We start from the raw sequence: 57,671 nt of genomic DNA, 5'->3' as shown, positions 1-57,671 counted from the left end.
GGCGACTTCTAGCCGACTAAGAAACTTCAGCTTCGACCCTTACGAGCGTTCTTTTCGCGTATCTCAAATGAGAATAGCCCCATAATAATGAGAAAAATTCTACTTCAACGGCTGCTTCAAGCTGTACTGATGGCGTGGAGTGTAGGCACATTCACATTTATTATAACCCGTTCACTACCTGGAGATATGGCTTACAAAATAGCGGCTGGCCGCTACGGTGACGATGCGGTAAGTACAAGTGCCGCTAACGCCGTAGCAGAAGAACTTGGTCTGCACAGAAGCGCTTTCGAACAGTACGTAAGCTGGATGACTGATTTAGCCTCTCTGGATTTAGGAACAAGCTTGGTCACGGGTGCCCCCATTGTTGTTGAGCTACAAAATCAGCTTTCTTACACCCTTGTTCTCGCTGGACTCGCTATTCTGGTATCCGCATTAATTGCGTTTCCTCTGGGAATTTATAGCGGCATCAGAAGCGCTCGAAAAAGTGAAAATACTCCTAAGAGCCATGCTTCTCTTTTTGATAAAACAGCATTAGTATTTTCCACGTTCGTGCGCTCTCAACCGGTCTTTTGCTTGGGGCTAATTCTCATCTTTATTTTTGCACTAGAGCTCAAATGGCTACCGGTTGCGGGCTCTTCAGGCTTTGTCTATACCATATTACCTGTAATGACCTTAGGGTTAAGCCTGGCGGCTATATCAAACCGCGTAATTCGCAATAGTACTGTTAATGCGGTTCAATCGGGTTACTTCCATTTCGCCAAGATAAAAGGGTTAAGCGCTCTAGAGGCGTTTAGGTGCCATGCGCTACCTAACATTGTAATACCTGCTCTAGCCTTCATGGGCATACAGCTTATCGGGTTAATTGAAGGCGTAATTATGATTGAAAGCCTTTTTGCTTGGCCCGGCATAGGACACGGACTTTCCCATGCTGTCTTTGCCCGCGACATCACTATGTTGCAAGGCACAGCTTTGCTGATGGGCATTTTATTCGTATTGGTCAACACACTAGTCGATTTAAGTCAGTATGCACTCGACCCAAGGGTGAGAGAGAATCGAGGGTATAGCCAATGAAGACACCCGCCTTACCTGTTGAAAAAGTGATTGGCTTTTCACTTTTGATGCTGCTCTTATTACTTGCGTTGGGCGAGCCTGTTCTATTGGGAACAAACGGTAATCAACAAAATTTAAAGCAAGTGCTCGAAGCCCCAAGTGCGCAACATTGGTTAGGTACAGATCAGTTCGGACGCGACATGTTAGCCAGAATCTCAGAGGGTCTGCGCATATCACTTTCTCTCGCTGCACTGTGTGTACTAAGTTCATCAATCATTGGCGTGCTAACGGGCGTAATTGCAGCGTGGTGTAGAGGTTGGGTAGATACGACGTTGAATTTCATTGCCAATACAATATTGGCGCTCCCCGGACTGGTACTTATTCTTCTTTTCGCGGCGCTAGTACCAGGCTCTTTCATTATGCTGTATTTAGCCATTTCCTTAGTACTGGCCGTCGAGTACTTCAGGCTGGTACGTGCTATCACTCTACCAGTAGTGACAGGCCCTGCACTGGAAAACTCTGCGCTAATGGGTTTTCCAAAACGCTATTTATTTAGTAAGCATATATGGCCCGCCATTCGACAAGACGTGTTATCACTTGCTGCTTTTGGTGCCTCCTCCTCAATTATCGCCATGGCATCGGTGGGCTTCGTTTATGTTGGTTTAAAACCACCCAGCCCTGAGCTCGGGCTGATGATAGTTGAGCTTTTTCCATACTATCACGAAGCACCTTGGCTGCTCGCACAACCTATTTCCACCCTATTCGTTCTCGTACTGGGCTTTCACTTACTTTCTGCGAAGAGTGACAAAACACCTCGTTTAAATAAGTTCATTTTTGACAGCAGCAGTAGACTATCAAAGAGTGATGCATTGGAGCGCAAACTGTGAGCCAATATATTGCTATTGAACACTTATCAATTTACGCGCAAGACACCATTATTGTAGAGGATATATCCCTTAACCTTGAACAAGGCGAGACACTGACTATATTGGGTGAAACCGGGGCAGGTAAAAGTCTGCTAGCGCAAGCAATTATGGGCGACTTACCACCTGCACTGAGGGTTACGGGAAATGTTCTGGTAAACGGTGTAGATATGCTTCGTGCGAACCGACGTGAATGTGAACAATTGTGGGGGCGAGACATTGTTATGCTGCCGCAAGAGCCATGGCATTCTCTAAGCCCAATGATGAAAATTCGCCAGCAAGTCGCCGAAGTTTTTCGGTTTACATTGGGTAACGGTGCTCGCGAAGCACAAAAGAGTGCGAAGACACAGCTAGACAACCTGGCTCTTAAAGACGACAGTGATAAGGTCCCTTCTCAACTTTCCGGTGGAATGGCACAGCGTGTCGCTTTTGCCTGTGCATCAGCGACTAATGCACCTTTATTTCTAGCCGACGAACCCACAAAAGGGCTAGATGCCGGACGCAAACATCATATTGTTGAGCAACTAAAGCAAAAAGCTAACGACGGTACGCTACTTACTATTACACACGATGTTTCAGTGGCAGAGGCACTGGGTGGTAAATGTATGGTGCTTAAAAACGGGAAACTGGTTGAAACAGGTGATACCCGCAAGATACTGTCCTCCCCGTCTTCAAACTATACCAAAACCCTTATTGCGTCGGCTCCGCAACACTGGACGGCTACAACAAAAAAAACGCATAGGATTGCACCGCTGGTATCGGTGAATGACCTCACAATTATGAGAGGTAACCGTACACTATTTACTGGCCTTAGTTTTTCTTTAGGGGAAGGCGAAATTGTCGGGCTTTGTGGTGATAGCGGCAGTGGAAAAACGTCTCTAGGTGATGCTCTACTTGGGCTCCTACCCTATCAAGGCAATATTGCGTTTCATACGCTTTTACACCGTTATCAAACCCTAAAGCTATATCAAGATCCCCCCAGTTCATTTGCCGATCACACTACGCTTAAATCATTGATTGATGACGTAATAAAGCTTCACAAGGTGTCTAAAAAGCGTGCCGATTTACTTTCATCTCAACTAGGCCTTAACCAGCGATTGTTTGAGCGCAGCGCCTCTGAGGTAAGTGGAGGTGAGCTTCAACGCATTGCATTGCTGCGCGCGCTGCTACTAAAGCCCAAGCTACTTATAGCTGACGAGCCAACATCTAGGCTCGACCCCATTACAAGTAAGGCAATTACTCACTTACTTGTTGATCGATGCAGAGAAGAAAATTGCACGGTACTCTTTATCAGCCACGATAGAACACAGCTAGAAAAAGTCTGTGACCGCGTCATTGACCTTCAGAGTCTCACAACATCAAAAGCCGTTATATAACGGCTTTTGGAAGACAAGACTAAGGGCACTTTCGTGTGTTTATGCGCAAACCTTAGCCGCGAATGAACTAAAAAGTCACGATTTCATCATCAATAAGGTGACCAACAGCCTGACTCTGCTCAGCATCGACAAAGGCGCTATCAATAGCGCTAAAGCGCGCCGTAGTAACCTTTCGATAATTAGGGTGTGTATAAATATAAGTTTGCTCTAACTGAAGCGCCTCTATCACGCGCTCAGCTAGCACAGAGGCATCGATTCCCGACTCTACCGCTTTAGTGGCTGCTTGTGCTCCGGCTTTAAACTTCTCTTTATCAATGCGTTTTTCAGCGGCTACTGCGTATTTTTGCTGCCTATTTCTATACGACTCGTGAATGCGGGTCTTCACAAATGCTGGACACAATACAGAAGTATGGATTCCAAAAGGTTTCAGTTCTGGTACCCAGCTTTCTGTCATAGAGACAACCGCAGCCTTTGATGCGCAGTAGGCCGCCGCATATGGCATGCCCATCATTCCTGCCATCGACGCCACGTTTAGCACCCAGCCTCCTTCGCCGTGCTCTTTAATAGCTGGCACGCATGCTTGTGCGCCATAAAGTACGCCCATAACGTTGACGTCCATTACCCAGCGCCAGGTCTCATGCTCCGAATCTTCAACTTTCCCCGGCGTACCGCCAACGCCAGCATTGTTGATGACCATATGAACCTTGCCAAATTTCTCTTTGGCGTTAGCTACAATATCTTCCCACTGAGCGTAATCGGTAACATCAAGGGCGCAAGTCAATACATCGAAACCTTTCTCTCGTAAATCATTGCTCGACTCGGCTAATGCAATATTATCAATATCGCCCATGACGATATTCACACCCTGCCTTGCCAATGCCTCTGCCAGCGCTAACCCTATGCCGCCAGCGGCGCCAGAAATAATAGCGGTCTTACCCGTAAATTCGTTAGACATCTTACTCTCCTGTTATTGTTATTGCGCCGCGGGCCCTTTGGGAAAGCCATCTCAAAGAGGAATTAGAAATCGACTATCTCACTCACTTAGCGCTTTTCTACACACCTAGATTAGGGGTAACAGGATGGGGAAAATACTTTATTTGGCTAATTTGGATAGCTTCATGAAATTAATAAGGCAGGTTAAACGTAAAGGCGGGGTGTGAACAAAAAAGGCAGTGACTGACCCTGCCCTTTACTTGGATGTGATGTCTCTTGCCCGCAGTTGACCCGGACTCGATTATTTCGCCGGCATAACATAGACCTCGCGAACGCAGGCTGACTCTTCTGCGCTTAGGGCAAATAATACCGATTTTGCGATATCCGCTGGCTGAAGCTTATCTTCCTTTGGTTCATCGAAAAATGGCGTATTCACCATTCCAGGACAGATAGTTGTACAGCGGCCGCCCCACTCGCGCATTTCTTCGGCGAGGTTCTGACCGAAACCATAAGCAAACCACTTACTTGCCCCATATACAGAGCCTTTCAGGGCTATTCGACCGGCGACCGAAGAAGTAATAATGAAATGGCCTTGCGTATCGCGCAGGTACGGTAAGCCCGCTTTTGCAGTATAAAGCAGTCCATTTACGTTTGCGCCCAGCATGCCATCCCAGTCATCTACGTCTCCCTTTTCAATGCCGGCGGCTTTCGCGCCGCGCCCCGCATTGGCGAAAATGCCGTCAATGCGACCGAAATGTTTGCTTACCTTTTCAAATGCCGTATCGACATCTTTAAAGTCGCTAACGTCAGCTTTTACAGCAAACGCATTGTCATTACCAAGCTCTTCAACCATGGATCGTAGTTTGTCCTCGCTTCTTGCTAAAAGGGCAACGTTAAAACCGTTATTAACCAGTTGCTTTGCCGTTTCTTTGCCAATGCCGCTGGAAGCCCCCGTTATCGCGATGACCTTTTTATTTGTAGCTGCGGTGGACATACTTCCTCCTTTTTACTGCGCAATCATTTCACTAATTTTGTTCACGAAAGCTGGAATATCATCTGGGTTTCTACTGGTCACCAGCTTTGCATGGGTCACCACTTCCTCATCAACCCACGTCGCACCAGCATTTTTCAGATCTGTTTGAATACTAGGAAACGAAGTGAGTGTTGCACCTTTCGCTAATCCAGACTCCACCAGCAACCATGGTCCATGACAAATAGCGCCTATTGCTTTAATACTTGCCGCGCTGTTTGCATTTTTGATGAAGGCAACTGCGTCTTCATTGGTACGAAGCACATCAGGATTGATTTGACCGCCAGGTAACACAAGGGCATCATAATCTTGAGGATTAACGGACGTAACTTGTTTATCAACGCTAATTTCTTTCCCCCAGTTGTCTTCGTCCCATGCTTTGATCGTGGACTGATCATCAATAGATAGCACATCAACTTCAGCACCTTGCTCAATAAACTTGTCTCTTGGTTGAATCAACTCGCTTTGCTCAAAACCATTGGTTGCCAAAATAGCGATTTTTTTGCCTTTAAGGTTTTGGGTGTTGCTCATAGTGTTCTCTCCTTCTGAAAGACGAAATGTAAAGCTAGTAAAAACAGGGGTCGCCACACGACAGGAATAACTGTCCGCCTACCACCATTAGCAAATCACATCAGGTGAACGCGTTAGTTTGTGCATGGCATAACCTAGCTCTTACTATCTAGCTAAGATGCTATTGAAGGTGCAAATTGCAAACCATTCCCAAAGAACAAAGCAAACCATTGATTTTATGAAAATAAATACAAAAAAAAGAAATCTCACCAACACCAATAGTCACGCACATATTCAGATTTTGTGAACGATTTACAGAGCTTCTTTCTCGCTCCTTTTTTTTAAGTTGATGTAAGCCGACAGCGAAGTTTTCATGTATCAAGCTTTAATAGTTCTATCGATTAGGCAAAACATGAGGACACATGAGCAAGGAACGTTTCAACCACGCTAAATCTGCATTCGAGCTTTCTTTGAAAAGTTGGTGGAGTATTTCAAAGCGTATTTTCACTAGCCTGCAAAAAGACAACATTCCTCTTATCTCTGCTGGCGTTGCTTTTTACTGCTTGTTGGCTATCTTCCCTCTATTAGGGGCAACCATTGCCTTGTATGGGCTTGTTGTCTCTCCCGACGAACTGCAACGCCACATGGCATTGCTGGTAAACGTGGTGCCAAATGACAGTCGCTACATCATTGAAGAACAGCTTAAAAATTTAACCGAGAAGTCGAATACTGCATTAGGCTGGAGTTTTTTATTTACTCTTCTCTTGTCACTGTGGAGCAGTAGCAAAGGCGCCAACGCACTGATAAAAGCATGCAACATTACCTATAGCGAGGCGGAAGGAAGAGGCTTTTTCAAAGGTATTCTAGCGCGCATTACGTGCACCATATTTATGATCCTTACCGTAATTGTGTCCCTCGCCTGCATCACCATTTTACCCGAAGCAATAAACTGGATGACGTCAAATGCCCTTAGTACCGAGCAAGCCATGTGGGTGACTTGGCCAGTTATGCTGGCCCTATTTAATATTGCGCTTTCAGCCCTATATCGATATGCCCCTCACCGAAGAGAAGCCCAGTGGCGCTGGGTGACGCCGGGGTCAGTTTTTGCCACGTTATTATGGGTAGTAGCCTCGTATGGCTTTTCGATATACCTCAATGAATTTGGAAGCTACAACAAAACCTACGGCTCCGTTGGGGGAATTATTATCTTGCTCATGTGGTTGTATTTAACCGCGTACATCATTCTAATTGGTGCAGAGGTGAACTCGTCGATAGAGCTACAAACCTCCGCGGACAGTACGGTGGGTGAAGACAGACCCATGGGCGAGAGAAACGCATTTGTGGCAGATCATACACCGGATGATTTAAGGCGCTAATGCTTAAACTATCTGAGGCGCATGCACTATCTAGCGGCGCCTTCCTCACCATCAATTTTTAGCATCTTTACGAGCATTTCTTTTCATTTTACCTATATCTGAATTTGCCTCATATTCGCGCCGCGAAATTATCTTCTCTTTCTTTTGATGTAAGGCATTATCTTGGACAACACCCTTATCCCGCCAGCCAAAGCGCGGGTTTCTGTTCCCGTTATTGCGCTGGGTATGTACGCAGTTGCATCTGGCTATTTGATGAGTCTGATCCCACTATTGCTCAGCCATTACAACCTAGACACGGCTATCGCCAGTTGGCTGGCTAGCAGCTTTTACGCAGGACTGCTAGTGGGTGCCCTTAGTATCGAACCGTTGGTAACCCGCGTTGGTTACAAGCACGGTTTTGCGCTCTGTTTAGGCGTACTATTACTAACTATTGTAGTAATGCCTTTGTTTGCTCACACCGCGGTTTGGCTTGTGGCTCGGTTAGTGGCTGGCGTTGCTGTAGCGGGTGTATTTGTTATCGTAGAGTCGTGGCTTTTACACGGCGACGAAGCCGATAGAGCCAAACGTTTAGGCTTATACATGGGCGCACTTTACGGGGGAAGCTCTTTAGGTCAGTTAGGTATTGGCGCTATTGGTGTGGGCGGCATGCTTCCTTTTGCTGCCATTTTCACCATGTTGATTTTAGCCATTGGCGTACTTTTGTTTGCAAAGAGCGAACAGCCTGAATCTTCCCAGAGTACACCACTGTCGCTAAAGCAAATATCGAAACTAAATCATGCCGCAATTATTGGTTGCATAGTGTCAGGCTTAACCCTAGGTGCCATTTACGGCTTAATGCCCCTTGAACTATTAAACCGCGGCATTGCTCATGACGATTTGGGTAGCTTAATGGCCTTAATTATTTTAGGCGCTATGGCAGTTCAACCTTTAATTCCTGCGTTATCCAAGTACTTAGGCCGCACGTTACTCATGGCACTATTTTGTTTACTGGGTGTCGCCGCCATAACATTAACCGCAGCGGTTAGTGGTATATACGCTTTGGGAGCGGGTCTGTTTCTATTAGGTATGGCAATATTTGCCCTATACCCAGTGGCAATAAATCTCGCCTGCGACAAACTCGATGCTAGCTTCATTGTATGCGCCACACAGGTCATGCTTTTCAGCTACAGCGTGGGTTCAGTAGTAGGCCCACTCATTGCCGATAACTTTTTAGTAGGCCCTCAAGGGTTGATGGGCTACTTATTTGCGTGCTTACTTGCTACCAGTATTTATATGCTGATAGCCAGTGTTAAAACCAAAGGGCGCGCCATGGCAGGCGAGTAACACACTCGCCACTATTGCCCATTAGATTGCCATAATCTCTGTTCACAATTCGCCCTATTCAGGGCGTTTAATGGTAAGTATCGATACTAAAGCGAGCTTACCTGATGCTATTTTCCAAAACACCCAAACGGGATTATTTAACGCCTGCCAATACTCTCAAACCTTGGTTTAGGGAGCGGCAACGTGCAGCCAAGCCGCGTAATCACAGGTTGCTGCTCCTTACTTCCTTCCTCTGCTTTTTGCTTGGTGTAGTAGTTAGCCCGCTAAGTCGCGCTGAGTCTGGCGAATTGATGCTGCAAAGCGTAGACGGTGAGTCTTCCCCCGCTCTTTTGCATTCAACTGACGTGGATTTACAGGTGAATGGCATGATTGCGCACGTTACCTACTCTCAAAAATTCACTAACACCAGTAATGAATGGAAGCATGCCGTTTACACCTTTCCGCTTAATGAAAACGCGGCGATTAACAGTATGGAAATGCGTATAGGAGACAGAATAATCCGGGGTCAAATTAAGCCGAAGGCAGAAGCGAAAGAAGCATTTGAAGCGGCCAAAAAAGCGGGAAAGAAAGCCAGCTTAACAGAGCAACAACGCCCAAATTTATTCACCCAGCAGGTCGCGAATATAGCGCCGGGTGAGGAAATAACGGTGACACTTCAGTATGTACAACAGGTAGACTACCGCGATGGTAGATTTACTTTTCACTTGCCTACTACGCTCACTCCTCGCTATTCGCCCGGCATTCCGCTAAATCAGTTTAACGAGAATATAGAGGCTGAAATATCAGGTACAGGTTGGGGAGAACCCACAGATCAGGTACCCGATGCCAGAGCTATCACGCCTTTTATGAGTGAAGGCAATGAAGGCCCGCAACTTACGTTCAACGCAACACTAAATACTGGTTTAACACTTAATAGCGTCACTAGCAGAAATCACCGTGTGAATTGGTCAGAATCCACAGGTAATTATCTTGTCACCTTTAATCAAAGCAATATCAAAATGGACAGAGACATTTGGCTAGAGTGGCAGCCTTCGCCCTCTAGTGCACCACAAGCAGCTATTTTCACTGAATCGAAAGGTCAGCATGACTACGCCCTTGTTATGCTAATGCCGCCACAAGTGAAGAGCCAAGATTTACAGGATTTTGACCGCGATATCACCTTCGTTATCGACACGTCAGGCTCTATGGGAGGTCGCCCGATTGTCGACGCAAAAGAGAGTTTACAATTAGCGATAGACCGCTTGAGTGAGAAAGACCGATTTAATGTTGTTGCATTCAACAATGACACCACGCGTTTGTTTGAAACCTCCGTAGAGGGAACAACACGAAACAAGCAATATGCGAGGGATTTTGTAAAGCACCTCAATGCAGGGGGCGGCACTGAAATGGCGCCAGCGCTTAATGCCGCACTTAAGCGCACGACAACTAAAGATTTTATAAAACAAGTTGTCTTTATTACCGATGGTGCGGTAGGCAATGAAGCTGCATTATTCTCGCAAATAAAGAACGAACTGGGTGATGCGCGACTTTTTACAGTAGGCATAGGCAGCGCGCCTAATAGTTATTTTATGACCCGAGCCGCTCAGTTTGGTCGCGGAAGCTATGTTTTTGTTAGCAATACGGCAGATATTAAACAGCAAATGGATAGCTTGCTTTATAAGTTAGAAAGCCCTGTGTTGAGTGATTTGAGTCTTACTCTACCAGCTGGCTATGCACAGTCAGCAGAGATTTACCCTTCTAAGTTCCCTGATTTATACGCGGGTGTTCCTTTGCTTTTGAATGTGAAACTGCCTCATAACGCCGGTACAAGCGGAAAAATAACTCTTCAGGGCGCACTTGTAGACAAGCAGGGCACTACTCGCGAGTGGACCCGTTCGGTAGCTATAGCACCAACGTCGACAGGTTCTACTCAACACCTTGGCGTAGCGACTGCTTGGGCAAGAAAGAAAGTGGCGGCGTTAATGGATGAAAAAGCGTTAGGGCGAAATGTAGATGAAGTAAAACAGGACATTCTTGCTGTAGCTCTGCCCCATAAACTTATAACAGAGTTCACCAGCTTCGTTGCTATTGAAGAAAAAATAGCAAATACACAGCGCATACCGTCTTCCACCGAAAACGTAAGAAACCTAATGCCACAGGGAACGCAATTCAGACAAATCAGTTACCCCCAAACCGCAGCGGGTGTATCTGAACATGTCGTATTAGGCATGATTGCCATACTTTTATTGTCGCTTTTTCACAGCATCGCCTTTTTGCGAAACAAGGGGGGGACGAGGTTAGCACCTTAAACTCATTTCTTTATTTTTTGACTTAATATGGCTTGGACAAACAATGATTAAATACTCTTTTACCATCATCTTAGTCTTGATCGCCACAGCCAGTTTTGGCAAAGCTGGCTGGATATTATTGAAAGCTAAACTGGCGCAATATTTAATTCAATCTTCGTGGGAAGAAACGCTAGCCACTGGCGCTAACCAGAAGCCTTGGCGTTGGTCTGATACCTGGCCAGTGGGCAAGCTGGTTCATGCCAAAAGCGAAACACAGTTGTATGTACTAGAAGGCGCACAGGGAAACGCCCTTGCATTTGGCCCTGGACACCACACCGACTCGCCCCCACTCGGACAGGGTGGTAGTGTGATTGGCGGGCATAGAGATACTCACTTCACGTTCTTAAAGAAGGTGAGAGCCAGAGATATTATGCGATTACAGTTGCCGAACTCACAGTGGGTAACCTATCGGGTTGTATCGAAGACGATAGTCGATGCTGCCTCGGCAATGAAAGTAGATGTAAATGGGCAGCAGCTCTATTTAGTTACCTGCTACCCATTTAATGCGGTATCAACACAAAGTAATTTACGCCTTGTTGTTGAGCTGGTCGAAACTGAAACCCAGCGAACCTAAATAGGTTCGCCCACAATTAATTAGCCGCTTGTTTCGGCGAAAATGCGCTGTACAAGGCAGGTAACACAAAAAGTGTTAAAAGCGTTGCAGTAACCAGCCCACCTACGATAACACTTGCGAGCGGCCGCTGAATTTCAGCGCCGACACCGTTAGACATCAACATGGGTACCAACCCTAATGCAGACGTTACCGCCGTCATCAAAACCGGCCTTAGCCTGGATGTAGCACCAGTGAAAACAGCGCTATCAACAGTCATTCCCCCTTTCACCCGTTGGTTAATACTTTCCACCATCACTACGCCATTTAAAACGGCAACACCGAATAGTGTTATGAAACCGACTGAACTTGGTACTGACAGATATTGGCCGGATAAGTACAAAGAGAACACGCCTCCGATGATGGCAAGTGGCACATTAATAAGTATTAACATCGCTTGCCCCAGGGAATTAAACGCGAGGTAAAGCAGCACCGCAATCAATATCAAAGAAAGCGGCACGATGAGCGACAATTTTTTCTGAGCACGCTGTTGGCTCTCAAACTGCCCGCCTATTTGAACCGTGTACCCCGCGGGCAAATCCACCCTTGAAGATATGGCGCTTTGTATCTCTTGAACCACGCTGCCCATATCTCTTCCTTGGACGTTAGCTTGCACCACTACGCGACGCTGAACGTCATCTCGGCGTATTTGCGGAGGCCCGGATTCATAAGATACCGATGCCACATCGCCAATACGAAGCCAGGCACCACTGGGCGATTGAAGTCGAATATCTGCTATGGTGTCGCTGCTTTTTCGTGCGCTTTCTTTTAACCTAACGTAAATATCGTAGCGTTCATTTCCGTTAATGATTTGACCTGCGGCTACACCTCCTACCCCGTCTTGTACCACTTCCATTATGTCACTCACCGATAAGCCATAGCGTGATAACGCTTGTCTGTCAGGAGCAATAACCAGCTGAGCTTCCCCCACAATTTGTTCCATCGCCACGTCTCTGGTTCCTTTTACGTTTTGAATAGCGCTCTCTATTTCTCGTCCCTTAGCACTTAGAACAGCCAAGTCTGGCCCAAATAATTTAACGGCTAGCTGTGCCTTCACACCGGAAAGCAGTTCGTCTACACGGGTGGCAATAGGCTGAGAAAAGTTAAGTAGAAGGCCGGGGAACTGCGACAATTCAGCCTGCATTTTTTGCTGTAGCTCATCACGATTTCTCGCGCTTTCCCACTTTGAAACAGGTTTCAACCCGATGTAAATTTCGATGTTGTTGACCGGTTCTGGGTCGCCGCCTATTTCAGCGCGGCCTATACGACTTAGCGCATAAGTTACTTCGGGAAACGCCAACAGCTTTTCTTCTAACGTTGAGGCTACCGCTAATGAAGTCTCTAGGCTTGAAGACGGTGCCAAAGTAACACGCAAGTTTATTGTTCCTTCTTCTAGCTCAGGAACAAACTCGGTGCCAATTTTTGGCACAAGGGCAACAGCAGAAACCAGAAGCAGACCAACCAGTAACACTAGCCACTTGGTATGCAGCAACGTAAAAGAAAGTGCCCGTTGGTAAGCGCGCTCAACAGGTATCAACAAAGCACTCGGCTTCACATTCCTAGTTCGCTTGAATAGAAATGTGGCTAAGGCTGGAACGAAGAACAACGCAACGACAGTGGCACAAAGTACAGCAAGCATAATACTGATAGCCATAGGCTGAAAAAGCTTGGCTTCTACTCCCTCAAAACTAAACAAAGGAGCAAAGACCACTAGAATTATCGATGCAGCGAAAAAGATAGGTCTGGCGACTTCCTTCCCCGCTAGTTTTACAGATGATTTGAAAGATTGGGCATCTTCATGCGAGCTCGAAGTGTTGGCATTTAATCGCTTAAAGATGTTTTCAACCATCACAACGGAACCGTCTACTAACATACCAATAGCCACCGCTATTCCGCCAAGCGACATCAAATTTGCAGACAGCCCCATGAAAGCCATGATGGCCAACGCCATTGCTATCGCGATTGGAATAGTGATGAGCACAAGAAACGTAGCGCCCACGTTCATTAAGAAAAGGGCGAGAACGATGGTGATAAAAACGAAGGCGATGGTCAATGCCTTCACTACGGTAGAAATTGCTTTTTCAATCAGGTTTGCCTGATCATAAAAAGGTGTGAAGCGTACCCCTTCAGGTAACGCCTGATTAATAAGCGCAACTCTTGAATTTATGCCATCAATGGTAGCTTTGGTGTTAGCCCCCATCCGTTTTAATACTATGCCTGTTACCACTTCACCAAACTGTTCTACCTTGCCATCAGACGCCCTTTGAGACAGTGTGACCGCGCCCTGTCGTATTTCAGGCCCGGTTTTAACATCAGCAAGATCAGACACAGTTACCACCACGCCATCTACCGTTTTTACCGGCACCTGCTCAATATCGTGAATTCCCTGCTCACCACTTGCGAACCACCCCGTTCCACGCACAACAAGTTGTTCTTGCCCCCGTTCAAGATACCACCCGCCAACATTAGTGTTATTGCGTTGCAACGCTGCAACAAGGTCCTGTTGAGATAACCCATAAGCAAGTAACTTTGACGGATCTACGTTCACTTGGTACTGGCGAACTTCCCCACCAAACGACAACACATCCGTTACGCCATCTACGGGCATAAGTAGCAACTTTACTACCCAGTCGTTAAGGCTTCTCAGCGCCATTGCATCATACTTCGCCCCGTCATCTGCAATGAGGGAGTATTGATAAATTTGACCTAGCCCAGACGTATTTGGCCCCATTTCTGGCGTTCCTACGTTTTCAGGAATGAAGGCTTTTGCTGTTTGCAGGCGCTCGAAAACAAGCTGACGGGCAAAATAAATATCGGTTCCCTCTTTAAACACAACGGTAACCGCTGAAAGCCCGGTTTTAGAGATGGAGCGCACTTCTTCAACATCAGGCAACGCATACATTACAGCTTCAATTGGGTAGGTAATAAGTTGCTCAATCTCTTCTGCGGCAAGCCCCGGAGCTTCGGTATTCACGCTTACCTGAACATTGGTTACATCAGGGAAAGCGTCCAAATTCAGCGACGGCAAAAGCATCGCCGCCCCCGCAATTATGCCTAACAGCAGCCCAACCACTAAAATACTATTGTCTACCGACCAATCTATTATTCGATTAAACATAATTGGCCTCCTAATGGTTGTGCGGATCAAATCCGCTTTTCGCTAGTTCAGAGGCGACAAAGAATGCACCGTGGGTAACAATCCGCGTTCCAATTTCTACGCCCTCTATACGTCGATATTCGCCTAGCGCTTCCCCTCGCTGTACCTCAACAGGGGTAAATGCCCCCGACGCTTCGATTTCAACATAGATAACCCAGTCTCCGTCGTTACTTCTCACCATTGCAGTTTCAGGTACTGCCATTACAGGAGATGGAGTGGGCACACTAAACAGTACGTCGACGAACATACCGGCATGAAGGCTATGGGTGGTATTGCGTATAGCTAAGCGGACAGTGCGAGTGCGGGTAAGTGGATCGATAATGTGCGACTGTTGAATAACCTGCGCGGTAAAATGTTCACCGTTAAATATGACTTGCGCCGTATCGCCTACCTGAACAGGAAACGCGCTGGTGGCTGGCAAGCTGGCCTCTATCCAAATATCGCTCTCGTCTGCCAGCAACATGACTGTTTCGCCAGCTAACACCCTTTGCCCTTGCATGAAGTTGTCTTGCAACACCACGCCATCACGCACGGCGACAAGCTCATACTGACCGAAAGCGTCAACGTCTAAAGCAGTGATGCTTGAAATCGCGTTAGGAGTAAGTCCAAATGCAATTAGCTCTCCGTAGCTCGCTTTGTAACGATTCTCAGCTTCAACTAACGCGCTTTCGCTTATGGTGTTTTTGTCTAGCTTTTTTGCCCGACTGTAATTGGATGAAGCAATAAGAAATTCGGCTTGAGACTGGGCAATGGTTTCGCTGAACAAGGTGACAAGCACCTGCCCTTTTGCCACTTCATCCCCAAGCGCCGCGTGTCGACTAATCACTACCGAATCAGTCCGAGGAGACACCAATGAGCTTGAGTATCCATTTACTTTTACTTCACCAGGCGCGTAAACGCGTTGGTTATAAATACGAGGTTCTATTACGGAGGTTTGAACGCCTGCGAGTTGCCTTTGCTGCTCAGTAAGGACTACCTCCTCAGGCTGGTGATTTTCCTCAGGCTGCTGATTCACCTCAGATTGATGACTTACCTCAGGCTTATGATTTTCCTCAGGCTCGTGCGCTTTCTCATGCTGATGCGAGCCACTTTCTTGTTCAAGGAAATATTGAATAGGTGCATCAATGTTTTTGTCGTTTTCTATCGCTGTGGTTGCGCGGCTGACAGGCACGCACAACAATGTCGTTAGGACTGTGCCTACGACCGTTTTAGAGTTCTTCATAATGATCTCAACGTTTGTTTTAACTAAATTTTTTCCACGGCGCCAAAGGGCCAATTAGTTCAAACGTTAAGCAATGGGAGGGCGGTAAATGAAACTACTTATTCGAAAGGGAGAAGCCCCTTCTCTGAGAATTTTTCCCGAGTTAACAAAAGCCATGTTTGGAGAAAAGACCTTTACTAAAACCCAAGAGAAATGACTGCCGCTGCAATGTCCACAGTGATGGCAATCGCTAGTATTAGCAGTATTTTGACAGCAAAGTTTCGGTTCACAATCTATATCTCTTAAGGGAGTCGTCAGTAAATTATCAAAAATACACGACCAATGCGAACAACCTATCGCGTTTAACCTATTTTCTAGCGAGTAACAGATTCAATGTGCAGCGAAGAAAACGTGCCGTTCCAGATTTGCTCACCTATGGTGACATTTTCAAAGCTAATATCGTCGGCATTTTCTAGGATAAGAATTTCTTCTGCTTCCTTGATTTTAATGTCTTTAAACTTAACGTTATTCACAGGAGCTGCGTCTGGAGCGTGAATTTCCAAAACCGTTCCTACATTTTCTACCGTTAAATCTTCAATAATAATGTCGGTATAGGTAGCCGGGAAATTACCATGTAAATTACTGGGGTAGTTTAGCTGGAACCAGAATAAGTGCTTAAACGAAGCCACTTTACTGCCTCTAATTCGAACCATTTCTACGCGCCCGCCTCTGTCTAAGTTGCTTTTAAAACGATATGCTGAGTCTCCCTCATGCAAGACATTGTTCTCGAAAAATACGCGCTTAATGCCGCCTGACATTTCCGAACCAAGACCAATACCGTCTTCCCCACCTAAATCATTGTTTCGTGCAACAATGTCTGTGCTAGGTATACCTATATTTCGACCGTCTGCATCTCTGCCAGACTTAATAACGATACCGTCATCACCGGTTCTAAAGTGATTATCTTCAGCAAGCACAAACTGGCTCGACTCAATATCTAACCCGTCGTTGTTGTACAGGTGACTTTCTACCTTCACTCGTCTTACCGTAGCATGAGACGTATAAACCAGATGATTAACCCAAAACGGGGAATTCAGGGCCGTATAATCTTCAAGCAGCACACGCTTGGCGTGGAAAAACTGAATAAGCGGAGGGCGTAAGTAATGCCCTTCGCCGAACTGACGCTTCTCTACCGGAACGCCATCAAACCCCATTTTACGAAGCGCATGCATATCTGTATTTTGTTTCTCATACCAGCCAATGAACGCCGATTGGGCATTTCCGTCGATAGTACCTTTACCTGTAATTGCCACATCTTCCACATTTAGCGCATAAATTAGCGGTGAATAGGTAAATACCTCAGTACCCTCCCAACGGGTTTTAACCACGGGCAAGTAGTGCGAAGGGTCGCCGGAAAACAGCAGAGTAGCGCCCTCCTCTAGGTGCAAGTTCACTTTGCTTTTAAGACGAATAGGACCGTCTACTTGCCATGTTCCTTTGGGCACAACAACAATACCGCCGCCGCTGGCAGAAGCCTTGTCAATTACACGTTGAATTGGCGCTCGCGCTGCGCTTAGTGAAGCATCACTCACATCAACCATAAATTTTTCATTTGGAATATTCGGCAGCTGAATCTGATTTACAATTTGCTCAGCAATTTTCCAGTCTTCGCCAGTAGATGCCGACGCATAGGAACAAGTTAGAAGGGTCACTATAAACGCCACCCATCCCAAAGCCCGGCGGTGTGTGAAACGGCTGGGGTAGCTACTCATAGAACGGTCAACATCAGGTATAAAGCGCAGCATAAAAGCTCCATTATTTAAGTCGTAACTGATTACGTTTAAGAAACAAAATATTCACATCACGACAATAATGCCACCGGTGGCATTATTAATCAAAATAATGTTACTGCCCGTTTAACCACGGCACGATTTTTATCTTTCGGATTAATTTACTTTGCGCTTAAGTGCGGCTTTTTCGCTTTCACTTAAAAAAGCAATTGCCAGCGCATTCTCTTGCGCTTGTTTAATATGAGAAGGCATAAGGCCAGCTTGCTTAGCTGCAACGGAGAATTCGTGATCTAGCTCTACACCTTGAACTGCCGGATCGTCGGTATTCAGACAGGCGGGTATGCCGTGTTCCAAAAAGGTTGTTAACGGGTGCTCAGTTAATGATGTGACCGTGTTCGTCAATACGTTGCTGGTTAAACAGCTTTCAATACCAATACGGTTGTCGCGCAAATAGTCCATTAGCTTAGCATCATTAATAGCATTAACGCCGTGCCCTATTCGCACAGCACCTAAGTCGTTAATGGCTTGCCAAATACTCTGCGGGCCTACTGCTTCACCTGCATGAATTGTGATAGGCAGCCCTTCGCGGCGCACTTTTGTAAAGTGCTCTATGAACATGTTGCCAGGAAAGCCTTTTTCATCACCCGCCAAATCAATTGCAGTTATATGCGCTTTACAGGCCAAGATTGAATCTAGCTCATGCTGACATACTTTTGCGCCATAAGAACGCGACAAAATACCGATGAGATTAACTTTAACATCGTGATTTTTAGCTGCGCTTTTTACACCGTCTATCACGGCCTCAACCACACCTTGTGTTGGTAGTCCGTGACTTTCAGCCATAAAATAAGGACTAAAACGCAGCTCTGTGTAGTCAATACCCTGCTTAGCTGCATCTTCTACATTCTCTATCGCCACCCGTTTGCAGGCGTCGAGACTGCCTAACACCTTAACGCCCCAAGTAAGCTTATCTAAAAATGACACCAAATCGGGGGCGATCTCCATTACTTGAACATGCGGTCGCAAGCCCTCTAACGAATAAGCAGGCAAACAAATGTTAAATTGCTGACCAAGCTCCAGAATCGTCTGCAGACGCACATTGCCATCTAAATGACGGTGTAAATCAAGTAATGGAAAGTTTTTATTTATCATGGAAATACGATGAGTTAAGGCGTAAGCCCTACTATACCACTTGGCGCAGCAAACCTCGCACTCTTGCAGAAAATAACTTTTTTATAGCGGGACAAAACAGTGCTTTTTTTGAAACAAAATTTGTTTTAAGTTCGCTCTTGGCATCTAACTTCACTCTATCGATGCTTTTCTTGATTACTTTTCATAACTTTCAGTAGCAACGAGCCAGTTGCTCGTTGGCGTGCGCCTTGTCACACAGGCTAAATACCACCAAAGAGCAACAGGCCTCTTCGTTATCACCAAAAAACACTAATAGGAGCACAGTCATGTGCGGAAAATGTATAGAAGGCTGCTATTTAGCAGGCTGGCGTAATGGCGTGTATTCATTCGAACATATGCAAGAAGAACCCGATTTTATGGGGAATGATGTAAAGGCAGCCCATGGCTTGGTGGAAGCGGTATGCTCATTAGGTTCTTCGCTCAATGAGCTCCACGCACTTGGATTAGCGGACTCGCCAATGATAGCTTGGGCAGGATGGATTTATTCGAGAAACGAATTGCACACCCAAATCGATTTAACACGGCATGACGACGTTCTCAAATATCAGAGGGCCTTACGTCATTCAAAAGAAAGTAAATGGGCTGAGATTAATGCCCTCTACCCGAACATTGCGAAGTTTTTAGATAACCTAACGCTTCAAGACGTTGCTAATACCCTCGATGAAGCGCTTCTCGATGAAATTGAGACATGCCTTCTTGCTCTTCATGGTAACGGGTATTACACCTTTGAATTCGTAGAATCTATGTTCGCTGCTGAAGGGCTATTCCCCATTATTGAGCTAAGTGAAACTGCAAAGCCGTCACTGTTTGTTAACCATGCACTTGAAATATTCTTACTAACCGAACATCTTTTACACTTTCGCCCATTGTCTTGGGCGCTTCGTGTGGCGTTAACTGTTGACTTAACGTGCGATTTCGACAGCTTTCATATGGCGTGGCGTCGATACACCGCTAACCGCGTGTTAAACACGCTTCTAATGAATCGCAATTTGAAAGGTGTGTACGCGTTAGCAAGTACACTTGAACTCAATACCGTTCACGCCATATGTCAGCGGAACGTAGCGAATAAACACTTACTTACTCAGCTATTAAGCGTCGTAAACAACTGTAAAGGCGACACTTATATTGAACCTAAACGTCTAGCCGCGCACATCACTTCATTGATCTCAGTGTAAATGCTTACTCCTTACAGTTTGAGATAAGGTGACTTGGTGAATGGTTAAGTACAGCTCGTTATGACAGTCAAATACGTGCGAATCTAACTTAATCATTAAAAGACCGATGAAATGCAGTGCTCGATATCATAAAGTTCTTTTGGCATGCCTTACCAAAAACAACGCCTTGGTAAGGCTATTCGCATTACATTTCTTTTTTAAGAGTTTTCGCAACCGCTAAAACTAAGTCTGCCGACGGGCGAACTTTGAAGTCTGGGTTAACATAGCTAAACAAAACCTGCCCTTTTTTATTGAGCATGAAGATGCTGGGTGCTGGTAAAACACTATTACCGCTTTTATCTTTTGTTAAGTTAATGCCATAGGTTTTGTACTTTAACTCAGTCACAGTATCTAAATAGAATCCAACGCCGAACTCACGAATAGTGTCTAGTTTGTCGTCGGATAAAAGCGTAACCAAGAATTCTGTTTCAAGCTTTTGCTCTTGCAAGCGCTCTGGTGATTCAGGTGAAATGGCCAAAATCTGATAGCCCATATCCACCAAGTCTTTTTCAATATCTTTAAGCTGGGCGAGCTGCTCATTACAATACGGGCACCACCCGCCGCGATAAAAAAGTACAATGCTGGGCTTTTGCATGGTAAGCGCTTGTAAGCTTACCGGCGAGCCATCTGCCATTTTAAGCGTTGTTTTAGGCGCCACTTGACCATTAAGCAACGGCGTTACTGAATCTGCATCTTCTGCAATAGTGCCGCGCTCCAAAGCATACGCATTTGATGCGCCTGCTATACAGGCGAACATTAACATCGCCATAGCCACTAGTCTCTTCATTAACCCTCTCCGTTTTCATTTTTGTTTGTTTAGTTTTTGGTTATCCGCGCTTTGCGCGATGTCCAATATGACCGAGAAGCTTCACTAGAAATTTCGCGCACCAATAAATAAACCGACAAATACTTGTATTGGGCGCTACTCACCTACAGCGAAATTTGCTTTTTACTGCTACTATAGCGCCAAAACTTGCTATGCCACTTTTTTACATAGCACACGGGGTTAACTTCAAGCCTCCTAAGAACAAAGCAGGAACACCATGGCTCTTAAAGCGACCATTTTTAAAGCTGACATATCCATAACGGATATGGATCGCAATTACTATAACGACCACAACCTTACTATTGCCCGTCACCCTTCTGAAAATGACGAGCGAATGATGCTGCGCGTGGTTGCGTTTATTGTTAATGCTCATGAACGCCTACAGTTTACCAAAGGACTGTCTGACGATGACGTTCCAGATTTATGGCAAAAGAGTTTTAGCGATGAAATAGAGCTGTGGATTGAGTTAGGCCAACCCTCTGAACAGCGCATCAAAAAGGGCTGCAATCAAAGCCAACAAATGATGATTTATTCCTACGCCGACAACAGCTTCGACGCGTGGTGGAAGAAAGAACATAACAAGCTACAAACCAAAAAGAACTTATCAGTTTTCACTTTGCCAGAGTCGCTTGCCGCTACTTTGGCCAATGCTGTTCATCGCTCTATGCAAATACAGGTTACTATTCAAGATGGGCAAATGTGGCTAACCATTGAAGGTGCAGATGTCACCGAGAGCGTTGAAGTGTCTATAGAGAAGCAGTTGTAATGAAAAAACTCTCTGCCGTTCAACTCAAACAGCAAGCACTGGTTTTTAGTGTAGCCGATAGCCTTGAAGCACAAGCGCTTGAAGAGTTAAATGGTATGCAACAGTGTTGGTTTGACGTTCAGTATCACCAATTCCCCGGCTCGTTACTGCTTCGCTTTCAATTCGAAAATGAAGAAGCGGTGTCAAACGCTGAACCTGAGCTAAAGAAGTGGCAGCGAAAATTAAGCGCAGCGCTACTTAAAAAAGGCGTTGTGTTGAAAGATATGCGCAGGCATCTCGTATTTACCACACAAGGCCCAGAAGAGTAACCCACATCACGCTTTGCAGAACAGGATATCCAACTTCTTTGTTCAATCTTAGCTAGGTTTGTTTTTGGTTATAAACCTTTCATTTTTCCTCATAAAGTCTACTTACACTTTATCAGGTAAGTAGGCTAGACTGGTCTCGTCGAATATTCAGCTTGCCGAATATGACAATAAAACGGCAGGCATTTTGAACGTTTACAATGGATATTTGAACACACCATGTTGACCGGCTTTGAAACAAGCCACTATCCCAGCAAAAGGAGCTTCACAATGAAAACTAAAGCAATGGCGTTAGCACTGTTACTGTCTTTAATGGGCTGTACTGAGTCTAGCGAAGAGACGAAAAGCGAAGTAAAAAAAGAGATGGAAAAAGCGGGCGAAGCAACAGCAGACGCCTATGACAGCGCAAAAGAAAGTGCTGCAGATTCATGGGATAAAACCAAAGACGCGAGCTCTGAAGCTTACGAAGAAGGTAAAGAAATGGCTTCTGATGCCTTTGATGACGGCAAAGAGATGGCTTCAGACGCATACGAAGATGGCAAGAAAATGGCCTCTGACGCATACGACGCAACGGCTGAGAAAGCAGGCGAATTTAAAGACGCCGCAGCGAAAAAAGCTTATGAAGCTTGCGTAAAAATGAAAGAGCAAATGGGCGGTGACGTTAGCGAGTGCGACGATTAATTTAATCTTCCAGCGAAAAACAAATTTGAAAGCGAACCTTCGGGTTCGCTTTTTTATTGCCTTTAATTAAACAAAAGCGAGTCATTCACGCTATTCACACCCGGCTAAAATCACAGTGTCTGGTGTAATAGTTAAAGGCGCGACCCGCAGCAACGTATTAATACCTAAAATATTGTTCCCTTTGGGAAGCACGGCCACTTCCACTGGCCCCACTTCGCACGTATTTCCTATACGAACCGAGTTTAATTGATACTGAGATATTTTAACGATCTTTCCGTTTGCCATTCTGGCAGCAGAGGTTCTGGTGGCAAGAAGCTTTTGATTTCTTGTTAGCGCGTCGAACGTAGTTTGATTGAGGGTTAACAAGCTTGAACCCGTATCTAATAGAAACGAAGCCTTTATGTTCGATTCTAGGGTCGCTTCTAGATACAGTGTTCCGCCTTTGCTTTGTGAAAGAGGAATATTTTGCTCTATCGCTGACACGGCAGATGTGCACGCTAACCAAAAAGTTAGCAGAACAAATAAGGGGATTTTAAATTTTACACTCACCGCACATACACCCTTTGTCGACACTTTATATAGGTGTTGATTGACAGCAAGATAAAGACCAAAGGGTAAATGATTGATTTTACCGAAACTCTACAATATCAGACGGTGCCACAGCACCATAATAGTGCACAAAACCATCCATTCCGCACCATCGTTAAACACTCCGTTTTCAACGCAGTAGCTTCTCTTTCAGCTGCTCCCCATTCTCTTGATTACTTAAATTCTCTATATCCAGTTAGGTGATAGTAATTACCTATCACCAATCGTCATTGTTTAGAACTTTTTTGCTCATACAATGTAGAAAGGTATGTATGTCAACGAGAGGACACGACATGAAATTACGCTATGTATTGGGTTCATTAATTACGGCTGTTTCACTTGGTTTTTCTGCAAACGCAGCGCAAGCTATGACATCATCAACTGATGAAACGGTTGATGTACAAGTAGTTGACTATTCAGGAAAGCCGCCATTTAAACGCAAGATCGTAAGCTTATCGGTTAACGATGTAGCGCAATTGGAATCCGTAGGGCAAGAAGCGATTGAGTACGTAGAAGTGAAAGAAGTCATCATGCGCGGTAAGCCACCGTATCGCAGAGTGACAACCATGATGCCTGTGTATGACGTTGCTCAGCTTGAAGTATTGGAAGAACAAACTGAAACTCAGAAACGCGGCACTCGCCCGCCGTTCAAACGCCACTAACAGTATTTCTTACTATCAACATATTGCACCAAAGCGATTCACTTTTGCCTGAGTGAGTCGCTTTTTTATTGTGCATACTCGTTTACGCTATTTTTTATTTCGCGGTGTTCAACAGAGTCGATTTAGCGCGTTTTTATTTTTATTAACGTGCCACAAACGTTAGAGTAATTAAAAGCAATATAAAAGAGATAATAAATGCAACCTCATGACCATTCTCCGCTGACTAATTTTATTGAATACCCTGAAGAGCAAATGCTTACTCGCAGCGAGGAGTTTTTAAAAACCATGCAGCGTCGCCACAGCATTCGCCATTTTAGCGACAGACCCGTTGATAAAGCGGTAATTGAAAACTGTATTTTGACCGCTGGCACTGCACCTAGTGGAGCGAATCATCAGCCTTGGCATTTTGCCGCGATACAGTCGCCTGAAGTAAAACAACAAATACGCGAACAGGCTGAAGCGCATGAGCGCGGTTTTTATAATGGGCGTGCTGGGCAACAATGGCTAGATGACCTTAAGCCGTTAGGCACTGATGCAAGTAAGCCTTATCTGGAAACCGCGCCTTGGCTTATTGCCGTATTCAGTCAAAAATTTGGTGAAACAGAAACGGGCCAAAAAAGCCAAAACTACTATGTGCACGAATCGGTGGGTATCGCGGTGGGTATGCTTATTACTTCGCTTCACAACGCAGGTTTAGCAACCTTGACCCACACACCAAAACCAATGAACTTTTTAACCGAAGTCTGTCAGCGGCCTGATAACGAGCGCGCTTACATGCTTATTATTGCGGGCTATCCGGCGGATAACGCCACAATTCCTGCACACGCCATGCAAAAAAAGTCGCTTAGCGAAATTGCGAGCTTTCTTTAAATTTAAAAAGCGCGCAGTGCTTGAGCATATGAGGTAAACCAAGTATTTAAAACGGCATAACTAATAAAAGCTTTGTCATAGACATGAGATGCGCAGCACTTATAATGCGCGCTCGTTATTAAGGGCTGCGACCTTTTCTTTACGAATTTCGGTCAACCACGTCTAACAGTCCCTCGGAGCTCGTATCCTCATGACATCGCGTCACGCATTCTCTCCACAGCTTCCTTTTTTACTGTTAAGCCTATTAACTGGCCTAACATCGTCGTTTGTTACGCCGCTCATGAGCTACTTTCTCATTGATGAGATCAACGTTGAGCCCATTTATATAAGTATTTATATGGTGTCCGTTACGCTATCAGGGTTGGTGATCAGTCAGTACCTCGGGCACTTGGCAGACAAAGGTTTTAACGCAAATCGCCTTTATGGGCTGACCATGGTTTGCGTGGGCATCGCCATGATCGCCTTTATCTTTAGCAAGCAGTTTTGGCACGTATTCCTTGCTGGCGTATTGTTTATGTCAGTAGGCGCTGGGGCCGTGTCTCAAATGCTGACTGTTTCAGGATTATGGGCAAAAAACCAAGACATCGACTTAGCCGCATTTAACTCAAAAGTTCGCGCGGCCATCTCTCTCGCTTGGGTGGTAGGCCCGCCGCTGGCATTTACGCTGGTTGCCAATTTTGGCTTCGCAGCGTCCTTTTCTGTGGCTATAGCGTGCGTGGTTGTTGCGACGCTTTTTGTGGTTAAAGTTGTGCCTGGGCAAAAAGCCAATCAACACTCACTCAACACTACTCTAAAGGGCTCGCTATCACTGCCGTTTTGGCTTGTGGGGTTAGCCATACTTGCCGGAATGGCAGGCAATGTCATGTATTTATCATCCATGCCTTTGTACGTAATGAATGAACTGGGGTTACCTGAAAATTTGCCTGGGTTAATGATGGGGGTTGTGGCCGCCCTTGAAATACCAACCATGCTGCTAGCAGCCAAATTAGCCCGACGGTTCCCACCTGCGGGTATCATGGCTGTGGCATTTATTTTCGGCTGTTGCTTTTACGTTGGCGTATATTTCTCTCAAGCGAGTTGGGAACTGTTAACGCTTCAAATATTAAATGCCCTATTCTACGGTTTATATGCCGGTATTGGATTGACCTTGCTGCAACAACAAGCGCCTGATTTGACAGGTTTTACTTCAGCGTTTTATTCAAACGCCACTCGGGTGGGTATGATGCTAGGCACCATTGGCGCAGGCACCGTGGCTCAATTCTTTAGCTTCAGAGATGCCACTATTGGGTCGTTGTGCATTGCTATATTTGGCTTAAACGTGATGTTAGTGTTCATGTTTGTAAAACGAGAAGCACACTAAGCTTTATGCAAAGAAGACTAGTAGACCGCTAGTTAAGGCTTACCCCAGCAGCACTTCTATCGCTTCCTTTAATTTCTTCGCACTTTCTCACAATTGACAATTGTTACAACATAACATTACACTCACAGACAGTTAATTACCCTAAAAATTTAGGAACCCTATGAAAAAGCTCCTTATTTCAGCCACGATATCTTCTATACTTTTGGCAACAGGCTGCACCGAACAGGTGTCAACAATGAATAAGACTGCTACAACGCAGACTGACTCAGTAAAAGCAGAGCAGACGAACCCTTTATTTATGGCAAGTTCACTGACTTACGGCGCGCCGCAATTTGATTTGATAAAGGACGAGCATTTCATTCCTGCATTTGAAAAAGGAATGGAACAGCACTTACAAGAAGTAGAAAAAATAGCGTCTAACCCTGACGCTCCCACCTTCGACAATACGTTGCTAGCGCTTGAAAAAAGCGGAAGTTTACTCGCCAGAACTAGCCGAGTATTTTTCAACTTAGTAGGAACAGATAGCTCGCCTGAACGCAGAGAAATCCAAAAAATTCTAGCGCCAAAGCTGGCGGCTCACAGCGATACCATTAATTTAAATAGTGCGCTTTTTAAGCGTATTGAAACACTATACAACCAGCGCGACGAGTTGGAGTTAGATACTGAATCAACCCGACTACTCGAAGTGTATTACTCTGATTTTGTTCGCGCTGGCGCTAAACTCAATGAATCAGATAAACAGAAGATACGTGAAATAAACGAAGAACATTCAACCTTAACCACGCAGTTTTCTCAAAACCTACTGGCAGAGTCATCTGAAATTGCGGTGGTAGTGAATGACGTAGAGCAGCTGTCAGGGATGTCAGAGCGCCAAATAAAGGCCGCATCAGATGCTGCTAAAGCTGCTGATAAAGAAGGCAAGTATCTTCTAAGTATCACGAACACTACTCGTCAACCTGTCCTTACTTCACTAGAAAATAGAGCACTTCGCCAGCAAGTGTGGGAAGCATCAGCATACCGAAACCAATCTGGGGAATACGACAACACCAAAATTATTAGCCGATTGGCAGGACTGCGCGCACAAAAAGCAGCATTGCTTGGATTTGATAGCTGGGCGGCCTACAGCCTAGACAAACAAATGGCCGGTTCGCCAAGCGCTGTATACGACATGCTAGGCAGTATGGTGCCCGCTGTGCTTAAAAACGTTGAAAAAGAAGCCGCTGACATTAAAGCAATGATTGAAGCGGAAGGTAATAACTTCGAACTAAAACCTTGGGATTGGGCTTTCTACGCAGAAAAGGTAAGACAAGCTAAATACGAGCTAGATGAAAACGAGGTGAAACAATACTTCGAATTTAATCGCGTGCTTGAAGATGGCGTATTTTTCACTATGAATAAATTGTACGGAGTGCGCTTCAAGCCCCGTCCAGATTTGCCGGTTTACCACCCTGATGTAAAGGCTTACGAGCTGTTTGATATAAATGGTGACAGTTTAGCGATTTTTTATGCCGACTACTTTTCTCGCAAAGGTAAACGCGGTGGAGCTTGGATGAGTTCGTTCGTAGGACAGTCGAAATTGCTCTCGCAAAAGCCTGTTGTGGTTAATGTAATGAACATAAACAAAGCGCCTGATGGCGAGCCTACATTAGTCAGTTACGATCATGTGACTACCATGTTCCATGAAATGGGTCACGGACTTCACGGCATGCTGTCAGACGTAAATTACCCAACGTTGGCCGGTACATCTGTCTCGCGAGACTATGTAGAGTTCCCTTCTACCTTCGAAGAAGACTGGGCAGCCCACCCTGAAGTTATTGCAAACTATGCCAAGCACTATGAAACTGGAGAGCCTATTCCAGACGCTCTGCTGGAAAAGGTGATTCGTTCACGTACATTCAATATGGGTTATGACACATTGGAATATATGTCTGCGGCACTGCTTGATATGGAGTGGCATTCTATCTCTGCCGAGCAGGCGCCTGAAGATGTCCAAGCCTTTGAAGCCCAAGCTCTCGATAAACATAATGTTGGCTTGTCTTATGTACCACCTCGTTATAAGTCAGCATTCTTTGCACATTCAATGGGTGGCGGCTATTCCGCTGGCTACTATGCCTATATGTGGAGTGAAATTTTAGCTGCTGATGCCTTTGCTTATATGCAAGAACTCGGCGGATTAAAGTTAGAAAACGGTATGAAATATAGAAAGGAAATCTTATCTACCGGCAATTCTCGTCCCCCGATGGAGTCTTATAAAGCATTCCGAGGAAAAGCGCCAACAACAGATGCTCTGCTTATTCGCAGAGGGCTTAAAACCAAAATTGACTAACAGGAGGCCTCATGAATTCACCGGTAATACCGTCTAACTTCGTTGAATGGCCAAACTGTATTGTCCGCGATTGTGGCATAACGTTAGACAAAGCGTTTTTAGAATAACGGATAGCGGCGCTTTCGAACATGAAGGATCAGCATACAAAACAATTCCTGCGTTTGTATGGCGAGACACACTATAATCAGGTTTTTGGCTGGTTTCATCGAGTCTTAGTGGAGCTGAAATGAGTAAAACGTTGACTAAAGAATCGCTTCTTGCCGCCAGTGAAGACGACTATATGAACGATGAGCAGCTTGAATTTTTTCAGGCATTGCTCAACGATTTAAAACAGCAAACCATGGCTCATATTGAAGAGATGAAGGCAGAGAGCAGCATTATTACTCACAAAGAAAGTAATGATACTTTCTGTGCCTGAGAGTTTTTGAGTGAATATTTAAGTGAAAATTTGAGTGTGCGGTTAACAAGGCGCACACTCGTCTTTTGGCAAGAATGGACTGAATGCGTCTCAGCTTTTTATTATTTTATTGAAAGCCGAGAGTTATCCGTTTTGGCAACAGTATCGAACCTCCAGTTAAACCAAAACAGTGACCGTGGTGTTGTGTGGCAACTTATCTGAATAAGTGTATTCACCTTCAACTCTGATTTAAATAGCTAAGCTGATTCCAGTTCATAACACTGCTGTTTAAGCCAACGACCTAATTTCATAATATCAGGTTGCCTAGCTCGTGTTTCCTTATAGACAAAATAGAAGTTATCTCCGGTAATAAGCTCGTGCATAGGTATGCGCACAAGACTTTGCTGGCGATCCTGATCATCCATCATGTAATTATTAATGAGGGTAATTCCCAAATTATATCGAGCCGCTTCAGCGGCAAGTAAGACATGACTAAATTGATTAATTTTGACATCTTTAGGTAATTCAAATTTACCACTCATACACCAACGTAACCAGTCGTCACCAAGACTTTCATTTGTATCTGAGTATTGTACTGATAATAACGGGTGTTGCCATAATGAATCAGGTAGAGGCTTATTTCTTAACTGCTGCCAAAGCTTTTTTCCACACACTGGATAAAGTTTTTCAGTAAACATGAATTGATTGACAAAGTTACGTTCCGGTGGATTCGTTGTAATAAAACAATCCGCAAATTGGTCATTATAATCCGGTTGATCCCCGACCATATTTAAAGTTATTTCTATTTCTGGGTGCTGATATCTAAAATCTTCTAACTTCGGTATCAACCAGTTCACCGCCACAGAGCTATATAAAGCCAAACGAAGATTGCCTGATTTCCCGTGACGTATCATTTGACTGGCATTTGATAGATTTCCTAATGAGTTAGTCACTTCTTCAAAGTAACGTTCCCCGACCTTAGTCAAGGAAAAAGAACGCCCCTGTCGGTTAAACAGAGTTTCACCCAAATAGTCTTCGAGTAATCGAACTTGGTGACTAACCGCACTTTGAGTCACATTGAGGTGCTCAGCAGCTTTGGAAAAGCTATTAAGTCGCGCAACAGCTTCAAAGCATTGCAGGGCACGTAAAGGAGGCAACTTCATTATAAATTTAGCTCATACTAAAAGCATTTTAAACATTATACATCATATAAGGTATGGAATACGCTAATCATATAACCGTTTTACAAACGTAACTCTATTAATTCAGTTCCATTGACATTTTCTAGAATGTAGCAGGAGTAATGAAATGCCCAAAATAACTGTCGGACTCGCGATGACATTACTTATCATCGGAAATATAATTGGGGTTTTTTCTGACGCTTTGATAAAAACTCTGCCAGCAGATACTGCCACATACCAATTTGTATTATTTCGTCAATTGACCGCAGTGCTGATTTTACTTCCATTTTGTTTACTCAGTAATAAACAAAGCCTCTTCGCTGGCCTCAAATGGCACTTTATACGTGGCCACATTTGGTTATTAGGGGCAATATTTATGGTATTCGCTCTGGGCGCTCTGCCGTTAGCTACCGTAAATGCTATTTTCTATACAGCGCCTTTGCTTATGCTGCCGTTAGCCATGATATTGTTTCAGGAAAAGCTGACTAGCCACTCAATTGCTGCTGCTGTTTTGGGTTTTATCGGCGTACTTATCGTGGTTAAACCAACACAAATTAATTGGGCAGCGATTGCCGCCCTTGTCGTCGCATTGACTATGGCTGTAAATAATTTATTGGTTCGTAAATTACCTCAGCATCATAATGTGTTCCAAACTTTAATGCTCACCAACCTAGTAGGTATCCCAGCCGCACTTGGGTTGGCGTTATGGGAAGGCAAACCTTGGGACTGGACTCCAATGTTAACGGCAACAGGCTCCAACACTTTTATCCTAATTTATGCTGGTATATGTGTATTGGTATATAGAGCAATCGAAGCCAGTAAAATTTCCAGTGCCGAATACACTGGCTTATTAGGTGCTGTAGTTGTAGGGGTGCTGTGGTTCGATGAAATACCGGACCTGAGCTTGGCTATAGGATCTTCTTTAATTATTATTCCGCTGATTTGGTTAGCCAAGGTAGAAGCAAAGATAAAGCAAACAAGTAAAATGATATAAGTGATAAAGTTAATCTAACTTTCCAACGTGACCGCGTTTGGGAACGAGCTTTTACTTGCACTCCCAAGTGGGATAAATAATAACTAGTTAATTTTTGGAATATTATGACTGAAAATAATTTGATATTTTGTGACTATAGTAACTCTTATTTAGAAGACTGTCTTAAGCTGTTCGATCAAAACTGTCCGAAATACTTCGCTACAAACGAACGTCAGGACTATATTGCGTTTTTGCAAAAACAGCTGTTACAACTTATCGCTGCACTTCACGGTAACAATTACTTATTTAAATAAAGCTCCATCTGCACATCACATCTCGCGTAAGGCGATGGCGCCCCCTTAATATGCTTAAACCCTATCTTTTCATACAAACGTATTGCGGGCTTAAGTACCGAATTGCTCTCTAAATAAAGCCGCTTTACTCCCATCAATTTCGCCCTTTCGACAATACTTTTACCTAACAGCAGCCCTACCCCTTTGCCTTGAGCTTTGGGAGACACCGCCATTTTAGCAAGCTCAAACGTATCGTCAGCTTGTTTAATAAGTGCACAGCAGCCTATGGGTTCGCCCTTATCTAACGCGATCAATATCAAACCCGACTGATTCAAAATGTAGCCTTCAGGGTCGTCGAGCGCTTTAAAATCGGGCTCTTCCAATTCCCAATATTTACTTATCCATTCAACATTGAGCGATTTAAATGCCTCGCGATACTTTGGCGCATAATCGACTACCTTAATATCAGACGAGTCAACGTCCACTCTCGCACTTATGGGGCGATATCGAAGATGCCTTTCAACTACGCTCACCGCTTCCCACAAATCTATACCCGTTTCATCTTTTAGCTCGCGCATGGCTGCGTCTATGGCATCGCACTGCTTTTTCATTTGGGGCACCATCGCTTTCGCTTTGCTGTTTAAAGCCACCAGCGTAACCCGTGAGTCGTCGCTCGACTTGTAACTTTCAATTAGGTCGCGTGCTTTCATTTCTTTTACGATTTTACTCACCGACACGTGAGAATGATTTATCTCTTTAGCGATATTCACAACGGAATCAGCACCTTTTGACGCGAGCACATAAAATACGGGGAACCACTTTGGCTCTATCGCAAACCCAAATTTCGCATAAGTATTTTCCGCATCCTTTGACACCTGCGCGGCTAACTGACGTAAGGCAGTACCTAATGCAATATGCCCCAATTCATTAAATGACTTCACTTCACAAAACTCCGTAACCAGTTACGGATACAATTAATCGTAATTGGAAATAAGTCAAACAGATTATTTATTGAACATAAAAAATTGGGGTAGATTACATCGCCTGGCACTGGCTACACCAATAAAGGCGTCGCCCGTTATACGTCTGGCGTTTTATTGGAGTGGCGCAGACTCTACAAGGCAGCTCTTCCCTGTCGAACACCATAAACCGCGTACCTTCAAAGTTAACGCCTTTTGCTTCAAGCACTTCGCGTAGTTCTGTGTACACGGTATAGCCACCGGTTTCATAGCTGCGTTTGCATATTGCTAAGGTGTGATGTGCCAAGCTGCGCAGCTGATCATCACCTATCTGAGAAGGTTTAAGTGATGGGTGAACACCTGCAGCAAATAGAATTTCGCTGCGAAGGTAATTCCCTAGTCCTGCCATAAAGCGCTGATCCAAATATAAGCCGCTTAGCGCGCGATTGTAGAACGCTTTTGAACGTAGTCGTTCTAATACCATTTCTTCTGACACCGAATTGTTGAGTACATCGGGTCCAACTCTTTGTAAAAAAGGGTGCTCATGAATAGTTTGCGTTGGCCAAATGCTAATGTCAGACGCACTATATAAAATAGCACTGTGTGTTTCGGTATGAAGCCCTACCCTTAGCTGGCGGGTAGTACCCGGTATTTCGTTGCGTTTACAGGTATGCCACACGCCATAGAGTTGATTGTGTGAATACATAGAGAGCCCATTGCTAAAATGGGTAATTAGCGCCTTGCCACGGGTTTCCATGCGCAAGACTTTCTCGCCTTCTAGCTGTTTAACATAGGGTTTTAGCTGAGCTAGTCCAAACTCTACTTTTTCTAAGGAAGTATCTTTAATTACTGCTTCGACTTTGTCTGCAGCACGACGAATTTCGGGACCTTCAGGCATGTTGTCTCAAATACCTTTTATCTCGGTTACTGGTTACTTCGCATCATTTTCAGCTTCTTTGCAGCTGAATAATAGCGAATAAAAAAAAAGGGCTGTAGCCCTTTGATGTACTTTAAACCGAAGTTTGTACATCAAAGATCAACAGACCCTTTTATTAATCAAAGTTTAGCTGAAATTGCTGTATTTAAACGCTGCGCTGATTAGCCTTTGTTTGGCACAATCAGATATTTTTCACCGGTCTTTTTAGCGTTATAAAGCGCTACATTCTCAGGCTGTAATGCCTCCTCAAGACTCAGTTCTTTGGTGTAAGACGACGCAAAGGTAGTGTTAATTTCCATCGCCACTTTTTGATATAGCTCGCCTACGCGTTTCTTATCAAGCTTGCCTAAGAAGCGCATTAATAACCAGCCACCAATGCTCCACGTCATACCGTAAGCGCGGTTTAGAATTGTCGGAGAGAAATCTAAGCCGCCGTAGATATACACTTGTTTATTGCTGTCAGAGCCGTAAGTGTTAAATCCTTTTGCATCTTTACTGCCCGACGCTTCCATCATGGTAAGGATATCGCTAACAAGCTCACCGCCGCCAATGGCGTCAAACGCTAGGGTTGCGCCCGTGCTGTCTATGGCTTGATAAAGTTCAGCTTTGAAATTCTCGCTACTTGAGTCAAGCACAACTTTCGCGCCGATCTCTTTAAGCATGTCCACCTGTTTTTGGCTGCGAACAATATTTACAAGCTCTACGCCCTGCTCTAAACAAATCTTGTTCAGCATTTGCCCAAGGTTCGATGCCGCTGCGGTATGTACTAGCGCTTTGTGGCCTTCCATACGCATGGTTTCAACCATACCTAGCGCGGTCAGTGGGTTAACGAATGACGACGCTGCTTGTTGTGGCGTTGTGCTATCTATGTGAGGTAAACATGCCTGCACGGGCACGCATGCATACTCTGTATAAGCTGCGCCAGTAAGAATAGATACGGTTTTGCCCATTAAAGCTTGTGCCTCCGGGCTATCACCCGCTTTAACAACCGTACCTGCACCTTCGTTTCCGATAGGCAACGTCTGGTCTAAACGCGACTTAATACGATTTAACAAAGGCTTATGCACCGGCGCAACCAACGCACTTTTATCTGTATCGAAGGTCGCTTTATCTAGGCTTGCTGGACCAAACATAGGCCACATGTCTGACGGGTTAATAGGAGATGCTTCCATACGCACTATCACTTCGTGCGGCTTCGGCTCTGGAACATCTACCTCTTTTAGCGATACCTGAAGCTCACCTTCTGATGTAATTAGCGTAAATAGTTGTTTAGATTTATTCATATTGACTCTCGTGCCCTAAAAATTAAACGCTGTATGTATTGTCAAGCTAACACGCCGCCACTATCAGCAGTATTTATATTTCGAATACATATGCGTTTCGATGGTTGATACACCCGATAATTTAGATGAGTTACACTGCAAAGCGTGTATCGACCTGTAATAGCGAATAAAAAATGAAAAGACATTGTATCTACCTCTTACTAGGACTAATCGGAATAAGCGATGTGGGGTTTGGTAAAGCTGCACCTTTGGTCTCAATTCCTACCCACGACGCGTTTTTTAATTCTATAAAAGCGCTCTGCGGTAAAGCGTTTCAAGGGAAGGTGAGTAAAGATAATGTAGGTAATACCTTCGGTGATGCAGAACTTGTTATGCACGTACGAAAGTGCACAGACTCAGAAATTCAGATACCTTTTCATGTGGGTGACGACGCGTCCCGCACCTGGATATTAACAAAGACTGGCGCTGGCCTTTTGTTAAAACACGACCACAGAAATAAAGACGGCAGTTTCCATTCATCTACCATGTACGGCGGGCACACGGTAGATGAAGGGTACGCCCAAGTTCAGTCATTCCCCGCAGACGCCTACTCAAAAGCATTATTTATAGAATCTGGGATAGCAGCATCCACCGATAACGAGTGGCAAATAATGATTTACTCGAACCGCTTTAGCTATCGATTGATTCGCCCTGCGCGCGAAGTACAGGTTGATTTCGATATCGATAACACAGTCTCTGTTCCCAGTACGCCATGGGGCTACAAAGACTGACTGAGGCTGAAACTGGACTCAGGTATCGTTGCGTTTATTACCACAACGCCATATAACAAGTTTCAAATTGCCTACTATATTTTGTTTCAACGTACGACTAGATAGAAATAGTTAGACTTAAATCATCAACTACATGGATAAAAAGAATGTCTTCTACCCCAAATATTTTACAACAGCTTTTTGGTTTCTCAGCGTTTCGCGAGGGGCAAAAAGAGGCGGTGGATTCTCTACTTAGTGGGCATTCAACGTTAGCAATTTTTCCCACTGGTTCGGGCAAATCTTTGTGTTACCAGTTTGTCGCTACGCAGCTACCACATTTAACTCTGGTGGTTTCTCCATTACTAGCGCTAATGAAAGATCAACTGGAATTTTTGCATAGCAAAGGCATTGCAGCAGCCAGTATCGACTCCACGCTTACGCCCAAGCAGAACAAGCAAATGATGAACGACGTGCGGTCAGGCCAGTGTAAAATTCTGATGGTGTCGGTGGAGCGTTTTAAGAACGAACGTTTTCGGCAGTTCATTGAGTCTATTCCGGTAAGTATGCTAGTTGTCGATGAAGCACACTGTATCTCTGAGTGGGGCCACAACTTTCGCCCTGACTACCTAAAACTCCCCGCGTATCAGAAAGAGCTTAATATTCCTTTAGTACTTCTGCTCACAGCTACTGCCACTAAAAAAGTAAAAGAAGATATGGCAGCGCACTTTGATATTGCGCCAGCTAATATTATTCAAACAGGGTTTTATCGACCTAACTTGAACTTGCATGTTCGCCCAGTACATGAACCATATAAAAACCAAGCCTTACTTGAAGAAATTCAAAAACAGCAAGGCGCGGGTATCGTTTATGTCACGCTGCAAAATAGTGCAGAAGAAGTAGCCCGGTTCCTACAGCAACAAGGGTTTGCTGCAAAGGCTTATCACGCTGGTCTCGACAGTGATGTAAGACAAGGTATCCAGCAAGATTTTATGCACAATAAGCTTCAAATTGTTGTGGCTACCATTGCATTTGGCATGGGCATTGATAAGTCGGATATTCGCTTTGTTGTTCATTACGACTTACCAAAGTCTATTGAAAACTACAGTCAAGAAATTGGCCGAGGTGGACGAGACGGTAAAGCCGCAAACTGCACGGTTTTAGCTAACCTTGACGGGCTAGTCACCATAGAGAACTTCGTTTATGGCGATACACCAGATAAAAGCGCCATTCAACGCGTAATAGATGATATCAGCGCACAGGTCCCCGCTCACATAAATTCAGCGGCGCAAAATGATTCACCTACTAACGGCAAACACAATATTTACCAGTGGGAAACGCAAATAAATAGCTTATCGAGTGCCAGCAATATACGACAGCTTCCGCTTAAAACCCTGCTGGTACAGCTTGAACTCGCCAACGTTATTCGCCCTTTGTATGTCTATTTTGCTGAATATAAATTTCGCTTTATTTCAGAGAAAGCCACCATACTCGGCCTTTTCTCAGAAGAGCGGGCTCGCTTTCTAGACGCCGTATTCACTCATTCAAACATGAAAAAGGTGTGGGGCATTGTAGATTTTGACAGTATTTATCAGCATTACGGCGCAGAGCGTGCAAGAGTGGTGGCCGCACTAGAGTATTTACATGAACATAATCATATTGAGCTTGCATCACGCTTAATAACTGACGTATACCGCGTGGACTACGAAAAACTGCAAGATACCGACTTAGCCAATAATCTGGCTCACTATTTCGCTGAAAACGAGCGCAAAGAAATAGAACGTATCGCCGCGCTGGTAGGCTTCTTCGAACTCAATACTTGCTTAAGCTATAACTTGTCGGCGTATTTTGACGATACCCAAGCGCCCAATGAATGCGGGCACTGCAGTGTATGTCAGGGAAATGTGGCTAAGCTCAGCTATTCAAACCCAATTCCCACACCGAACCAAGACCAAATATCAGAGGCCATAGCAGCACTAAAAGCCCATTTGAGCGGAAAATTTGATGGCCCAATCACATCATCTATTTGCTGTCGTTTTCTAACTGGCATGACCATGCCTTTGTTCACTCGATTTAAAGTGAGACAAGTAAAGGGCTTTGGTTCTTGTGAAAACTGCCGATACGCTGATGTGAAAGCAATGGTAGATGCTATAAATCAGTGAACGTAGCAAATACCCTAAATCTAATTTATAGTGTTGAGTGAATCACAATTAGCAAGTGGTAAAGGAAAATATGACGCTAATTCAGGGACAAGAACATACTCCTAAGGGATCGCTAGTTGTAGTTGGCACTGGAATCAGTGTTGCGGGTCAAATGACGATAGCGACCAAAAGCCACATCGAAAATGCTGACATTGTGTACATGGGGATCATGAACAAAATTGGTGAACACGTGGTCACCAATATTAACCCGAACAGTGTGTCTTTAGACGACCTTTATCAGGAAGGAAAGTCTCGCGCTGTCACCTATGACCAAATGGCCGACCGCATCGTGCAGTCAGTTGTTGAAGGTAAAAAAGTATGTGTGGCTTTTTATGGTCACCCAGGCGTATTTGTTACGCCTTCTCATGAGGCTATTCGCAGAGTGCGGGAACTTGGTCTAGATGCGCAAATGCTCCCCGGCGTGTCTGCAGAAGACTGCTTAATTGCGGATTTGGGAATAGATCCCTCTCGCTTTGGCTGTCAGTCTTATGAAGCCACTCAATTTTTGTTTCGCGATTACCGCATTGACCCTCACATGACGCAAATCATCTGGCAAATAGGTTTAGCCGGAGAAGCAACGCTAAGCGTGTTAGATGCTAATCACAGTGAATCTGGGCTTGCCATGCTGGCTGACATTCTAGCCGAGCACTACCCAGAAGATCACGAGCTGATTATTTACGAGGCAGCCACCCTGCCCCTTTGCGAGCCAAAAATACAAAAAGTGTTGCTTCGCGAATTACAGTTCGCCAAGCCAACATTAATTTCGACCCTAGTTGTACCCTCACTTGGCATGCCAGCATACCGTCAGGATCGTTTGGCAAAGCTAGGTTTAACTGAGCAGCAAGTTATTGACTTTAGATCTCCAAAAGTAAACTAAAAGGAAAAAACGACATGGCAAAGAAAACAATTGTAGATTTCTTGGTTGAGCTAGACAGCAACAGCAAACTAATGGATGCGTATAAAAAGGACCCTGTGGGCACTGCAGAAAAGTACGGTTTATCTGGTGAAGATCTTCAGCTAATTAAAGACCAAGACTGGGACGAAGTAGCCAAACGCTTTGATGATACTAGCAAGGCTACCCGCGTAATTAGCTACTAGTCGTTATCTTTTTAAGCTAGCTGAAGTAGAAAGTGAAGCGCCGTTTGAAATGCATCTTCGCTATCGTTTGTTTTACGATGGCGCTTCCTATTTTTGCGCTTTTAAAAGAACCACTTAACACCACACCATCAGTCACTACGCTAGACGAACTGAAACAGCGAATTCAAAACAATGATGAGTCTGTAGAAACCACATTCACTGAGCTAGGCTACTTCTTCGACGCCCACCCGAACGCTTTTCAGCAAGCCCGCTTATTCAACCTAAGAGCTTATAAGCACATTCTTGAGCAAGACCTTGTTGCGGGGTACGAAACTCTGTTGGAAGCCCGCAAGCTTGCAAAAAAAGGCGGCAACACCATGGCGCTGGCAGAATCTTTTCGCTTAGAAGGGCTTATTTTGGACTTGTCAGGTGAGCATGCTCGTGCACTTGAAGCGCTCAACAAATCCCTTGCTGCTTTCATTGAAGTAAATAGCGATAACGCCTTGCTTGTATATAGCGCTATGGGCAATGTGTACATGTCGCTGCAAAACTACGAAATGATGTTGCAGCTAGGTCAAAACTTCCTCGCCGCAGCCCAGCGTTTAAATGATAAAGAGAACAAAGCCATTGCTTACTTTTTCCAAGGTTACGCGCAAACGGAACTGGGCGACTATCAAGACGCTAAAATAAGCCTTCTGCTGGCAGAAGAATTGTTCAAAGAGGTGCACTACCCCTTTATTGGCATTGTTCATACCAAAATGGCTGAGCTGCATATCGCCCAAGGCAATTTAACTGAAGCGCTAACCATGTTGAACCGCGCTGCGGAATCAGATCGCAAAGTTGGTTTTAAATACAACGAAGGGTCTAGACTACTGCGCTTGGTCGACATCTACATTAAACGCAATCAAATAGACTTGGCTATTAGCGAACTTGAAGGTGGATTAAAAAAAGACGCCATAAAGAACGACAAATCCGTGGTGCTAAGCATGTTGGAAAAGCTCATTTCACTCCTTGAATCAACCAACAATTTTGAAGCCGCGTTAGAATATTCAAAGCTATACACGAAAACTTATGAAGAAAGTTTTAATGAACAGCAGTCAAGATTGTTAGCCCTTAACCGCGTGCGGCTTTCTATTTCCGAAAAAGAAGAAACCATCAAGCTTCTAGAGAAAGACAACCAGTTAAAAGAGCAGCGTAACCTTATACAGAAAAAGCAAAACACGTTTCAGCTGTATTTCATCGGTTTTGTGATCCTTTCATTAGGTTTAGTCGTTGGCCTATGGCTTAGAACTCGCCAACAACGTAAGGCGCTCGATGTACTTACTCAAGACCTTCAGAAAGCAACAAAAGCAAAATCTGACTTTCTTGCACGCATGAGTCACGAAATTCGCACGCCGCTTAACGCCATTATCGGCCTGACCAAGCTTTCACAGCGGGCTGCAGAAGATAAAGACCAACAAACGAACCTTATTCAGATAGAAGGCGCGTCGCAAACCCTACTAAGTATAATTAACGACATACTCGACTTCTCGAAAATAGAAGCGGGCAAGCTTGATATTGAATCGACGCAATTCAATTTAGACGCGCTAGTAAACCAAACCATTAGATTGCATTTAGGGCGCGCTGAGGAAAAGCACATAGAGCTTATTCAGCATATATCACGTGACGTACCGTTAAACCTCATCGGCGACCCGTTACGCATACAGCAAATTCTAAGCAATTTAGTTAGCAACGCTCTTAAGTTTACCGAGGATGGACTGATTTCGGTAAGCGTTAGATGCACGCATAATGTAGAAGACATTCAGCTTGAATTTGAAGTTAAAGACACAGGGATTGGGCTAAACAGCACGCAAAAGGCTTTGCTATTTCAACCATTTAACCAAGGTGATGAGTCTATATCTCGTCGATACGGCGGCACCGGCCTAGGATTAGCAATATGTAAGCAGTTAGTCACATTAATGGGCGGAGAGATTTGGGTTGAGAGCCAGCTTGGAAAAGGCGCAAGTTTTCATTTTACCGTAACCGTTAAACAGGATGCTTCCCAACAAATTGTATCGCCGTCTAAGCAACTTTCGTTACTTAAGGTGCTTATTGCTGATGACATTGGCGTGTCGCGTGACGCTATTATCGAGTCGCTATCAGTGGCTAACATTAAAGCAGATGTTGCGACCGGCGGTAAAGAAGCCGTAGCCAAAATGCGTGCTGCTGTGGGAAACAGTGCGCCTTACGACGTACTTATTTTAGATTGGAATATGCCTGACATTGATGGATTGGAAGTTGCAGCCATCATGAAACAGGAGTTTTCAATTAAGCCACCGAAGGTGATAATGCTGTATGCATTCGAGTCGCCTCATATGCGAGAGCAGGCTAACCAACTAGGTATTCGAACCTTCATTAAAAAGCCTTTTAGCACCAGTGAGCTTGTAGATAAGCTACAAGAGCTTTGCTTAAACGTGAACACAAGAACCCTACCAGCAGATGCTGCGCCTGTGCCTAATCTGCGCGGAACGAAGATCCTTTTCGCAGAAGACAATACGCTGAATCAAAAAGTAACCCTTGGTCTGTTAAACGACACCCACGCGAATATTGAAGTGGTTAGCAACGGCTTTGAAGCCATAAAAGCCTTACGTGAAGATAACAGCTATGACGTGGTATTGATGGATATCCAAATGCCCGTTATGGACGGGTTAACAGCAGCTAAAAAAATCAGAGATGAGCTGAAGTTAACTTTGCCGATTATTGCCATGACGGCGCACGCCATGCAGCAAGACATCGACAAGAGCCTGGCAGCGGGCATGGACGGCCACATCAACAAACCGGTTGACCCAAACCGCTTCTTTGACGTGCTTGTTGAAGTGCTAAATAAAGGAAAGTCGACGGCGACCACTGAAGTAACCGGCGGGCCATCGGCAAACACAATACCGCTGAGCTTTATAGATAAATCTCAAGCCATGCAAGCAATGTTAAATGACGAGACTTTGTATAAAGAGTTACTTAACGACTTTGCAGCACTTAACAAAGAGCTAGATAACCTTCGAAAAGCCATTGATGAAAAAGACTATGCTTCAATCGTTCGTATAGCGCATATTTACATAACTGCCCTTCGGTACATTGGCGCTTACGCCTTAGCCGAGCTAGCTGCAACGATTGAGCTAACGATAAAACGTAATGAACATGAAAGCGTAGCTGGTTTTAGCGATCAGTTAGAAGCGCTTTACACAGCATTGGTAGAGATGAATGCGAAAGTTGAGCTAACCGCTCCCGATTATTATTCGTCTGACTCTTGAGACGCATACTCATTTTTCATAAGCCACGCGTACGCCGTTGTAAAAGCGGTTTCTTGAAACTGTTTTAAACCCGTGTCAGAAAATGGCACTGCAAGCGGATTTCTGCGCAGCGACTCTTTAATATCTGTTGGGCTAAATACTACAACTCGAAGCCCTTCAATCAATTCAATGGCAGCTTCTAACTTGAAGCCAATTGCACTACCTGCAAATTTACCTTTGCTTTGACGCTGACGAATTATCACTGCATCAATTTTGTAGTCTTCTACAAGTTTAGCAAAGGTACTTTGGAAGCTCTTTAGCCCCTTCGCACTGGTATCGGCAAGCGTTAAGCGGCGCGTACGGCAATCTGGCAAATGAAACAAGCCGTCAGCCAGCGACACTAAACTAACAATTGCTTCATTACCTTTTAAATCTACACCACAGACTTTCATATTTATTCCTAATTACGTTTGTCCGGCATTATAACGCGTTTCACTGCATTTGGGTCACTCAGTCGGTAAGCTTCAACCTTTTAAAAGAGGTTTTAGCTTAGTACCGACTGAATTGTGTCTTTTGACAGGGGCTTAACGAAATGCTGATCGAACCCTGCCGCTTGGGAGTCCTCCACATATTTCTCTGAGCCCCACCCGCTTTGAGAATAAAACTTAACATTTTCTGATTCAGGTAAGGCTTTCAGCATTTTAACCAGCTCATAACCGTCAATATCTGGCATGCCGATATCAAGAAATACAAAGCTAGGTTTAAACGCTTTGAATTCAGCGACAGCCTCTTTCGGAGAAGTAATACCTAGGGCAGTCACACCCATAGACTCTGCTAATAAGCAATATGCATCGATAAGATCAGCATTGTCGTCAACGAACATGACTTTGGTTTGGCTTTGAATAGCTGGCTCGGCTTCCTGATTGTCAGACTGCTCATAAGCCAATTTAGAGATGGGAAGTCTAACTTCAAAGGTACTTCCCCGGCCTAACCCTTCACTCATCACCGACACATCACCGTGATGCAGCATTACAAGTTTACTCACCAACGTAAGCCCTATTCCTAAACCGCCTTTAGTATGTGTAGAGTGCGCCTCAATTTGGGTAAACATATTAAACACGTCTTTAAGCCTGTCTTCAGGTATCCCCATGCCGTTATCTTTAACAGCAACGACAACCATGACACCTTCCTCTCTGATATCTACAGTTATCCTTCCCTGATCACTCGTATATTTAGCAGCATTGTGAATAATGTTTGAGAATATCTGACTTAAACGCGCTTTATCGCCATAAACCGTCACATCCTTTTCGAGATAATTTACGGTTATATTGTGTTTTTTCGCTTTTACCTGCTGATCAACAATTTCAAGGGAATCTGACAGCACGTCTTGAATACTCAATTTTTCAAACTCAAGCTTGACCTTACCTCGCGTGATTCGCGATACATCCATCAAATCGTTGATAAGTTTTGACATGTATTCCGCTTGACGATTAATAATAGCCGTCACTCTTTTACGCGTTTTATCATCGTCAACCGTTTCTAAAATACTTGCGCCAGACATAATAGGCCCAAGCGGATTTCGCAATTCGTGAGCTAACGTGGCAAGAAACTCATTTCTGTAATTATCTTGCTTTTCAAGCTCTTGAATACTAATATGCATGCGTTCTTGCACATCAAGTGCATAAACAAGAAACATCCTGTTCAGGCGATTTGCAGTATCTACATCCGCCTTATCAAAACTTGTTGAGCGCCCTTTTATAGTGCGGGTATGGATAGTGAACGAAGCTCTGGGTTTAAGCCGCTGAGCTTTTGGTGCATCTTCAGACTTCTCATCTTCAGCGCCAATCCACTTTTGTACGCGATGGGTTTCCTTCCTGAACCAGGCGGTAAAATACTGCTTCTTTTCAAACAGTGGAATAATCATTATGCCAGCAATACCGTACTGTCGTGCTTCCGGGTAATCGTCATAAAGCGCGTCGTTGGTATATGGGAACCCGCCTTGGCTGCTTGCTTTGGAAAAAATCTCCTTGATGAGTTCTATCGGTAAAGTAGAACCGAGGGTAATGGTCTCGTACTGAGAATAATAAACAAACCCTGAACTATTAAGCGCGTCTAAAAAAGCGCGCTCGCCACTTTTGACTACACGGCTAATAGGATTTGCTGGACCGATTCTATCCAACATCGCATCAACAGCTTTATCAGTAACATGCTTTTTGCGTTTCGCAATCTCTTCTTCTTTCGCCAACAAATGCCAGCTGAACAGTTGACTTAAATTCTCACATTGCAGTCGTACATCTTGTGGAATATAACAAGCCTCGCGATGGTGGCAAGAAATTAGCCCGTAAAGCTCGCCGTCCGTTACTAAAGAGATCGAAAATGAAGCCCGCAAACCTTGGTTTCTAATGTATTGAAGATGAATAGGTGAAAAGGTTCGCAGCAGCGAGCGAGTGAGATCCAGCGCCTCTCTGCCTGACGCTTCAGTCGACGGAACTAGCTTTGCAGGAAGTAACTCAGTATCAGGGGTTAGTCTTACCCAGTTAGTTTTGTAAAGCGCTCTAGCCTGTGCAGGAATATCTGACGCAGGAAAGTACAAGTCTTGATATGAGTCCATATCATCGGCTTTAGCTTCTGCGATAACTTTCCCTGAGTAGTCATCATTGAATTTGTAAAGTACTACCCTGTCCATATTTGTGAGATACCGAATGGTCGAGACCATTTCTTGAGCCATCTCTCTTAGTGACGTCATTTCTTTAAAGCGCGGAGCAATAGACATAGCATAGAGTTTGATAAATTGCTCTGCGCTATAAGTATCTCTGAATTCAGTAGCGGGCTCTAGCTCAACAACATAGTTGTGACCGGAATCATACACCACCGCCAAATAATCTATCGCCGCTCCTTCCTTTAACATCGAGGCTTTTAAGTGAAGCTTAATGGGCAGCCTAATCTTGGTTTTTGTAACCCTATCAAACGTCTCTTCAAGAAATGCCCGTTCATTCGTGTCAGATGAGAGTATTTCTAAAAAATGTTTACCAATGAGCGGCTCAGTGAACACTGACTCGCAGTTGTCACTGACAATCGAAATCTTCAAGTCCTTGTAATTAAAAGCAATAAGAAAACCATAACTTTGTATACTTTCGGGAATATGTATTGGCTCGTCTTCGCAACGTTCAAAGTTAATGTTTTTTGGGGGCTGTGACATGAGGATCCTGAGGTTTGAATAGATTAACTTATACTTTCGTCTAAAGAGCAACGTATCACATTGCTCAACGGGTTGATACTAAACTCCTCCATTGATTGCTCATGGCGTAAAGGTGCTCGCAGATACACCTAAAACCATTTGCGAAACCATCTTGTTCTTGCAACACATTTTTCCTTTAGATTGTAAAAATGTGGCCCAACTTAGAAAAAGCGTCATTTAAAAGAAAAAAGGCTTTAAAAAGTCACTCAAAAACAAGACCTTATAAAGTTATCGCAGCTTGAGAGCACATATCATCACTTATCGATGTGTACTTATGTACCCTCAAAGCTTACGCTTCAGCCTCATTTTGCTTACATAGCGTCTAGTTTAGTGAATTGAGCTTTATCAGCCTTCCGCCTTCTTTATCTTCAAGCACATAGATATTGCCCTTACTGTCTTGCTCAACCTCGCGTACTCGCTTGCCCCATTCGTAGCGCTCTGCTTCTTCCACCTTCCAGTTGCCTTCATCGTCTTTATTAAATGCAACTCGAACCAGCGCTTTTGAAGACAAACCGCCTATAAAACCATTTCTCTCCCAGTCACTAAACTTATCGCCTTTGTAAATGATAAAACCGGCAGGACTTATGGCAGGCACCCACGCCAATTCAGGCGACTTAAAGATGGGGTAGTCTTCGTGGTTAGGAATTTTCACGCCTGAGTAATGGTCGCCCTGCGACACTGCTGGGTAACCATAGTTGCGACCTCGTTCAATAATATTAAGTTCGTCGCCATGGCGCGGCCCCATTTCATGAGCCCATAAATTACCTTTCTCATCAAAATCGATGCCTAGCGGATTGCGGTGCCCTAACGTCCAGATTTGTTCTGTTACGTTGCCTTGACCATAAAACGGATTATCTTCAGGCACGCTACCGTCGTCGTTTAAGCGCAGCACCTTACCTAAGTTCATCGCCATGTTTTGTGCTGGCGTGAATTTTTGGCGCTCGCCCGAGGTGATAAATAAATGGCCATCAGGTGAAAATGCCATGCGGTGAGAGTAATGCCCGTTCCCCGTCACCTTAGGCGACTGACGCCAAATTAGCTCTCTATCAGTCAGCTTCGCGCCACTATCAGATAAGGTAAGCGTGGCCCGCTCTATCACCGCACCGCTAAACGCATCGTCTTTTTCATCTCGTTCAATGTACGAAATATAAATGGTGTTATTCGACGCAAAGTCAGGGTGAATAATGACATCACCTAAACCGCCTTGCCCGCGCGCAGTAACACTTGGCACATTACTAACAGCAAAACGCTTCTGCTGGTTTTCATCAAGCAGCCATAGAGTGCCAGCTTTTTCCGTTACCAAGCTGTGCCCGTCTGGCAAAAATGTCATGGCCCAGGGGTTATCGAAGGACGCCTGAACATTACCCGTTACAGTAGTGCCCTTACTGCCCTTCATTTCAATTTGTTCAGATGTTTTCGACTGAGCAAAGGTAAAAAAAGAGGTGGCAAAAAGCGTAACCAATAGTGCGGCTCTCCGACTCTTGCTGGTTTTGTGCGTGCTTGTTGTTTGCATTAAGTTCTAGCCTTTTCGAGGGTTTGCGTACTGCTGGTTGCACGTTAAGACGTTAATTGCACGTAAACGGGCGGCGCAAAGGGTTTCAGTTAGCATTGGTTACGTAGATTTAATTAAACAGGTTTATATTATCGACTTGGTTTCGCTATTCGTGTTTTTGAGTTGTGCTCGCTTTTCCTAAACTTTCTTTAATGCAGCGACACTTTACTAAAATACCGCCTATGTTATTTTCCAAGTAGTTTTAGCAACGAAGATGAGGAGGTGATCATATGTCTAGAGTTAAGGTATTTGAACAGGCAGCTATGAGTGAGGATCGTTCTAGCTAACCCCTTTTACGCAATTGCTCTATAAGGCTGCCTAGTCAGCCCAGCTCGGAAAGCCGCATCACGTTGCTGATTGCGGCTTTTTTACTCCCTTTACAGAATTTAATTACACAGGGCTAAATGTCTCGTTAGTCGCGCGTCAACACGTGAAAACCTTTCTAATATTTATAAAAGCACATCAAAAAGATGGTAAATTGGTTAAATCGTAGAAGCCGCGCTTAAAAACTACGTAAATTAAACGCTGTTACCTTTCCTAATAGAGTCACAAAATAAAAGTACGTTTAACGCGAGACAAGGTGACGAGCGTTGAGGTTTTACCAAGGAGTAAAAAGTTGTTCAGGGTTGGACTATTCATTTTAATAACATTAGTGAAATTTGCTCATGCAAGTTCGAGTGACAGCAATGAGCAGAATAATGTTTTGGCGTTTCACGCAGACAATGCATTTCTTACTGAAAGGGTAAATCTGCAAGGCAATCCCTATTCTACTTCTGTCGATACGGTACAAATGCTAGTTGATGAAATAGGGTATACAGATCCCGTGCTTCATGTTCCACTTGTGCGTTCTTTTGCGTATATGCAGCATGGCGAAAACATTTGCGTACTTAATAAAATAAAAGCACCTGAACGCGAAAAAAATCACCTTTACTCACTACCGCTTAGCTTTTTCCAGACACAGCGTTTTTACCAACTGGCTTCACTGCCACCAATAGAAAAGGAATTTTTAGATGAAAAAGGCCGAATACTGAGCATATCTCGCGTGATAAAAGCCTTTCCAGACTCTTTTATTGTGTTACCAGAAGAATACTCATTCGGTGAAAGGATAGACGACGATCTAAAGCAAGTTAATCGAGAGCAAATCCTTCGTATAGCAAATAATATTTATTACTCTCGCTTTATGGAAATGTTTTCAAAAGGAAAGTCTGATTTTGCACTCATTTTTCCAGCAACTTTATACAGAAGTTTTGGAGAAAACATGCCTATTAAAGTACGCAGTTACTCTATTGCAGATAACCCTGACTATGTATCAGGCCACGTTATCTGCCCCAATACTCCTCAGGGTGCAGAGCACATAAAGCGTATAAACGCTGCAATAAAACGCATCTATTTAACACCTGAGTTTATTAATGCTCATACGCGCTATTTGCCCGCTCAGGACAAACAAAACTTGCGAACTATCATCGAGCAATCTATTGAAAAGTTAATGCTGTCCAATTAATGACTTGGTTATTTTTTGACAAGTTTGAGTGACTATGACAGCTTAGGTAAATTAAATTATAAAGAGAAACTCGCGCCTGATAGCGGGAAAGGGAATTTCAAATGTATCAAAAGCTTGCCTGTGTTTTTATCTGCGCCTTATTTGCTTTTAGCCTTAGCTTTCACGTAAACGCCAAAGTGCGTGGCGAGGCCGTGGTTACAACAATAAAGTCAGAAATTTTGAATGAGTCGCGAGAACTGCTTATTCACTTACCTAATAACTATTCCCGCTACAAAGACACCACCTACTCAGTTTTATATTTGCTAGATGGACAGCGTAATTTTGCCCATACCGTAGGCACGCTTGATCTGCTAAATCAGTCTGGAATGGCGCAGGAAATGATTGTTATCGGTATTACCAACACCGAGCGCACGCGAGACTTCACACCTACCTATGATGAAAGCTACAACCAGTGGGGAATATCTGGTGGTGCCGACAACTTTTTAGACTTTCTAGAAAAAGAACTAAAGCCTTACGTAGGGGCAAACTATCGCACCAATAACTACGCGATTGTTTCTGGGCATTCATTAAGCGCACTTTTTACCTTATACGCACTGCGAGAGCGGCCTGAATTGTTTCAAGCTTACTTCGCATTTAGCCCAAGTTTGTGGTGGCACGACGAAGTGATATTTCCAGAGGCAAAAGCGTTCTTTGCGTCAGATAGCGACCTTAACAAATATCTATACATAAATATGGGTAACGAAGGTGGAAACATGCTAAGCGCATACGAACGTTACGTTGAACTGCTAAATAGCAGCGAACGAAAAGGGTTTACCTTTGATACCGAGCTAGATACATCTGAAAGCCACAATACGACTGCACTTGCAGGTATGAGCTTGGCGCTTCAAAAGCAGCTAAATTCGTTACGCCCAACAGGTGCGATAATACAAGAAGGTATTCCTGCGGTAGAGCAATACTATAAAGACCTTTCTGCAAAATACGCTTTTGAAGCAAAGCCAGAATATAAAGCCGTAAACCACGCGGGTTATGCGGCGTTAAACAAACAAGACTTTGACTCTGCCATTGCAATTTTTAAGAAAAATATAGCTCGCTTCCCTAACAAATCTGATGCCTACGACAGCCTGGCAGACGGTTATGAAGCTAACGGCGATTTAGCCATGGCACTTGAAATGCGAGAGAAAGCGCTAGCAATGAGCTATGAAGAAAATGTTGAAAATGGTGCTTTTAAAACGCGGTTGGCATACTTGCGAAAGAAGATTGCGGAAGGTACAGGCGACTAGCTATCAAGTGCCTGAACTAGAAAATCGTCAGCCTTGACCGAATAATAGTAGGAACGTACTCTGGTACGTTCACTCGTAATGGAATACACATAATGACATCAATCAAGCTCTTCTCCTCTTTTACACTTTCGCTTTGTTTAGCGTCGTTATTGGGCTGTACAGAGCCTGAAACCTTTCCCGCCTCCCCTTCTGCTGCCGCAGAGTCAAAAGAAGCCAACCTTTTAAAAACAGGCCTTACTGAACGCATTCGAATTGAAGGGCAAGAGGTTGATTACCAATCTTTGGAGCAAAGACAAGCGCATTATGATGTACCTGGTGTGTCTGTCGCGTTTATGAGAAATGGGCAAATAGCTTGGACCATGCAAAGCGGCGTTAAAGATTTGACTTCTGAATTGGCTATTGATGAAAACACGGTGTTCCAAGCAGGCAGTATTTCTAAACCCGCATTTGCGGCAGTATTGATGAAGTACCGCGAAGATAACCCACTAGATTTAGATGCAGATGTTAATACCTTACTCACCAGCTGGCAGTTGCCTGAACATGAATGGACAGGGCAAGACACTGTTTCTTTACGCAGATTATTAAGCCACACGGCAGGCACCACAGTACATGGCTTTCCTGGTTACGCAGCGGGCGAACCAGTACCTACTTTGCAGCAGGTGCTAGAAGGTGTATTTCCCGCCAATACCGATGCCGTTGTTGTTGATATTCAACCTGGCACGCAAATGCGTTATTCCGGTGGCGGTACTACGCTTGCTCAGCTTACCTTGCAAGACGTAGCTAACGAGCCCCTGCCAACTCTGTCACAACGGCTTTTGTTTAAACCTTTAGGCATGACACGTTCTGGCTTCGAGCAACCCATTGCAACAAACCTATCAAACAATATGGCGACGCCGTATGACGGAGACGGTGCGCCAATTAAGGGTGGCGCCCATACCTACGCCACATTAGCAGCTGCAGGCATGTGGAGTACGCCATCAGACATGTTGAAATTGGCAAGCGGCGTGCGCAGTGCGTATTTAGGGCAGAAAACCGACTGGATATCGCAAGCCACCGCGCAAAAAATGTTAACCAACAATACGCCAAGCACTGAGCCGCCTAACGTAGGAATAGGCTTTTTTATCAACATGAGTGACGATGGAGAAATTCTGGGCTTTGGTCACGGTGGCGCAGATGCTGGGTTTATGTCGCAGCTATACCTTGAACTAGATACCGGCAACGGCTACGCCATTATGACGAACGGCAATAACGGCAGGCAGTTAATAACTGAACTAGAAATACGCTTAAAAGAAACGTTAAACGTAGGTTACTCGGAAGCTGAGGTTAGGAAGTTAGTACCCATAAGCCAAAAGGAACTGAGTAAATACATTGGAACCTACGTGGTAACTAACCCAGTTAACGTTGATGTGGTACTAGAAAAAACAGTCAATGGTTTTGTGCTTAACGCCTTACCTTATGTTGAAAATGAAGAGTATTTTCATGAGGGTGGCGGGCGATTTTTTGCGAAGAATGGAAGTAGCGTTCGTTTTGAGATGGATGATGGAAATGGGCTGGTTAAGACGCTTGTTATGGATGGGAATATTCGGGGTGTTAGAAAAGAATAGATCATCGGGAGTGAACTGATACATGCCCCTAATTCTTTTTTTGTACCAGTTGCCGCCGTTAGTATATTCGAAGCCAGGCGGCTGCTATGTACGTATTGCGGTCGTTCAGGTGCGAAACATCAAACAATAGGGTCGAGGGAGCTATCGAATCTCAGAAGGACAATGCCTGCCGTCAAACGGAAAAGTATTGCCTCGACGTTAATCAGTTGGATAACTTCAAGAATCTAAAAGCGTCTCTTCGGTTAAACCGCGCGAACAAAGCTAGTTTTGCACAAATAGCCTTATTACAGTTCCGGTAAAGCCGTATTAAGTTATCAGTAGTTTAATGGTGGTAAGTCGGATGAAAGCCTCATAATCATAACCTTTAAGCTATCTGTTATTGAAGAAAAATGCACTTTTCTGAAATGAATACTGTTCAGTTTTGGTCTAAGAATTGCTCTTTATTATCATCAATTAATAGTTCGGCAAAATTATGCTCATATCATCCAGTTACGCAACGTCTCCCATACAAACATATAAGCAGTCTGAAACAAAGCCCCAAAATGTCGTTGATGAAGCGCCTACAAGCCAAGGAGATACAGTCATACTTTCAAAGCCAGCGCTAGATCTGGCTGCGAAGGAAAAAGGCAGAGAGTTTTCGAATAGTTTTGTGATGCAAGTAGCCAATCAAAGCAATCAAAAAGCCGAAGAAATGCTTGCGGCTTTTACATACGGACTTAATAACCCTTTAATCGATATCTCTAGCTTGAATCCGGCTACAGGTGACGGAGCAACATACACTAGAACTGGTCAGCCAGTAACTGATGCAAGTGAAGTTCTCTTTGCTAGCCAGAACGAATCATTGCTTAAACGAAATGAAATTTTGATTGCTCAAGAACGAGAGAAAGGCACCTCGGCAGCTACGATACTTGAAAAAGTAATGCAATCGATTGATCAGCAACCACAAAGCTATAAGGACAAAATAGACTGGTCCAGGTTATCTTCTTAAAATCAAAGACTGCCAATAAATTCCGATATCAACTTATAACAAAAGCAATAAGCAGATATCACATCATTGGACGTCCGCTCTTTGTCTAAAACGGACTTCTAAACACTAAAACTTGAAACAAAAAAGGCGAACCAACCGGTTCGCCTTTCAAATCAATCAAGCTCTAACAGCAACGCAGCTAAACCACCCTACTCTTCAACATAGCTCTCAATACTAGGGCAAGAACAGATCAGGTTCCGGTCGCCATAAACGTCATCAATACGGTTAACCGTTGGCCAGAACTTGTTTCTGTGTACTTCTGGAGCTGGGTACGCCGCTAGCATGCGGTCGTAGCTGCGGTTCCAGTCGCTATCACAGATATCCGCTAGTGTGTGCGGTGCATTGTGTAGCGGGTTGTCAGTGGCATCCCACTCACCGCTTTCTACTTTCGCAATTTCTTGGCGAATGCTAACCATCGCGTTAATGAAACGGTCTAGTTCGTACTTAGCTTCCGACTCGGTTGGCTCAATCATAAGCGTACCCGCTACTGGGAAGCTCATGGTTGGCGCATGGAAACCGTAGTCGTTTAGGCGCTTCGCGATATCTAGCTCGGTTACACCGCTTGCTTCTTTAAGCGGGCGAAGGTCAATAATACACTCGTGCGCCACGCGGCCATTGTTGCCTTTGTAAAGCACTGGGAAGTGCCCTTCTAGCTTCTTCGCCACATAGTTAGCATTAAGAATAGCGACTTCGGTTGCACGGCGAAGACCTGCGCTACCCATCATTTTGATGTACATGTAGCTAATAGGCAGAATTGATGCACTGCCCCATGGTGCTGCCGATACCGCACCACAGTCTTTGCCTGCCGTTTCTACGTTAACAACCGTGTGGTTTGGTAGGAAAGGCGCAAGGTGCGACTTAACACCAATTGGTCCCATACCTGGGCCACCACCACCATGTGGAATACAGAAAGTTTTGTGTAGGTTAAGGTGCGACACGTCTGAACCAATGAAGCCAGGTGACGTAATGCCCACCTGCGCGTTCATGTTCGCGCCGTCCATGTAAACCTGACCGCCGTATTGGTGAACAATGTCACAAATCTCGCGTACGGTTTCTTCATATACACCGTGGGTAGACGGGTATGTGATCATGGCGCACGATAGGTTATCGCCCACTTCTTCCGCTTTCTTGCGAAGGTCGTTAAGGTCTACGTTACCTTTGCTATCACACGCTACTACTACCACTTTAAGGCTAACCATTTGCGCAGACGCAGGGTTAGTACCGTGGGCAGAGCTTGGAATTAGGCACACGTTTCTGTGACCTTCGCCACGGCTTTCGTGGTAACGCTGAATAGCCAATAGGCCTGCGTATTCACCTTGAGCACCTGAGTTAGGCTGCATTGAAAGCGCGTCGTAACCTGTTACGTTAATTAACCACTCGCTAAGTTCGGCAATCATTTCTTGATAGCCCGCTGCTTGGTCTAGTGGCGCAAACGGGTGAAGCTGACCGAATTCAGCCCATGTTACTGGGATCATTTCAGCCGTTGCGTTTAGCTTCATGGTGCACGAACCCAATGAAATCATTGAGTGGTTAAGCGCCAAGTCTTTGTTTTCAAGGCTCTTGATGTAACGAAGCATCTCTGTTTCAGAGTGATACTTGTTAAACACTTCGTGTGTTAGGAAGTCGCTAGTACGTAATAAACCTTCAGGAATAGATTTTACGTCTTGCGTGGTTACTTCTGCATCCAGACCTTCCACTGTTAAGCCGTGCTCTTCACCAAGAAGTACGTCGAATAGCGCAACAATGTCTTCACGTGTGGTAGTTTCGTCTAGCGACACACCTACCGCACCTTCAAGGTCAGCACGTAGGTTCATGCCTTTTGCGTAGGCTTTTGCTAGTACGTCTTCTTTGTTGTCTACCATTACGGTTAGCGTGTCGAAGTACGTGCAGTGCTTAAGGGCTACACCTTTCTGGTTCAAACCAGTAGCAAGAATGTCGGCGAAGCGGTGAATGCGCTCAGCAATAGTTTTAAGGCCTTGAGGGCCGTGGTACACCGCGTAGAAGCTTGCCATGTTGGCTAGCAGCACCTGCGCTGTACAAATGTTCGAGTTCGCTTTTTCACGGCGAATGTGTTGTTCACGGGTTTGTAGCGCCATGCGAAGTGCTGGGCGACCACGGGTGTCTTTACTTACACCGATAATACGGCCAGGTAATGAACGTTTGTAGCTATCGCGTGTAGCAAAGAATGCCGCATGCGGGCCACCATAACCCATAGGTACACCAAAGCGCTGTGCACTACCAAGTGCCACGTCTGCACCTAGCTCGCCAGGCGACTTAAGCATTACTAAGCTCATAAGGTCAGCGGCTACTGCTACAATGCCTTTTTTCGCTTGTACCGCAGCAATGATGTCGCTGATGTCTTTTACTTCACCGGTAGAGGTTGGATATTGAAGTAGCGCACCGAATACGTCATGTTCTGCTGCTTCTTCTGCCGCACCTTTGATGATTTCAAAGCCAAACATTTCAGCGCGAGTTTCAACCACGTCAACCGTTTGCGGGTGAACGTCGTTCGCAATAAAGAACGCATTCGCTTTTTTGTTCTTAGACACACGCTTAGCAAGGCCCATGGCTTCTGCTGCCGCTGTACCTTCATCAAGCAGTGACGCTGATGCTAGCTCTAGGCCAGTTAGGTCAATGGTTACTTGTTGGAAGTTAAGAATAGCTTCCAAACGACCCTGGGCAATTTCTGGCTGGTAAGGCGTGTACGCTGTGTACCAACCTGGATTTTCTAGCACGTTGCGAAGAATAACGTTTGGTACGTGGGTATCGTAGTAACCCATACCAATGAAAGAACGGTTAATTTTGTTCTTTTGCGCAACGGCTTTAAGTTCACTTAATGCTTCAACTTCTGTCGCCCCTTCACCACATTTTAGTGGCTCTGGTAGCGCAATACCTGCCGGTACAGTTTGCTCAATTAAATCGTCTAGTGAGCTTGCACCAATAGCAGACAGCATTTCTTCAATTTCGCCTTTACCCGGGCCAATGTGGCGGCGGATAAATGTATCTTTTTGCTCTAGTTGAGCCAATGTAGGGGAAGTATTCGACATAACGTTGTTAAGCACTCGTAATGGTTGCCGCAAGGGCGCGTTAAATCTTTAAGTTAAAAAGGGGCTGAATTATCTTCATGCCCCTTTTCAAATTATGGTTCTTTTAAAACTGCGTAACGAATTACTCTTCGTCGATGCTGTTTTCGTAGCCTTCAGCGTCTAGTAGACCTTCTACTTCTGCCGCATCGTCAGCTTTAATTTTGAATAGCCAACCGTCGCCGTACGGGTCAGAGTTAACTAATTCTGGAGAATCTTCTAGGTCTTCGTTAATTGCTACGATTTCACCTGAAATTGGCGCGTAAACGTCAGACGCTGCTTTTACCGATTCAGCAACACATACGTCGTCGCCAGTGCTTACTGCGTCGCCAACATCTGGCAAATCAACGAAAACCATGTCGCCAAGTAAGCCTTGTGCGTGCTCAGAAATACCTACAGTGAAAACACCGTCACCTTCAGGGCGAACCCATTCGTGCGTAGCGGCATAGCGTAAATCAGTTGGGATGTTGCTCATAATCGTTCCTGTTATTCTCTGTTAACTTATAAAACACTTTTTCCATTGCGAACAAAGGAGGGCTTAACCACTTTTACTGTAACCCACTTTTTGCGCATTTCCACTTCTACTGTTTCACCAACATCACTTGGTACTCGTGCCATCGCAATTGAGTGACCTAGAGTTGGAGAGAACGTACCTGAAGTGATAACGCCTTCGCCGCTTTCTGTTTTCACTTTAAGACCGTGACGCAGCACGCCTTTTTCAGTCATCACCAAGCCTACTAGCTTGTCGGTACCCGCTTCGCGCTGCGCTTCTAGTGCTTTGCGCCCTACGAAGTCACGATCAGCCGGTTCCCATGTAATTGTCCAGCCCATGTTGGCGGCTAGTGGCGATACGGTTTCGTCCATATCTTGGCCGTACAGGTTCATGCCTGCTTCTAGGCGAAGTGTGTCGCGAGCACCTAAGCCGCACGGCTTAACGCCCGCGTCTAGCAGTGCTTGCCAGAAACTTTCCGCTTGCTCAGTTGGCACCATAATTTCATAGCCTGCTTCACCGGTATAACCTGTGGTAGCGATAAACAAGTCTTCGGCTTGTACACCAAAGAATGGCTTCATGCCCGCTACCGCTTCTTTTTGCGCTGCGCTGAACAAGGTGGCGGCTTTTTCTTTTGCGTTAGGGCCTTGTACGGCAATCATGGCAAATTCAGGGCGCTCGGTGATGGTTACGTCAAAGCCTTCTGCTTTGCTCATTAACCAGTTCATGTCTTTTTCGCGCGTTGCTGAGTTAACCACTAAACGATAGTTAGTTTCGTCGAAGTGATAAACGATAAGGTCGTCTACAACACCGCCTTCTTCGTTAAGCATGCCGCTGTAAAGCGCTTTGCCTTTGTCTTTTAGTTTTGCCACGTCGTTGGCTAAAAGGTACTGAAGATACGCTTTGGCTTGTGCGCCTTTTACATCAACAATGGTCATGTGAGACACATCAAACATACCGGCGTCTTGACGCACAGCGTGATGCTCTTCAATTTGTGAACCATAGTTAATTGGCATATCCCAGCCGAAGAAATCGACCATTTTCGCACCGGCTTCTAGGTGCTTTGCGTGTAGGGCGGTGGTACTAGACATTCCACTTACTCTTTTTAATTTGAAAGGTAGAAAACGAAATTGAGTATAGTGAGCTAACGTTTATGCAACAAATTGGAATTTCTTATCAATACATTTATATTTATAATGTATTGGTTAAACTACATTAAGATTGCAAATCAACATGAAGCAGCTTTCCCTTGATACCTTACGCACCTTCGTTAGCGTTATTGAGCTTGGTGGCTACGCTAAAGCGGGCGATTTTTTGGGCCGTTCTCAACCGGCAATAAGCCTACAAATTAAAAAGCTAGAGTCGCAGTTAGACCGCAAGCTATTTACTAAAGTTGGGCAACGGCATGTACCTAGCGCCGACGGCAATTGGCTGTACCCAAAGGCGAAAGAACTGCTAGAGCTTAACGATAACATCTTTCGCAGCTTGACCCCTGCCCCGCTAAGCGGTCGCTTGCGCCTTGGCATTCCCAATGAATTTGCTTCTACATTATTGCCGGGCCTAATTGGCGAATTTTCAAAGCGCTATCCCGATGTATCACTTGAAGTGACCTCTGCCTTAAGCCGTGATTTGCTGCATCCGTCGCAGCGCGATCATTTCGATTTGATTTTGGCGTTGGTGAATCCGGGCGAGCAAACAGAAGGCGAAGTAGTGTTAGAAGATGACGTAGTTTGGGTTGGCGACACGGCTCATCCGTTGGTTGGCAACAATATCCCTTTGGTGCTTGCTCCCGACGGTTGTATGTATCGAAGCCGCGTTATTGAACAGTTAAAGCAGCAAACCTTTGCATGGAAAATTAGCTATACCAATGCAGATTTAGGTGGATTGGTTGCCGCCATTCAGCAAGGTTTAGGTGTGACAGCTCTAGCAAAATCTAGCTTACCGGCAAACCTTGTAGCGCTAAACCACCCGCACCTGCCCAAGCTAGGCAAGGTCAACATTTGCTTATTTAACCAAGACACTCAGCACCCGGTAATAAGTAAAACACTCGCCGAATTTTTTAAAGTTCGGCTAACCCAATAAAAATTGGGGGGTCAGAGTCTGAGGTATCCCCACAAATAATATTGCGATATCAATAAGATAAAAAAGATAGGAACATTCATGACGTTTGGTGATCAGATCAATCGCC

47 protein-coding genes (1 of these 47 running past the window's edge) are annotated in these 57,671 nt (G+C 44.7%); 28 read left to right on the top strand and 19 right to left on the bottom strand.

Annotated elements, in window-relative coordinates; all coding sequences use genetic code 11:
- The 4 genes in view from BIZ39_RS05090 to BIZ39_RS22500 are tightly spaced (at most 2 nt apart) and all read left to right on the top strand, a layout consistent with a single transcriptional unit that may run on beyond the window.
- Positions 1-85 carry the 3' portion of an ABC transporter substrate-binding protein gene (locus tag BIZ39_RS05090; RefSeq protein WP_239218224.1) on the top strand. Its footprint begins 1,385 nt before the window's first position, so 85 of the gene's 1,470 nt are visible here — the last part of the coding sequence; its start codon lies off the left edge, out of view; its stop codon occupies positions 83-85.
- A 2-nt stretch (positions 86-87) separates the two neighbouring features.
- Positions 88-1,071, top strand: coding sequence for an ABC transporter permease (locus BIZ39_RS05085; RefSeq protein ID WP_187446506.1), 984 nt, complete (start codon positions 88-90; stop codon positions 1,069-1,071).
- The gene (locus tag BIZ39_RS05080) at positions 1,068-1,937 is read left to right on the top strand and encodes an ABC transporter permease (RefSeq protein ID WP_168463269.1); all 870 of its coding nucleotides are present in this window, start codon (positions 1,068-1,070) and stop codon (positions 1,935-1,937) included. The genes BIZ39_RS05085 and BIZ39_RS05080 overlap by 4 nt, the downstream gene beginning before the upstream one ends.
- Positions 1,934-3,349, top strand: coding sequence for an ABC transporter ATP-binding protein (locus BIZ39_RS22500; protein ID WP_187446505.1), 1,416 nt, complete (start codon positions 1,934-1,936; stop codon positions 3,347-3,349). The genes BIZ39_RS05080 and BIZ39_RS22500 overlap by 4 nt, the downstream gene beginning before the upstream one ends.
- 67 nt (positions 3,350-3,416) lie before the next feature.
- On the opposite strand, the gene BIZ39_RS05070 is transcribed toward BIZ39_RS22500, so the two are convergent.
- The 3 genes from BIZ39_RS05070 to BIZ39_RS05060 form a co-directional block, all read right to left on the bottom strand.
- Complete coding sequence (locus BIZ39_RS05070; RefSeq protein WP_187446504.1) at positions 3,417-4,304, bottom strand: SDR family NAD(P)-dependent oxidoreductase; 888 nt, start codon at positions 4,302-4,304, stop codon at positions 3,417-3,419.
- A gap of 279 nt (positions 4,305-4,583) precedes the next feature.
- Entirely contained in the window at positions 4,584-5,276 is a 693-nt protein-coding gene (locus BIZ39_RS05065; RefSeq protein ID WP_187446503.1) for an SDR family oxidoreductase, read from the bottom strand.
- A 12-nt stretch (positions 5,277-5,288) separates the two neighbouring features.
- Positions 5,289-5,843 (bottom strand): type 1 glutamine amidotransferase domain-containing protein, encoded by a 555-nt coding sequence (locus BIZ39_RS05060; RefSeq protein ID WP_187446502.1) that lies wholly within the window; start codon positions 5,841-5,843, stop codon positions 5,289-5,291.
- 401 nt (positions 5,844-6,244) lie between these two features.
- On the opposite strand from BIZ39_RS05060, the gene BIZ39_RS05055 reads away from it, so the two are divergent.
- The 4 genes from BIZ39_RS05055 to BIZ39_RS05040 all read left to right on the top strand — a co-directional run bounded on the left by BIZ39_RS05055 (position 6,245) and on the right by BIZ39_RS05040 (position 11,422).
- Entirely contained in the window at positions 6,245-7,198 is a 954-nt protein-coding gene (locus BIZ39_RS05055) for a YihY/virulence factor BrkB family protein (protein WP_187446501.1), read from the top strand.
- 162 nt (positions 7,199-7,360) lie between these two features.
- Positions 7,361-8,521: an MFS transporter gene (locus BIZ39_RS05050; protein ID WP_187446500.1), complete on the top strand. Its 1,161-nt coding sequence runs from the start codon at positions 7,361-7,363 to the stop codon at positions 8,519-8,521.
- 104 nt (positions 8,522-8,625) lie between these two features.
- A complete protein-coding gene (locus BIZ39_RS05045; protein ID WP_187446499.1) occupies positions 8,626-10,809 on the top strand; it encodes a marine proteobacterial sortase target protein in 2,184 nt (727 codons plus the stop codon).
- A 43-nt stretch (positions 10,810-10,852) separates the two neighbouring features.
- Positions 10,853-11,422 carry a class GN sortase gene (locus tag BIZ39_RS05040; protein ID WP_187446498.1) on the top strand — a complete coding sequence of 190 codons (570 nt, stop codon included), beginning with the start codon at positions 10,853-10,855 and terminating at the stop codon, positions 11,420-11,422.
- Between the two features lie 16 nt (positions 11,423-11,438).
- Here BIZ39_RS05040 and BIZ39_RS05035 read toward each other — a convergent pair whose 3' ends face one another.
- The 4 genes from BIZ39_RS05035 to add all read right to left on the bottom strand — a co-directional run bounded on the left by BIZ39_RS05035 (position 11,439) and on the right by add (position 18,758).
- Complete coding sequence (locus BIZ39_RS05035; protein WP_187446497.1) at positions 11,439-14,576, bottom strand: efflux RND transporter permease subunit; 3,138 nt, start codon at positions 14,574-14,576, stop codon at positions 11,439-11,441.
- A gap of 10 nt (positions 14,577-14,586) precedes the next feature.
- A complete protein-coding gene (locus tag BIZ39_RS05030; protein WP_262385710.1) occupies positions 14,587-15,837 on the bottom strand; it encodes an efflux RND transporter periplasmic adaptor subunit in 1,251 nt (416 codons plus the stop codon).
- A gap of 353 nt (positions 15,838-16,190) precedes the next feature.
- On the bottom strand, positions 16,191-17,621 hold the full coding sequence (locus tag BIZ39_RS05025) for a glycoside hydrolase family 28 protein (RefSeq protein ID WP_187446495.1): 1,431 nt from the start codon (positions 17,619-17,621) through the stop codon (positions 16,191-16,193).
- 141 nt (positions 17,622-17,762) lie between these two features.
- Entirely contained in the window at positions 17,763-18,758 is a 996-nt protein-coding gene (gene add / locus BIZ39_RS05020; RefSeq protein ID WP_187446494.1) for an adenosine deaminase, read from the bottom strand.
- 305 nt (positions 18,759-19,063) lie between these two features.
- Here add and BIZ39_RS05015 point away from each other — a divergent pair, with 305 nt between their 5' ends.
- Positions 19,064-19,972 carry a hypothetical protein gene (locus BIZ39_RS05015; protein ID WP_187446493.1) on the top strand — a complete coding sequence of 303 codons (909 nt, stop codon included), beginning with the start codon at positions 19,064-19,066 and terminating at the stop codon, positions 19,970-19,972.
- A gap of 184 nt (positions 19,973-20,156) precedes the next feature.
- Here the strand turns inward: BIZ39_RS05015 and BIZ39_RS05010 are convergent, their stop codons facing one another.
- Positions 20,157-20,798: a peroxiredoxin-like family protein gene (locus BIZ39_RS05010; protein WP_168534212.1), complete on the bottom strand. Its 642-nt coding sequence runs from the start codon at positions 20,796-20,798 to the stop codon at positions 20,157-20,159.
- Positions 20,799-21,054: 256 nt separating this feature from the next.
- Here BIZ39_RS05010 and BIZ39_RS05005 point away from each other — a divergent pair, with 256 nt between their 5' ends.
- The 3 genes from BIZ39_RS05005 (at position 21,055) to BIZ39_RS04995 (ending at position 22,589) form a co-directional block, all read left to right on the top strand.
- The gene (locus BIZ39_RS05005) at positions 21,055-21,603 is read left to right on the top strand and encodes a YaeQ family protein (RefSeq protein ID WP_039232321.1); all 549 of its coding nucleotides are present in this window, start codon (positions 21,055-21,057) and stop codon (positions 21,601-21,603) included.
- Positions 21,603-21,911, top strand: a complete 309-nt coding sequence (locus BIZ39_RS05000) for a hypothetical protein (RefSeq protein ID WP_168534214.1) — start codon at positions 21,603-21,605, stop codon at positions 21,909-21,911. The genes BIZ39_RS05005 and BIZ39_RS05000 overlap by 1 nt, the downstream gene beginning before the upstream one ends.
- 267 nt (positions 21,912-22,178) lie before the next feature.
- Positions 22,179-22,589, top strand: a complete 411-nt coding sequence (locus tag BIZ39_RS04995) for a late embryogenesis abundant protein (RefSeq protein ID WP_039228102.1) — start codon at positions 22,179-22,181, stop codon at positions 22,587-22,589.
- A gap of 90 nt (positions 22,590-22,679) precedes the next feature.
- On the opposite strand, the gene BIZ39_RS04990 is transcribed toward BIZ39_RS04995, so the two are convergent.
- A complete protein-coding gene (locus BIZ39_RS04990; protein WP_168534216.1) occupies positions 22,680-23,138 on the bottom strand; it encodes an aspartyl protease family protein in 459 nt (152 codons plus the stop codon).
- Between the two features lie 332 nt (positions 23,139-23,470).
- Here BIZ39_RS04990 and BIZ39_RS04985 point away from each other — a divergent pair, with 332 nt between their 5' ends.
- The 5 genes from BIZ39_RS04985 (at position 23,471) to BIZ39_RS04960 (ending at position 28,813) form a co-directional block, all read left to right on the top strand.
- Positions 23,471-23,839, top strand: coding sequence for a hypothetical protein (locus BIZ39_RS04985; RefSeq protein WP_168534218.1), 369 nt, complete (start codon positions 23,471-23,473; stop codon positions 23,837-23,839).
- A 195-nt stretch (positions 23,840-24,034) separates the two neighbouring features.
- Positions 24,035-24,709: a nitroreductase family protein gene (locus BIZ39_RS04980; protein ID WP_168534220.1), complete on the top strand. Its 675-nt coding sequence runs from the start codon at positions 24,035-24,037 to the stop codon at positions 24,707-24,709.
- Positions 24,710-24,899: 190 nt separating this feature from the next.
- A complete protein-coding gene (locus BIZ39_RS04975; RefSeq protein ID WP_168534222.1) occupies positions 24,900-26,069 on the top strand; it encodes a sugar efflux transporter in 1,170 nt (389 codons plus the stop codon).
- Between the two features lie 160 nt (positions 26,070-26,229).
- Positions 26,230-28,395 (top strand): M3 family metallopeptidase, encoded by a 2,166-nt coding sequence (locus tag BIZ39_RS04970; RefSeq protein WP_168534224.1) that lies wholly within the window; start codon positions 26,230-26,232, stop codon positions 28,393-28,395.
- A 226-nt stretch (positions 28,396-28,621) separates the two neighbouring features.
- Entirely contained in the window at positions 28,622-28,813 is a 192-nt protein-coding gene (locus BIZ39_RS04960; RefSeq protein ID WP_262385709.1) for a hypothetical protein, read from the top strand.
- A 236-nt stretch (positions 28,814-29,049) separates the two neighbouring features.
- Here the strand turns inward: BIZ39_RS04960 and BIZ39_RS04955 are convergent, their stop codons facing one another.
- Positions 29,050-29,955, bottom strand: a complete 906-nt coding sequence (locus tag BIZ39_RS04955; RefSeq protein ID WP_061095656.1) for a LysR family transcriptional regulator — start codon at positions 29,953-29,955, stop codon at positions 29,050-29,052.
- Positions 29,956-30,100: 145 nt separating this feature from the next.
- Between BIZ39_RS04955 and BIZ39_RS04950 the strand changes: the two genes are divergently transcribed.
- Positions 30,101-30,967: a DMT family transporter gene (locus BIZ39_RS04950; RefSeq protein WP_061095657.1), complete on the top strand. Its 867-nt coding sequence runs from the start codon at positions 30,101-30,103 to the stop codon at positions 30,965-30,967.
- 277 nt (positions 30,968-31,244) lie between these two features.
- On the opposite strand, the gene BIZ39_RS04945 is transcribed toward BIZ39_RS04950, so the two are convergent.
- The 3 genes from BIZ39_RS04945 to BIZ39_RS04935 all read right to left on the bottom strand — a co-directional run bounded on the left by BIZ39_RS04945 (position 31,245) and on the right by BIZ39_RS04935 (position 34,418).
- On the bottom strand, positions 31,245-32,180 hold the full coding sequence (locus BIZ39_RS04945) for a helix-turn-helix domain-containing GNAT family N-acetyltransferase (RefSeq protein WP_061095659.1): 936 nt from the start codon (positions 32,178-32,180) through the stop codon (positions 31,245-31,247).
- A 94-nt stretch (positions 32,181-32,274) separates the two neighbouring features.
- On the bottom strand, positions 32,275-33,096 hold the full coding sequence (gene nei / locus BIZ39_RS04940) for an endonuclease VIII (protein ID WP_049587924.1): 822 nt from the start codon (positions 33,094-33,096) through the stop codon (positions 32,275-32,277).
- 200 nt (positions 33,097-33,296) lie between these two features.
- The gene (locus tag BIZ39_RS04935; protein ID WP_049587926.1) at positions 33,297-34,418 is read right to left on the bottom strand and encodes a zinc-binding dehydrogenase; all 1,122 of its coding nucleotides are present in this window, start codon (positions 34,416-34,418) and stop codon (positions 33,297-33,299) included.
- 173 nt (positions 34,419-34,591) lie between these two features.
- Between BIZ39_RS04935 and BIZ39_RS04930 the strand changes: the two genes are divergently transcribed.
- The 5 genes from BIZ39_RS04930 (at position 34,592) to BIZ39_RS04910 (ending at position 41,729) form a co-directional block, all read left to right on the top strand.
- On the top strand, positions 34,592-35,188 hold the full coding sequence (locus BIZ39_RS04930; protein ID WP_049587929.1) for a hypothetical protein: 597 nt from the start codon (positions 34,592-34,594) through the stop codon (positions 35,186-35,188).
- Between the two features lie 146 nt (positions 35,189-35,334).
- On the top strand, positions 35,335-37,326 hold the full coding sequence (locus BIZ39_RS04925) for an ATP-dependent DNA helicase RecQ (protein WP_187446492.1): 1,992 nt from the start codon (positions 35,335-35,337) through the stop codon (positions 37,324-37,326).
- A gap of 70 nt (positions 37,327-37,396) precedes the next feature.
- A complete protein-coding gene (locus BIZ39_RS04920) occupies positions 37,397-38,242 on the top strand; it encodes an SAM-dependent methyltransferase (protein ID WP_049587937.1) in 846 nt (281 codons plus the stop codon).
- A 14-nt stretch (positions 38,243-38,256) separates the two neighbouring features.
- Entirely contained in the window at positions 38,257-38,463 is a 207-nt protein-coding gene (locus BIZ39_RS04915; protein WP_014977183.1) for a hypothetical protein, read from the top strand.
- A 77-nt stretch (positions 38,464-38,540) separates the two neighbouring features.
- Positions 38,541-41,729 carry a response regulator gene (locus BIZ39_RS04910; RefSeq protein WP_187446491.1) on the top strand — a complete coding sequence of 1,063 codons (3,189 nt, stop codon included), beginning with the start codon at positions 38,541-38,543 and terminating at the stop codon, positions 41,727-41,729.
- On the opposite strand, the gene BIZ39_RS04905 is transcribed toward BIZ39_RS04910, so the two are convergent.
- The 3 genes from BIZ39_RS04905 to BIZ39_RS04895 all read right to left on the bottom strand — a co-directional run bounded on the left by BIZ39_RS04905 (position 41,711) and on the right by BIZ39_RS04895 (position 46,459).
- A complete protein-coding gene (locus BIZ39_RS04905; protein WP_187446490.1) occupies positions 41,711-42,160 on the bottom strand; it encodes a DUF3010 family protein in 450 nt (149 codons plus the stop codon). The two genes, BIZ39_RS04910 and BIZ39_RS04905, sit on opposite strands and share 19 nt — an antisense overlap.
- A gap of 92 nt (positions 42,161-42,252) precedes the next feature.
- Positions 42,253-44,907, bottom strand: a complete 2,655-nt coding sequence (locus tag BIZ39_RS04900) for an ATP-binding protein (RefSeq protein WP_061095818.1) — start codon at positions 44,905-44,907, stop codon at positions 42,253-42,255.
- 361 nt (positions 44,908-45,268) lie between these two features.
- Positions 45,269-46,459: a PQQ-dependent sugar dehydrogenase gene (locus BIZ39_RS04895; protein WP_187446489.1), complete on the bottom strand. Its 1,191-nt coding sequence runs from the start codon at positions 46,457-46,459 to the stop codon at positions 45,269-45,271.
- Between the two features lie 655 nt (positions 46,460-47,114).
- Here BIZ39_RS04895 and BIZ39_RS04890 point away from each other — a divergent pair.
- The 4 genes from BIZ39_RS04890 (at position 47,115) to BIZ39_RS04875 (ending at position 51,871) form a co-directional block, all read left to right on the top strand.
- On the top strand, positions 47,115-47,999 hold the full coding sequence (locus BIZ39_RS04890; RefSeq protein ID WP_187446488.1) for a hypothetical protein: 885 nt from the start codon (positions 47,115-47,117) through the stop codon (positions 47,997-47,999).
- A gap of 101 nt (positions 48,000-48,100) precedes the next feature.
- The gene (locus BIZ39_RS04885; RefSeq protein ID WP_187446487.1) at positions 48,101-49,279 is read left to right on the top strand and encodes an alpha/beta hydrolase-fold protein; all 1,179 of its coding nucleotides are present in this window, start codon (positions 48,101-48,103) and stop codon (positions 49,277-49,279) included.
- Positions 49,280-49,371: 92 nt separating this feature from the next.
- Entirely contained in the window at positions 49,372-50,883 is a 1,512-nt protein-coding gene (locus tag BIZ39_RS04880; protein ID WP_187446486.1) for a serine hydrolase domain-containing protein, read from the top strand.
- A 472-nt stretch (positions 50,884-51,355) separates the two neighbouring features.
- The gene (locus tag BIZ39_RS04875) at positions 51,356-51,871 is read left to right on the top strand and encodes a hypothetical protein (RefSeq protein ID WP_187446485.1); all 516 of its coding nucleotides are present in this window, start codon (positions 51,356-51,358) and stop codon (positions 51,869-51,871) included.
- Positions 51,872-52,059: 188 nt separating this feature from the next.
- Here BIZ39_RS04875 and gcvP read toward each other — a convergent pair whose 3' ends face one another.
- From gcvP to gcvT, 3 genes are all read right to left on the bottom strand, one after another.
- Entirely contained in the window at positions 52,060-54,957 is a 2,898-nt protein-coding gene (gene gcvP / locus BIZ39_RS04870; RefSeq protein WP_187446484.1) for an aminomethyl-transferring glycine dehydrogenase, read from the bottom strand.
- 121 nt (positions 54,958-55,078) lie between these two features.
- On the bottom strand, positions 55,079-55,468 hold the full coding sequence (gene gcvH / locus BIZ39_RS04865; protein ID WP_014950360.1) for a glycine cleavage system protein GcvH: 390 nt from the start codon (positions 55,466-55,468) through the stop codon (positions 55,079-55,081).
- A 26-nt stretch (positions 55,469-55,494) separates the two neighbouring features.
- Positions 55,495-56,574 (bottom strand): glycine cleavage system aminomethyltransferase GcvT, encoded by a 1,080-nt coding sequence (gcvT, locus tag BIZ39_RS04860; protein WP_187446483.1) that lies wholly within the window; start codon positions 56,572-56,574, stop codon positions 55,495-55,497.
- Between the two features lie 142 nt (positions 56,575-56,716).
- Here gcvT and BIZ39_RS04855 point away from each other — a divergent pair, with 142 nt between their 5' ends.
- Positions 56,717-57,565 carry a LysR family transcriptional regulator gene (locus BIZ39_RS04855; RefSeq protein WP_014950370.1) on the top strand — a complete coding sequence of 283 codons (849 nt, stop codon included), beginning with the start codon at positions 56,717-56,719 and terminating at the stop codon, positions 57,563-57,565.
- Positions 57,566-57,671: the final 106 nt, after the last annotated feature.

Source organism: Alteromonas sp. BZK5 (assembly GCF_014349115.1).
Taxonomy (GTDB): Bacteria; Pseudomonadota; Gammaproteobacteria; order Enterobacterales; family Alteromonadaceae; genus Alteromonas; species Alteromonas macleodii.
This window is presented reverse-complemented; position numbering and strand designations above follow the sequence as displayed.

Bases quoted from the DNA above. Each gene is read 5' to 3' on its own strand.
- BIZ39_RS05085 (WP_187446506.1), top strand. From the start codon at position 88: ATGAGAAAAATTCTACTTCAACGGCTGCTTCAAGCTGTACTGATGGCG.
- BIZ39_RS05080 (WP_168463269.1), top strand. From the start codon at position 1,068: ATGAAGACACCCGCCTTACCTGTTGAAAAAGTGATTGGCTTTTCACTT.
- BIZ39_RS05070 (WP_187446504.1), bottom strand. From the start codon at position 4,304: ATGTCTAACGAATTTACGGGTAAGACCGCTATTATTTCTGGCGCCGCT.
- BIZ39_RS05065 (WP_187446503.1), bottom strand. From the start codon at position 5,276: ATGTCCACCGCAGCTACAAATAAAAAGGTCATCGCGATAACGGGGGCT.
- BIZ39_RS05060 (WP_187446502.1), bottom strand. From the start codon at position 5,843: ATGAGCAACACCCAAAACCTTAAAGGCAAAAAAATCGCTATTTTGGCA.
- BIZ39_RS05055 (WP_187446501.1), top strand. From the start codon at position 6,245: ATGAGCAAGGAACGTTTCAACCACGCTAAATCTGCATTCGAGCTTTCT.
- BIZ39_RS05045 (WP_187446499.1), top strand. From the start codon at position 8,626: ATGCTATTTTCCAAAACACCCAAACGGGATTATTTAACGCCTGCCAAT.
- BIZ39_RS05040 (WP_187446498.1), top strand. From the start codon at position 10,853: ATGATTAAATACTCTTTTACCATCATCTTAGTCTTGATCGCCACAGCC.
- BIZ39_RS05035 (WP_187446497.1), bottom strand. From the start codon at position 14,576: ATGTTTAATCGAATAATAGATTGGTCGGTAGACAATAGTATTTTAGTG.
- BIZ39_RS05030 (WP_262385710.1), bottom strand. From the start codon at position 15,837: ATGAAGAACTCTAAAACGGTCGTAGGCACAGTCCTAACGACATTGTTG.
- BIZ39_RS05025 (WP_187446495.1), bottom strand. From the start codon at position 17,621: ATGCTGCGCTTTATACCTGATGTTGACCGTTCTATGAGTAGCTACCCC.
- add (WP_187446494.1), bottom strand. From the start codon at position 18,758: ATGATAAATAAAAACTTTCCATTACTTGATTTACACCGTCATTTAGAT.
- BIZ39_RS05015 (WP_187446493.1), top strand. From the start codon at position 19,064: ATGTGCGGAAAATGTATAGAAGGCTGCTATTTAGCAGGCTGGCGTAAT.
- BIZ39_RS05010 (WP_168534212.1), bottom strand. From the start codon at position 20,798: ATGAAGAGACTAGTGGCTATGGCGATGTTAATGTTCGCCTGTATAGCA.
- BIZ39_RS05005 (WP_039232321.1), top strand. From the start codon at position 21,055: ATGGCTCTTAAAGCGACCATTTTTAAAGCTGACATATCCATAACGGAT.
- BIZ39_RS05000 (WP_168534214.1), top strand. From the start codon at position 21,603: ATGAAAAAACTCTCTGCCGTTCAACTCAAACAGCAAGCACTGGTTTTT.
- BIZ39_RS04995 (WP_039228102.1), top strand. From the start codon at position 22,179: ATGAAAACTAAAGCAATGGCGTTAGCACTGTTACTGTCTTTAATGGGC.
- BIZ39_RS04985 (WP_168534218.1), top strand. From the start codon at position 23,471: ATGAAATTACGCTATGTATTGGGTTCATTAATTACGGCTGTTTCACTT.
- BIZ39_RS04980 (WP_168534220.1), top strand. From the start codon at position 24,035: ATGCAACCTCATGACCATTCTCCGCTGACTAATTTTATTGAATACCCT.
- BIZ39_RS04975 (WP_168534222.1), top strand. From the start codon at position 24,900: ATGACATCGCGTCACGCATTCTCTCCACAGCTTCCTTTTTTACTGTTA.
- BIZ39_RS04970 (WP_168534224.1), top strand. From the start codon at position 26,230: ATGAAAAAGCTCCTTATTTCAGCCACGATATCTTCTATACTTTTGGCA.
- BIZ39_RS04960 (WP_262385709.1), top strand. From the start codon at position 28,622: ATGAGTAAAACGTTGACTAAAGAATCGCTTCTTGCCGCCAGTGAAGAC.
- BIZ39_RS04955 (WP_061095656.1), bottom strand. From the start codon at position 29,955: ATGAAGTTGCCTCCTTTACGTGCCCTGCAATGCTTTGAAGCTGTTGCG.
- BIZ39_RS04950 (WP_061095657.1), top strand. From the start codon at position 30,101: ATGCCCAAAATAACTGTCGGACTCGCGATGACATTACTTATCATCGGA.
- nei (WP_049587924.1), bottom strand. From the start codon at position 33,096: ATGCCTGAAGGTCCCGAAATTCGTCGTGCTGCAGACAAAGTCGAAGCA.
- BIZ39_RS04935 (WP_049587926.1), bottom strand. From the start codon at position 34,418: ATGAATAAATCTAAACAACTATTTACGCTAATTACATCAGAAGGTGAG.
- BIZ39_RS04930 (WP_049587929.1), top strand. From the start codon at position 34,592: ATGAAAAGACATTGTATCTACCTCTTACTAGGACTAATCGGAATAAGC.
- BIZ39_RS04925 (WP_187446492.1), top strand. From the start codon at position 35,335: ATGTCTTCTACCCCAAATATTTTACAACAGCTTTTTGGTTTCTCAGCG.
- BIZ39_RS04920 (WP_049587937.1), top strand. From the start codon at position 37,397: ATGACGCTAATTCAGGGACAAGAACATACTCCTAAGGGATCGCTAGTT.
- BIZ39_RS04915 (WP_014977183.1), top strand. From the start codon at position 38,257: ATGGCAAAGAAAACAATTGTAGATTTCTTGGTTGAGCTAGACAGCAAC.
- BIZ39_RS04910 (WP_187446491.1), top strand. From the start codon at position 38,541: ATGGCGCTTCCTATTTTTGCGCTTTTAAAAGAACCACTTAACACCACA.
- BIZ39_RS04905 (WP_187446490.1), bottom strand. From the start codon at position 42,160: ATGAAAGTCTGTGGTGTAGATTTAAAAGGTAATGAAGCAATTGTTAGT.
- BIZ39_RS04900 (WP_061095818.1), bottom strand. From the start codon at position 44,907: ATGTCACAGCCCCCAAAAAACATTAACTTTGAACGTTGCGAAGACGAG.
- BIZ39_RS04895 (WP_187446489.1), bottom strand. From the start codon at position 46,459: ATGCAAACAACAAGCACGCACAAAACCAGCAAGAGTCGGAGAGCCGCA.
- BIZ39_RS04885 (WP_187446487.1), top strand. From the start codon at position 48,101: ATGTATCAAAAGCTTGCCTGTGTTTTTATCTGCGCCTTATTTGCTTTT.
- BIZ39_RS04880 (WP_187446486.1), top strand. From the start codon at position 49,372: ATGACATCAATCAAGCTCTTCTCCTCTTTTACACTTTCGCTTTGTTTA.
- BIZ39_RS04875 (WP_187446485.1), top strand. From the start codon at position 51,356: ATGCTCATATCATCCAGTTACGCAACGTCTCCCATACAAACATATAAG.
- gcvP (WP_187446484.1), bottom strand. From the start codon at position 54,957: ATGTCGAATACTTCCCCTACATTGGCTCAACTAGAGCAAAAAGATACA.
- gcvH (WP_014950360.1), bottom strand. From the start codon at position 55,468: ATGAGCAACATCCCAACTGATTTACGCTATGCCGCTACGCACGAATGG.
- gcvT (WP_187446483.1), bottom strand. From the start codon at position 56,574: ATGTCTAGTACCACCGCCCTACACGCAAAGCACCTAGAAGCCGGTGCG.
- BIZ39_RS04855 (WP_014950370.1), top strand. From the start codon at position 56,717: ATGAAGCAGCTTTCCCTTGATACCTTACGCACCTTCGTTAGCGTTATT.